The sequence below is a fragment of the Streptomyces sp. NPDC002669 genome, from assembly GCF_042889165.1.
In the GTDB taxonomy this organism is placed as follows: Bacteria; Actinomycetota; Actinomycetes; order Streptomycetales; family Streptomycetaceae; genus Streptomyces.
On the sequence record NZ_JBIAQQ010000014.1, the window covers coordinates 1 to 57,671 of the forward strand.

Annotated in this window: 42 protein-coding genes and 4 pseudogenes; 26 read left to right on the forward strand and 20 right to left on the reverse strand. The window is 73.1% G+C overall.

Annotated features, from left to right (window positions below; all coding sequences use genetic code 11):
- Positions 1 to 167 precede the first annotated feature (167 nt).
- Complete coding sequence (locus tag ACFYW1_RS21180) at positions 168 to 998, reverse strand: hypothetical protein (RefSeq protein WP_388995113.1); 831 nt, start codon at positions 996 to 998, stop codon at positions 168 to 170.
- A 160-nt stretch (positions 999 to 1,158) separates the two neighbouring features.
- Entirely contained in the window at positions 1,159 to 3,738 is a 2,580-nt protein-coding gene (locus tag ACFYW1_RS21185) for an SdrD B-like domain-containing protein (protein ID WP_388995116.1), read from the reverse strand.
- Positions 3,739 to 4,368: 630 nt separating this feature from the next.
- Here ACFYW1_RS21185 and ACFYW1_RS21190 point away from each other — a divergent pair.
- A complete protein-coding gene (locus ACFYW1_RS21190) occupies positions 4,369 to 5,238 on the forward strand; it encodes a hypothetical protein (RefSeq protein WP_388995119.1) in 870 nt (289 codons plus the stop codon).
- A gap of 521 nt (positions 5,239 to 5,759) precedes the next feature.
- On the opposite strand, the gene ACFYW1_RS21195 is transcribed toward ACFYW1_RS21190, so the two are convergent.
- Positions 5,760 to 6,059, reverse strand: a complete 300-nt coding sequence (locus ACFYW1_RS21195; protein ID WP_388995122.1) for a transposase — start codon at positions 6,057 to 6,059, stop codon at positions 5,760 to 5,762.
- A 176-nt stretch (positions 6,060 to 6,235) separates the two neighbouring features.
- Between ACFYW1_RS21195 and ACFYW1_RS21200 the strand changes: the two genes are divergently transcribed.
- Positions 6,236 to 6,652, forward strand: coding sequence for a Tn3 family transposase (locus ACFYW1_RS21200; RefSeq protein ID WP_388995606.1), 417 nt, complete (start codon positions 6,236 to 6,238; stop codon positions 6,650 to 6,652).
- Between the two features lie 124 nt (positions 6,653 to 6,776).
- Here the strand turns inward: ACFYW1_RS21200 and ACFYW1_RS21205 are convergent, their stop codons facing one another.
- Entirely contained in the window at positions 6,777 to 7,442 is a 666-nt protein-coding gene (locus tag ACFYW1_RS21205; protein WP_388995125.1) for a nitroreductase, read from the reverse strand.
- Positions 7,443 to 7,536: 94 nt separating this feature from the next.
- Between ACFYW1_RS21205 and ACFYW1_RS21210 the strand changes: the two genes are divergently transcribed.
- The 5 genes and pseudogenes from ACFYW1_RS21210 to ACFYW1_RS21230 all read left to right on the forward strand — a co-directional run bounded on the left by ACFYW1_RS21210 (position 7,537) and on the right by ACFYW1_RS21230 (position 11,936).
- Positions 7,537 to 8,403, forward strand: a complete 867-nt coding sequence (locus tag ACFYW1_RS21210) for a sigma-70 family RNA polymerase sigma factor (protein ID WP_388995128.1) — start codon at positions 7,537 to 7,539, stop codon at positions 8,401 to 8,403.
- Between the two features lie 177 nt (positions 8,404 to 8,580).
- Positions 8,581 to 8,913 (forward strand): annotated as a pseudogene (locus tag ACFYW1_RS21215) (recombinase family protein); the annotation flags it as partial.
- A gap of 110 nt (positions 8,914 to 9,023) precedes the next feature.
- The gene (locus ACFYW1_RS21220) at positions 9,024 to 9,446 is read left to right on the forward strand and encodes a resolvase (protein ID WP_388995131.1); all 423 of its coding nucleotides are present in this window, start codon (positions 9,024 to 9,026) and stop codon (positions 9,444 to 9,446) included.
- Positions 9,447 to 9,573: 127 nt separating this feature from the next.
- A pseudogene (locus tag ACFYW1_RS21225) lies at positions 9,574 to 10,176 on the forward strand (class I SAM-dependent methyltransferase).
- 1,007 nt (positions 10,177 to 11,183) lie between these two features.
- Positions 11,184 to 11,936, forward strand: coding sequence for an acetylxylan esterase (locus tag ACFYW1_RS21230; protein WP_388995134.1), 753 nt, complete (start codon positions 11,184 to 11,186; stop codon positions 11,934 to 11,936).
- A gap of 118 nt (positions 11,937 to 12,054) precedes the next feature.
- Here the strand turns inward: ACFYW1_RS21230 and ACFYW1_RS21235 are convergent, their stop codons facing one another.
- Positions 12,055 to 13,104 carry an aldo/keto reductase gene (locus ACFYW1_RS21235; RefSeq protein ID WP_388995138.1) on the reverse strand — a complete coding sequence of 350 codons (1,050 nt, stop codon included), beginning with the start codon at positions 13,102 to 13,104 and terminating at the stop codon, positions 12,055 to 12,057.
- Between the two features lie 623 nt (positions 13,105 to 13,727).
- Positions 13,728 to 14,015 carry a hypothetical protein gene (locus ACFYW1_RS21240; protein WP_388995141.1) on the reverse strand — a complete coding sequence of 96 codons (288 nt, stop codon included), beginning with the start codon at positions 14,013 to 14,015 and terminating at the stop codon, positions 13,728 to 13,730.
- Positions 14,016 to 14,222: 207 nt separating this feature from the next.
- Between ACFYW1_RS21240 and ACFYW1_RS21245 the strand changes: the two genes are divergently transcribed.
- On the forward strand, positions 14,223 to 15,065 hold the full coding sequence (locus ACFYW1_RS21245; RefSeq protein ID WP_388995144.1) for a helix-turn-helix domain-containing protein: 843 nt from the start codon (positions 14,223 to 14,225) through the stop codon (positions 15,063 to 15,065).
- On the forward strand, positions 15,062 to 15,865 hold the full coding sequence (locus tag ACFYW1_RS21250; protein WP_388995147.1) for an SAM-dependent methyltransferase: 804 nt from the start codon (positions 15,062 to 15,064) through the stop codon (positions 15,863 to 15,865). The genes ACFYW1_RS21245 and ACFYW1_RS21250 overlap by 4 nt, the downstream gene beginning before the upstream one ends.
- A 225-nt stretch (positions 15,866 to 16,090) precedes the next feature.
- Here ACFYW1_RS21250 and ACFYW1_RS21255 read toward each other — a convergent pair whose 3' ends face one another.
- Positions 16,091 to 16,684, reverse strand: a complete 594-nt coding sequence (locus ACFYW1_RS21255) for a DinB family protein (protein WP_388995150.1) — start codon at positions 16,682 to 16,684, stop codon at positions 16,091 to 16,093.
- Positions 16,685 to 16,866: 182 nt separating this feature from the next.
- Positions 16,867 to 18,171: an MFS transporter gene (locus ACFYW1_RS21260; RefSeq protein WP_388995154.1), complete on the reverse strand. Its 1,305-nt coding sequence runs from the start codon at positions 18,169 to 18,171 to the stop codon at positions 16,867 to 16,869.
- An 89-nt stretch (positions 18,172 to 18,260) separates the two neighbouring features.
- Between ACFYW1_RS21260 and ACFYW1_RS21265 the strand changes: the two genes are divergently transcribed.
- Complete coding sequence (locus ACFYW1_RS21265) at positions 18,261 to 19,238, forward strand: ArsR/SmtB family transcription factor (RefSeq protein ID WP_388995159.1); 978 nt, start codon at positions 18,261 to 18,263, stop codon at positions 19,236 to 19,238.
- A gap of 521 nt (positions 19,239 to 19,759) precedes the next feature.
- On the opposite strand, the gene ACFYW1_RS21270 is transcribed toward ACFYW1_RS21265, so the two are convergent.
- The 7 genes from ACFYW1_RS21270 to ACFYW1_RS21300 form a co-directional block, all read right to left on the reverse strand.
- On the reverse strand, positions 19,760 to 20,308 hold the full coding sequence (locus ACFYW1_RS21270) for a GNAT family N-acetyltransferase (protein WP_388995162.1): 549 nt from the start codon (positions 20,306 to 20,308) through the stop codon (positions 19,760 to 19,762).
- A 73-nt stretch (positions 20,309 to 20,381) separates the two neighbouring features.
- Complete coding sequence (locus ACFYW1_RS21275; protein WP_388995165.1) at positions 20,382 to 20,696, reverse strand: hypothetical protein; 315 nt, start codon at positions 20,694 to 20,696, stop codon at positions 20,382 to 20,384.
- On the reverse strand, positions 20,693 to 21,562 hold the full coding sequence (locus ACFYW1_RS21280; protein WP_388995168.1) for a hypothetical protein: 870 nt from the start codon (positions 21,560 to 21,562) through the stop codon (positions 20,693 to 20,695). The genes ACFYW1_RS21275 and ACFYW1_RS21280 overlap by 4 nt, the downstream gene beginning before the upstream one ends.
- Positions 21,563 to 21,678: 116 nt before the next feature.
- Positions 21,679 to 22,338, reverse strand: a complete 660-nt coding sequence (locus ACFYW1_RS21285; protein WP_388995171.1) for a response regulator — start codon at positions 22,336 to 22,338, stop codon at positions 21,679 to 21,681.
- Positions 22,335 to 23,492 carry a sensor histidine kinase gene (locus tag ACFYW1_RS21290; protein WP_388995174.1) on the reverse strand — a complete coding sequence of 386 codons (1,158 nt, stop codon included), beginning with the start codon at positions 23,490 to 23,492 and terminating at the stop codon, positions 22,335 to 22,337. The genes ACFYW1_RS21285 and ACFYW1_RS21290 overlap by 4 nt, the downstream gene beginning before the upstream one ends.
- Positions 23,489 to 24,328 (reverse strand): CPBP family intramembrane glutamic endopeptidase, encoded by an 840-nt coding sequence (locus tag ACFYW1_RS21295; protein ID WP_388995177.1) that lies wholly within the window; start codon positions 24,326 to 24,328, stop codon positions 23,489 to 23,491. Before ACFYW1_RS21295 ends, ACFYW1_RS21290 begins: the two co-directional genes overlap by 4 nt.
- A 203-nt stretch (positions 24,329 to 24,531) precedes the next feature.
- Complete coding sequence (locus ACFYW1_RS21300) at positions 24,532 to 25,137, reverse strand: restriction endonuclease (RefSeq protein WP_388995180.1); 606 nt, start codon at positions 25,135 to 25,137, stop codon at positions 24,532 to 24,534.
- A 590-nt stretch (positions 25,138 to 25,727) separates the two neighbouring features.
- Here ACFYW1_RS21300 and ACFYW1_RS21305 point away from each other — a divergent pair.
- Positions 25,728 to 27,266, forward strand: a complete 1,539-nt coding sequence (locus tag ACFYW1_RS21305) for an amidohydrolase family protein (protein WP_388995183.1) — start codon at positions 25,728 to 25,730, stop codon at positions 27,264 to 27,266.
- Between the two features lie 71 nt (positions 27,267 to 27,337).
- Here ACFYW1_RS21305 and ACFYW1_RS21310 read toward each other — a convergent pair whose 3' ends face one another.
- Positions 27,338 to 30,730, reverse strand: coding sequence for a S8 family peptidase (locus ACFYW1_RS21310; protein ID WP_388995186.1), 3,393 nt, complete (start codon positions 30,728 to 30,730; stop codon positions 27,338 to 27,340).
- Between the two features lie 132 nt (positions 30,731 to 30,862).
- On the reverse strand, positions 30,863 to 31,897 hold the full coding sequence (locus tag ACFYW1_RS21315; RefSeq protein ID WP_388995189.1) for a helix-turn-helix domain-containing protein: 1,035 nt from the start codon (positions 31,895 to 31,897) through the stop codon (positions 30,863 to 30,865).
- Positions 31,898 to 32,069: 172 nt separating this feature from the next.
- On the opposite strand from ACFYW1_RS21315, the gene ACFYW1_RS21320 reads away from it, so the two are divergent.
- From ACFYW1_RS21320 to ACFYW1_RS21330, 3 genes are all read left to right on the forward strand, one after another.
- Positions 32,070 to 33,191, forward strand: coding sequence for a PP2C family protein-serine/threonine phosphatase (locus ACFYW1_RS21320; protein ID WP_388995192.1), 1,122 nt, complete (start codon positions 32,070 to 32,072; stop codon positions 33,189 to 33,191).
- 196 nt (positions 33,192 to 33,387) lie between these two features.
- A complete protein-coding gene (locus ACFYW1_RS21325; RefSeq protein ID WP_388995196.1) occupies positions 33,388 to 34,764 on the forward strand; it encodes a cryptochrome/photolyase family protein in 1,377 nt (458 codons plus the stop codon).
- Between the two features lie 233 nt (positions 34,765 to 34,997).
- On the forward strand, positions 34,998 to 35,903 hold the full coding sequence (locus ACFYW1_RS21330) for an endonuclease/exonuclease/phosphatase family protein (protein WP_388995609.1): 906 nt from the start codon (positions 34,998 to 35,000) through the stop codon (positions 35,901 to 35,903).
- 178 nt (positions 35,904 to 36,081) lie between these two features.
- On the opposite strand, the gene ACFYW1_RS21335 is transcribed toward ACFYW1_RS21330, so the two are convergent.
- Positions 36,082 to 37,248: a 2,4-dienoyl-CoA reductase gene (locus ACFYW1_RS21335; protein WP_388995199.1), complete on the reverse strand. Its 1,167-nt coding sequence runs from the start codon at positions 37,246 to 37,248 to the stop codon at positions 36,082 to 36,084.
- 97 nt (positions 37,249 to 37,345) lie between these two features.
- On the opposite strand from ACFYW1_RS21335, the gene ACFYW1_RS21340 reads away from it, so the two are divergent.
- Both ACFYW1_RS21340 and ACFYW1_RS21345 read left to right on the forward strand, forming a co-directional pair.
- A complete protein-coding gene (locus ACFYW1_RS21340; protein WP_388995202.1) occupies positions 37,346 to 37,966 on the forward strand; it encodes a TetR/AcrR family transcriptional regulator in 621 nt (206 codons plus the stop codon).
- Between the two features lie 128 nt (positions 37,967 to 38,094).
- Entirely contained in the window at positions 38,095 to 38,655 is a 561-nt protein-coding gene (locus ACFYW1_RS21345) for a cysteine hydrolase family protein (protein ID WP_388995205.1), read from the forward strand.
- A gap of 70 nt (positions 38,656 to 38,725) precedes the next feature.
- Here the strand turns inward: ACFYW1_RS21345 and ACFYW1_RS21350 are convergent, their stop codons facing one another.
- Both ACFYW1_RS21350 and ACFYW1_RS21355 read right to left on the reverse strand, forming a co-directional pair.
- Complete coding sequence (locus ACFYW1_RS21350; RefSeq protein WP_388995208.1) at positions 38,726 to 39,868, reverse strand: glycoside hydrolase family 3 N-terminal domain-containing protein; 1,143 nt, start codon at positions 39,866 to 39,868, stop codon at positions 38,726 to 38,728.
- Positions 39,869 to 40,108: 240 nt separating this feature from the next.
- Positions 40,109 to 40,903: a GH25 family lysozyme gene (locus tag ACFYW1_RS21355; RefSeq protein ID WP_388995612.1), complete on the reverse strand. Its 795-nt coding sequence runs from the start codon at positions 40,901 to 40,903 to the stop codon at positions 40,109 to 40,111.
- A 637-nt stretch (positions 40,904 to 41,540) separates the two neighbouring features.
- On the opposite strand from ACFYW1_RS21355, the gene ACFYW1_RS21360 reads away from it, so the two are divergent.
- The 10 genes and pseudogenes from ACFYW1_RS21360 (at position 41,541) to ACFYW1_RS21405 (ending at position 57,471) form a co-directional block, all read left to right on the forward strand.
- Positions 41,541 to 42,542 (forward strand): GlxA family transcriptional regulator, encoded by a 1,002-nt coding sequence (locus ACFYW1_RS21360; protein WP_388995211.1) that lies wholly within the window; start codon positions 41,541 to 41,543, stop codon positions 42,540 to 42,542.
- Positions 42,543 to 42,648: 106 nt separating this feature from the next.
- Positions 42,649 to 43,647 carry a type I glyceraldehyde-3-phosphate dehydrogenase gene (gene gap, locus ACFYW1_RS21365; RefSeq protein WP_388995214.1) on the forward strand — a complete coding sequence of 333 codons (999 nt, stop codon included), beginning with the start codon at positions 42,649 to 42,651 and terminating at the stop codon, positions 43,645 to 43,647.
- 714 nt (positions 43,648 to 44,361) lie between these two features.
- Positions 44,362 to 44,541, forward strand: a complete 180-nt coding sequence (locus tag ACFYW1_RS21370; protein WP_388995217.1) for a hypothetical protein — start codon at positions 44,362 to 44,364, stop codon at positions 44,539 to 44,541.
- A gap of 206 nt (positions 44,542 to 44,747) precedes the next feature.
- Positions 44,748 to 46,961 carry a PQQ-binding-like beta-propeller repeat protein gene (locus tag ACFYW1_RS21375; RefSeq protein WP_388995220.1) on the forward strand — a complete coding sequence of 738 codons (2,214 nt, stop codon included), beginning with the start codon at positions 44,748 to 44,750 and terminating at the stop codon, positions 46,959 to 46,961.
- A gap of 148 nt (positions 46,962 to 47,109) precedes the next feature.
- Positions 47,110 to 51,506, forward strand: a pseudogene (locus tag ACFYW1_RS21380) (beta-ketoacyl synthase N-terminal-like domain-containing protein); the annotation flags it as partial.
- A gap of 360 nt (positions 51,507 to 51,866) precedes the next feature.
- Positions 51,867 to 52,904 (forward strand): annotated as a pseudogene (locus ACFYW1_RS21385) (polyketide synthase dehydratase domain-containing protein); the annotation flags it as partial.
- Positions 52,789 to 55,053 (forward strand): SDR family NAD(P)-dependent oxidoreductase, encoded by a 2,265-nt coding sequence (locus ACFYW1_RS21390; RefSeq protein WP_388995223.1) that lies wholly within the window; start codon positions 52,789 to 52,791, stop codon positions 55,051 to 55,053. The pseudogene ACFYW1_RS21385 and the gene ACFYW1_RS21390, both read left to right, overlap by 116 nt.
- A complete protein-coding gene (locus tag ACFYW1_RS21395; protein ID WP_388995226.1) occupies positions 54,948 to 55,391 on the forward strand; it encodes a thioesterase domain-containing protein in 444 nt (147 codons plus the stop codon). The genes ACFYW1_RS21390 and ACFYW1_RS21395 overlap by 106 nt, the downstream gene beginning before the upstream one ends.
- Positions 55,392 to 55,451: 60 nt before the next feature.
- The gene (locus tag ACFYW1_RS21400; protein ID WP_388995229.1) at positions 55,452 to 56,825 is read left to right on the forward strand and encodes a diacylglycerol/lipid kinase family protein; all 1,374 of its coding nucleotides are present in this window, start codon (positions 55,452 to 55,454) and stop codon (positions 56,823 to 56,825) included.
- Positions 56,818 to 57,471 (forward strand): phosphatase PAP2 family protein, encoded by a 654-nt coding sequence (locus ACFYW1_RS21405; RefSeq protein WP_388995232.1) that lies wholly within the window; start codon positions 56,818 to 56,820, stop codon positions 57,469 to 57,471. The genes ACFYW1_RS21400 and ACFYW1_RS21405 overlap by 8 nt, the downstream gene beginning before the upstream one ends.
- Positions 57,472 to 57,671 lie beyond the last annotated feature (200 nt).

Consider the following 57,671-nt stretch of genomic DNA (forward strand, 5'->3'; position numbering starts at 1 on the left):
CTCACCCCCTTCATCGAACACCGCGCATCCGCCATCGCCCACGTCCTCCCCCCACCACCCCCCGGCACCCCCCTCGGCAACCAACTCCACTGACCGGGAGCCGAGTTCGCCCTCCTCGGTCGCGGAGCTGCTCCCGGCGGGCCTCGGGGTACGCGGGAGCGGGGGCGTCAACCGGTGCCCCACGGTGCCGTGGGGAGCTTCGCGCCGCTGTCGCGCCCGGAGAACTCCACGGTGGTCGGGGTGCCCAGACCCGGCATCCGCATCGTCACCCGGCGCAGGCCGCCTTCGCCGTCGATCCAGTACGTCAGCGGCGACCGTCCGTTCTCGGGACCCGCGCCGGGCGTGGTGCCCCGGGCGCGTGGCCCGGCGAACCGGTCGTAGCTGCGGCCGTCGATGCGATCGCGCTTCAGCCAGCGGGCCCCCGACTGGGCGAGCAGCAGTGGGTTGTCGGGGCGGTCCGCGCCGAGCCCGATCAGCAGCCGGAGCCCGGCGTCCAGGGGGTCGCTCGTGTAGGAGCGCGCGGACCAGCCCGAGCGTGGGACGTGCTCCGCCTGCTGCCAGGGCGGGCCGCTGCCGCCCTTCGGTACGGGAGCCAGGCCGAGGCCGCCGGCGTCCCAGACGATCAGGCCGTGGTCGAGCCGCCCGGTGGCGGGCCCGGAGGATTCAGGGGATCCGGTGGGGCCGGTGATCCGGTACGTTCCCACGGCCCGGTGGGTCCGGTAGTCCACGACCCCTTTGACCCGCACCACCGTTCCGCCGCCCTCTGCGGCGGTGAGGGTCACCGTCACGGGGCTGGCCTGGTACAGGTTCAGCCGCGACAGCCCCAGCCTGGACGCCTCGTCCATCGTCACCGGCCGCTCGGCGGGACGGTCGTCGAAGAGGGCCCGGTAGGCGGCGAGGCCGCCCGCGGCGATGCCGCACACCGCGATCACGATCACGATTCCGAACCAGAGGGCCCGATGCGGCATACGGCCGTCGGTCTTCCTCTTCCGAGCCATGCAGTCGCCTTCTCTCGTCGGTCGGTCACGCGGGAGGGCGGGTTCGCGAACCTCTGGTCCGCGAACCCGCCCGATCCGGCCCGGAGGGTCCACCGGTACGGGAGGTCCCGCCCAAAGCCTGCCGGGCGGGGCCTCCGGTCGTGCGGCAGGCCCTCGGGGGCTACGGGTGCCGCGCCCTTCGCCTGCGCATCAGCACGACCAGTGCCGCGCCGAGAGCGGTGAGCACCGCGCAACCTGCCAGGGCCGTCAGGACCGCCTGACCCGTTCCGGTGGCCGCCAGGCCCGAGTTGGGCACGTGGCCCGGGTCATTCGGCCCACCCGGCGCATCCGGTGGGTTCGGTGTGTTCGGTGCCGGTGTCGGTGTGGTGGCGGGCAGTCGCCGGTTGACCGCTGTCACCGAGACCCCGGCGTCGAGGTTGTCGGAGGTCAGCACCAGTGGCCCGAACACCGCCACGTCCGGTGCGGCGTACCCTGCGGGCGGGCTGATCTCCTGCCAGTAGTACGTGCCCGGTGTGCCGGTGCCGCGGCAGATGCCGTCGGTCCTGGTCGCGCAGGGCTTGCCGACCCGTGTGTCCGGCTCCGCCCCGGTGGTCTGCAGGTCGTCGGAGCCGTTCGTCTCCTTCCACAGCTGGAATTTCGCGCGGGCCAGCGGTCTGCCGTCCTGGTCGTGTTTGACCAGGCGCAGCACGCCCTCCTGTTGCCGGAAGCCGAAGTCGTAGGTGTGGTCGTTCTCCCCCGGTCCGCCGGTGGTCAGTTCCCGCTGCGGGAACTTCGCGTCGCGCGGGACGAGGCCCTTGGAGTCGACGAAGTGGTTGTCGCCGACGTCCGCTTCCGTGGGCACCCACTGGTGGAGCGGCCCGCCCTCGGCGTAGTCGGCCGGTTCGTCGAGACGGACGGTGTACTCGGTCCTCGGCCGAAGACCGCCGGTGACGTTGGAGTCGTCGAAGTAGTACTCACCTCGCGCCGTCGTCCTGGTCGTTCCCACGACCTTGCCCGACCGGTCGTACAGGTGGACGGTCACGCCCTCGACCGGTTTCTGGCCGGGGTTCTGGATGCCCCTGCGCTCGGGGTCGTACCAGACCCGGTTGCCGATCTGGAGGGGTGCCTGGTCGCAGAGCACCTCCAGATCACCCATCGAGGCGCCCTTGCCGAACGGGGCGACGGTCCCCGGTGGGTTGAGGCGGAGGCCGAACTTCGGGTCCCGCTCGCCGTCGCGCCGGACGAAGGAGGTCCCGTACCCGAAGGCGGTGTCGTTGGGGTCGAAACCGGAGGTCGCGATGGTGTCCTCGACCGCGGAGCGCGCCATGCCCGCGAAGGCCCCGTTGGGGTGGATGCCGCCCATGCGGCTGTTGTCGAAGAAGCGGGTGCCCCTGGGTGAGAGCCCGCAGCCGTTGTTGGTGTCCATCACGTACGTCTCGCCCGCCCGGCACGCCTTGTTCAGGTCACCACCGGCCAGGACCCTGGCGATCGAGCCCGGCGAGGCGGCGGCCGGGGCCCGGTCGGCGAGGCGGTCGCGGAAGGCCAGCAGCATGGAGCCGTCGGTCTCGAAGGCGATCTCACCCAACTCCGGTTCGGGAAGGGCCAGATAGCCCTGGCACTCCTGGCCGTTCCGGGAGGGCGGGAAGGTGTTGGTCCAGGGGAACCAGCCCGCTCCCTCGCACGGGGGCGAACCGCCCGTGGGCCGGCGCGGATAGTCCAGCGGCTGGTCGAGGACGGACTTGCGGAACGACCCGGTGGCGAGGTCGAAGGGCATGACCACCGCGCGCAGGTCCGATGCCTTTCCGGTGGACTCGCCGGAACACACTCCGCCGACGTAGCCGACGCCGTCGTGGAGACCGAGGCCGAACGGCCGCCAGTCCACCGGCGCCGGACAGCCCGGGTCCGGGATCGCCGCGACGGCCTTCGGCTTCGCCGCGGTCGCCGCCGTGGCGTCGTAGCGGTAGAGCTTGCGGTTGTTCAGGTTGACGACGAACAGGTCCCTGCCGTCATCGGTGATCTTGATGCCGCCCAGGCTCTCCTTGCCCGGCACGGCGATGAAGGCGTCGTCGGTTCCCGGCCCGTGCGCCGTCGCCCCCGCGTCCGGGACGACGGTGAACAGGGTGGTCTTCTTCTGTGCGCGGTCGGTCACGTAGATCCCGCCGGCGCCGCCCGGGCCGTATGCCGTGGTGCGCTTGGCCGTCGCGGAGGAGAACACCCGCTTGTCGGCCTTGTTCCACGCGATGCCGAACAGCGTGCCGGTATCGGCGTCGGTGGCGATGTCCGTGACGTCGACGTCGACGCCGTCCTGACCCCGTGCGTCGTACGGGAAGGAGACCAGTGTGCGCTGGGCTCCGCCCTCACCCGAGGCGGACTGACAGGCCGTCACCAGCGGGGCGTTCTTCTGGCAGTAGTCGCCCGGGCTCCACAGCCCGGTGGTGTACGTCACGCTCTTCCCGTCGGAGAGGTCGACGAACTCCTCGTTGCTGCTCATCTCGTTGGGTGCGCCGTCCAGTCCCCGGCGCGAGGCGAAGGCCGGGAACAGCACGTCCGGCTTCGGATTCACCACCTGTACCCGGTACTTGCCGCCGGCGAGCCTGCCCTCCGGCGGGGTCAGTGTCACGGTGCCGTCGGCCGCCGTGACCCCTTCGACGGCCGCCCCGGCGTCGTCGGTGAGGGTCACCCGGACACCGGCCATGCCGGGTTCCAGCGCGGGCGTCCACACTCCGTCGGTGTCCACCGCCCGGACCACCCGGACCGTCACCGATCCGTCCTTCTCCTGCGAGTGCGCCGCGGGCGCCCCGGCCAATGAGCCACTGCCGATTCCCGAAGCGAGCGCGACCAGACAGCCGACGGTGCGGCGGCCGAGTAAACCCGGTCGTCGCCGACGCGGTCGGGGCGCGGCTCCCTTCACTTGTTCATTTGTTGACGTCATCCCCTGCTCTCAGCGTTCGGAAGGGCTCGTGGCCCTGCTCGTGAGGGAGTACATGGAGATACGGAGAACCGCATTGCCGGCGATCCTAAAGGGAGATCGAGCAAGATCGTGACCGAATGGTGAATTTACTCTCGGGCGGCATCGTTTTCAGGAGAATTCCGCGCCGGACCGCCAATGACCGTACAGCGCATATGCCACATGAACCGTCCGGCGAGGAGATTAAATAGGGACAGGTGTTCGGTGGCGGGAAATCGACTTCCGCGTCCACCGCCGATTCCTCTCCGTCGGCTTCCCGGGCCGCCGCCCCGGGAGCCGGACCGCCGTCGCCCCGCGTGGCACCCCGTCGCCGGGTGGGGAAAACCCCCGGCAAAACAGGTGGCGTTCCCCAGGGACCGGGCGGACGGGGTGAGGCAGGGTGGTGGGCCCGGCCACTGCACAGTTCTCCAGGGGGAGTTCTCCATGTCCAGTCCCGCGGCCCCTGTCCGGGCCGGGCGATTCGCAGACGTCCCGGGGCGTGTGTCCGCCCTGCTCGCCGTCCTCGCCGCAGTTCTCGTCCCCGCCGTCTTCGTCGTGCCGCACATGCTGGCGGCGGACGGATCGCAGGACGGTTTCGCGGATCAGCGCAACCTCGTCGACACCGTCGGCGAGGAATTCGTCCGGTACTGGAACTCCGACGACCGGATGTTTTCCCCCGGGATGGAGAGGGTCGTCGATTACTGGTTCCGTTTCCACGTGGCCAAGGCGGCGATCGCCGCGCTCCTGATGGCCGTGCTCGTGGCGCTCGGCCTCCTTCTCCGGAAGTCCTGTCCCCGGGGCGGTGGTGCCGGGCCGGCGAGGAGGGCCGCCGTCGCGACGGGCGGCGTCGTCCTCACTGTGCTCGCCCTGTTGTCGTCGGTGATCATGGTGGTCAACGTCCAGGGTGCGGTGGCGCCGTTCACCTCACTGATGTCGATGCTGCCCGTGGGAACTCACCACGGAAGGCTCGCCGGCACGCTCGACCAGGTCCGGCAGCAACTGGCCGACTCCCCGGGCTCGGGTGTCTCTCCCCCGCCCGCCCTCGCCACGATGATCAGCGACAACTCCCGGTACCACGTGGCGTTGGCGGTGATGGCCGCGATCGTGGCGGTCGCCCTCGTCACCCTGAGCTCGGTGTTGTGGAGGCGGTTCCTGCGAACGGAGCCGTCCGCCGGGCGCATCCGGCGCGCACTGGGGGCATTCGGTCTGTTGACGGCTTCGTTGTCGCTGGTCGTGGCGGTTGTCGCGGTCGCCAACCTGTCCACCGCGTCCGATTCGGCACGAGGGCTGTCGGTCTTCTTCGACGGCGGATGAGGGTGTCCGGCCCTCACGCGAACGGGGCCGGTCCCGTACGGCTGCGCCTTGGTGAACGGGCCCCGGACGTCGCCCGCGCCGCGGTTTCGGACCACGCGCGGTGCGTTCCGGGATCGGCCGCGAGCGGCCGTCGCGACAGCCACTTGCCACCGCCCGCGCGGCGGGAACCCGGCCCCGCACCAGTTCCCGGGCGGTGAGCACGGGGTCGTGCCCGTGTCGGCCCCACAGGGGGCAGGGCGTCGCGCCACAGGTGGCGGGCGGCTCTGTTTCAGGGGCCTGTTCCGTTGGGTGTGCCGACCGGGGCGGGCTCGTCGGCGGGTCACGGGTGGTAACCGGTTTCCTCGCGATGTGCAGCACGGTGATCTCGTGCGCGAGCGCGTCGTCGGCGACCTGCCGGGCATGGCGGGCGGCCTCGCCCTTGCGCCAGGCGCAGTAGGAGGAGCGGGCCACGTGCAGCACTCGGCACAGCAGGACGATCGGGTAGTTCGCCTTCTCCGCATGGATCAACCGGCACAACGCGGTCACCGGTCGCTCTCCTTCACGAAGAAGGCCGTCGCTTTTTTCGGGATCTCGATCGTCTGCTGCTGTTCGCGGTTCTCCCGCCGCAGTCGCTTGAGCTCCTCGCACTCGGCACTGCTCAATTCGCCGAGAGTGCCCTCGCACCGGCCTGCCTTCGCCTTTCGGTAGCAGCCGCGCAGGGACTCGGAGCTGATGCCGAGTTCCCGGGCGACGGCGGTGACCGTCTTGCCCGAGGAGCCGACGAGCGCGATCACGTCCCGCTTGGACTCGTCGGTGTACCGCTTCGTGTACTTGCTTCCCACCTGGCACTACTTCCTCTGGAACCTCAGGTCCCAGTCTCCAGGTATCCACGATCAAGGGGAAGCTTCATGCGCCTGGGCACCGCGGAGGCCGGACAGGTCCTGCGCCGCTTTACCCGCGGCGGCCCCAAACACCCTACCTACGCCGCGCTCGAAGACTCGGCCGCGCAGTACGCACCATCTTCGCGTGCGATTACCTGGCCAGCCCCGACCTGCGCCGGGAGATCCACGGCGGCCTCCAGGTCGTGGAGAACTGGAACAGCGCGAACGCTGTCCTGCACTACGGCAAGGACAGGGCGCTCACCGGTCCAAACAAGCAGCACGCCGAGACCTCGATGCTCGCTCTGCACCTGCTCCAGTCCGCTCTCGTGCACGTCAACACGCTGCTGCTTCAGCAGGTCCTCGCCGAACCGGTGGGCCAAGAAGCTCACCGACGAGGATCGGCGCGGCCTGACCGCGCTGTTCTGTCGAACATCAACCCGTGCGGCACTTTCCGCCTTGACATGGCCAAGCGGATCGACCTGCTGCCAGTCACCATGCCCGGCCCCCGCCGCGCGCCCGACGGCACCGCGGGCACGGCGGGATCAGCATCATGAGCCGCTGGAGTGCGTGACTCTCAGGGACGGGGCTTCAAGCGGGTCGGCCCCAGGCGGCGGACCGGTAGCGGGGCGGGATCGTCGCTCTTCCCGCCCCGCTACCGGAGCTGAGGGCAGGAACGCCCTAGCCGTCGACAAAGGTGACCGTCTCGGCGAGTGGGGCCCGGTTGATGCGGTCGTGACACGCGGCCGGGGCCTCGAACCCGATGGACACGCCGCAGAACAGGATCAGTCCCGGTGGGGGCAATATGGTTTCCGCGACGGTCCGGCAGTACACCGACCACGCCATCTGGGGGCAGCTGTGCAGCCCCTCAGCACGGAGCAACAGCATGACAGTCTGCAGGTACATGCCTAGGTCGGCCCATTGGGCCGGTCCCATGTCCCGGTCGATGTAGCAGAACAAGGCCGCGGGCGCACCGAAGCAGTCCCAGTTCGCGGCAACGGCCGCCTCACGCGACCGCCGGTCCTCGCGTGAGACTCCGAGCGCGGCGTAGCGCTGCTCCGTGGCGGCGGATCGGCGCTCCCGGTACGGAGACTTCAGTTCAAGCGGGTACATCTGGTACTCCCGCTCGTCCCCGGGGTCGCCTGCGGCCACCCGTTCGGCGGTGCGCTTCTTCAGCTCCGCCAGCGGCACGCCAGTCAGCACGTAGACATGCCAGGGCTGGAGGTTCGCCCCGGACGGTGACCGGGCCGCCGCGGACAAGACACGTTCCAGCGTTTTCCGGGGGATCGGCTCCCCGTTGAACCGGCGCACCGCCCGTCGGCTCGCAACTGCTTCGTAGACGTCCAAGGAAAGCTCCCTGCATATCGGCTCCGGCCCCGCCAGCCACCTGATGTCGGGACCCTCTACCGTGGTGACGGTCGGCGACGGGGAGAGGTGACCGGTGAGCGCGCATGACGGCCTCGCAGAGGGCTTCGAGACGCACCGCAGTCGACTGCGCGCGGTCGCCCAGCGCATGCTCGGCTCGCACAGCGAGGCGGAGGATGCCGTCCAGGAAGCCTGGCTGCGGCTGGCCAGGACGGAAGCCGACGCCGTGCACAACCTGGGCGGCTGGCTCACGACGACGGTCTCCCGCATCTGCCTCGACATGCTGCGGGCCCGCGCATCGCGGCGGGAGGACCCGGCAGGCCACCCGGTGCCCGATGAGGACCCGGGTCCCGCTGCGGGTGGCTGCCCGGAACAGGAAGCGGTGCTGGCCGACTCTGTGGGTCGCGCCCTTCTGGTCGTGCTGGACAGGCTGGGCCCCGCCGAGCGTGTCGTGTTCGCGGTGCCGTTCGACGAGATCGCCCCCGTTGTGGACCGCTCCCTCGCCGCTGCGAAGCAACTCGCGAGCCGGGCCCGCCGCAAGGTACGGGGCGCCCCCGCCGTCCCTGGCGCGGAGCTCGCCCGGCAGCGGCTCGTGATCGAGGCGTTCCTCTCGGCGGCGCGAGCGGGCGACATCGACGCGGTCCTCGCGGTGCTGGCACCCGACGTCGTACGGCGTGCGGACCGCGCGGCCCTTCCAGAGGGCAGGCCGGTCGAGGTGCGCGGTGCGCGGGCCGTGGCGAAGGAGATCGTCGTCTTCGGACGCAACGCACACGTTGCGGAAGTAGTACTTATCAACGGTGCCGTGGGGATCGTGGTCGCGCCGCACGGACGACTGCGGCTCGTCCTTACTGTCACGACCGCCCGCCGGAGGATCACCGGGTATGAACTCATCGCCGACCCGAACCGACTTCAGCAGCTTGACCTGGCCGTTCTCGGCGGCTAACCAGCCGCCGAGTGGCATAACAATGAGGTGTCGGCAAACGATCGTTTGACGACAGGAGCCAGGCCCGTCCAATGAACCCGGACTTTTCGGGGCTCCGATCCAATGAGATCCGATGACGGCTGATGACAGGGTTTGCTGACAGCTAAGGCCTGATCCGCCGACAGAAACGGGGGCAGCATGGCCAACCTGGTCTACGAGCGAGGGTCCACCGACCAGCAGTCGACCAACCGTCAGAACCTCGTCCTCGCCGAGGCCGGGATTGAAGACCCGGTCGTCTTCAAGGAGGACCCCGGCACCTCCAGCCGCCTCCACCCGCTGGAGCGCCCGAAGTTCCGCGAACTGCTGGCCTACGCGCGGCCCGGCGACACCGTGCACATCTCCGAGATGTTCCGCCTCGTACGCGGCACCGGCCACATCCTCGACGTGCTCGACATCCTCCACCGCGCCCGCCTCGCGCTGCGCATCCACAACGGCGCGTTATCCGCCATGGGCCTCGCCGCCGGCGAACTCCAACGCGACCTCCAGCGCGAGCTGACATACGATGTACTACGCGCCGCCGAGGCCAAGGGCAGCAAGGGCGGGCGCCGCCCCGCCGTGGCGGACACGAAAACACCGACGATGTGCGCGCCGCGTACCTGGAGGGCCGCTCCATCGCCGCTCTCGCCCGCGACCACGGAGTCAGCCGCGGCGCGATCCGCACGGCCGTCACCGATCTCCTGCCCGACCACACCACCATCGAGGAAAATGCCCCCGCCCCGGAACTGCCGGTCACCCTCGACATGCCGGGCAAGGTCGCCGACTACCTCCGGGCCACCGAACTGGAGCCCGCCGAGCGCGCCGCGCTCGACCACGGCGTCACCGTACGGCGCGGCCAGGGCTGCACCCTGCGCGTCAGCGCCGTCCCCGCCGTGCACCAACAGCTCCTCGCCCGCTGCCAACCGCTCGACGGTGCCCAGGGCATCCCGGTGATACCGGCACAGCGAAAGGCCCACTGTGAGTACGAGAACCGCGTGAACGCGCTCACGGGGTCAGCCGGGCCGTGAAGAACGGCTTGATGTTAACCGCTTCACCAACTCCAAGTCCCCCGTGCGGTCCTATGGTTGGCTGACGCGCGCACACCCTATTGACCGCCCGGTCGATCTCGACGTCGTTCGTGAGTCCTACGACCGGGTGGCCGACAACTATGCCCACATGGTCGTGACGACTGGAGTCGGCGACATCCGCAGGGATCCGTGGCTCAAGGCGTCGACCGATGCCTTCGCTGACACCGTGCGCGGGCTCGGGCCTGTCCTCGATGTCGGCTGCGGGCCCGGAACGGTAACCGCCTACCTCGCCGAACGCGGACTCGACGTGTCCGGGGTGGATCTCTCTCCTCGCATGATCGAGAACGCACGCCGTCTTCATCCGGAGTGCCGCTTCGCTGTCGCTTCCGCCACTGAGCTCGACCTCGATAAAGCGCCCCTGGGTGGCGTGCTCGGGTGGTGGTCGCTGTTCAACCTTCCCCGTGACGTCCTTCCCCAGGTCCTCGCCCTGTTCGCGCGCGTTGAAGCCAGGTGGACACTTCGTCACCGGAACACACGTCGGCGACGAGGACGCGGTACGCACCGAGGCCTACGGAGGCGTACCCGTCCGCTGGACGACCCACAAGTGGCGGCCGGAACAACTCGTCAATCTGATCGAGCAGGCCGGTCTGAACCCGGTTGCCGAATTGCGGCTCCCCCGACGGGATACAGCGGGCCCGGCCTGGTCGTCATGGCCAAACGCCCCGGCTGACGATCAGGCGTCGAAATGGCGCAGGGTCTTCGGCCTGGATCCATGATCTGACGCCTACCGCTATTTTCCGTTCGAATACTCCCCGAGGGCCGCACAGCGCAAGGCCCGCCGCGAGTACGCGAACCGTGTCAACACCCTCGACGGCTCACGGCCTGAGCATCACTCGTAGCTACTTTGCCCCTGGGGACAGAGCTGGGAGTCCGGGGCCAGGTCGGCGCGTTCTGCCTCCACCCACGCGAGGGCCTGGTGCCGGTCGGTGAACCGGCCGGGCACGGCGCGTGGCCGCGGCAGTTGGACGGATCCCGGGCAGCCGAAGGCGGCGTCGGTGGTGGCCGGATGCCAGTCGCACAGCCGTTGCCAGGCCGTCGCCCAGTCCGGGTCGGCCGCCGCGTGCTCGGCGGCGTGCAGCCGCAGCAGGTCGTGGAACCGGAGCCGGCCGGCGGCGGCGAGCCGGTCGAGGAGGCGCTCGGCGGCGACGAGGGGAGTCGGGCAGGGCGGCGGCCGCCTCGGCGGTGAAGTCCGGGCCGGGGTGCAGGCCGAACAGCCGTGCCGTGCCCGGTCGCAGACGTGGTCCCGCCGGGAAGTCCCAGGGTCTTTCGTTCGGGTCGGGCCGGATCGGTGAGCGGGGCACGCGAGCCCGGCACGATCCGAACGGGAGGCCCGGCTCTCCCGCGGGGTCGCCGTATCGCGGCCCGTCCCGGGGCACGTGGAGCGAGGTTGTGCAGACGCCCAGGAATCCGGTGTGACGGCTGGGCACCTGCGGACAGACAGGAGCGGAACGAAATCCCATCATGGCTCTGGTCACGATGCGAGGACGCGCAACGTGCCGTATCCATGGAGGAGTTGCCATGTCGGGCAGAAGAAAGTGGCGTATGGTCGGCGGGCTTCTGGCCGCCGCCGTGTTGATGGTGGGTGCGGCGCCCGGGGTTTCCGCGGGCGCCGTCGGGCCGGATGGCGCGGCCGGGGCGCAGTCGGTGGTTCCGGCAGGCTCGGAAGGCGTTCCGGCCGTGGGCACCGACTGGGGCGCGCCGGGCCCGTACGCCGTGAGCGTGGAAGTCGGTGTCGTGCACACCTTCTACCGGCCGCAGGACCTGGGGCAGTCGGGCAGGCCCTACCCGGTGATCATCTGGGGCAACGGCACGGGCGCGGTGCCCGCGGTGTACAGCTCGCTGCTGCGGCACTGGGCGAGTCACGGCTTCATCGTGGCCGCCGCCAACACACCGACCTCCAACTACGCGATCAGCATGCGCCTGGGCATCGATGTGCTGGAGCGGCGGAACGCGGACAGTTCGAGTCCCTACTACCGCAAGGTGGATCTGGCGCACATCGGATCGGCCGGTCACTCGCAGGGTGGCGCGGCCGCCGTCAACGCGGCGATCGACCCGCGGGTGATCACCGCCGTGCCCATCCAGCCGGGGCCCCTGACCGATCCGGATCTGATGGACGAGCCCGTCTTCTACCTGGCCGGGCAGCAGGACAGGATCGTGTGGCCGGTGCTGGTGAAGTCGATGTACCAGGACTCCGACCACGTCCCCGCCGTCTACGGCGAGGTCCGGGGAGCCGGTCATCTCGACTCGATCGGCGACGGCGGGGACTTCCGCGCCCCGGCCACCGCCTGGTTCCGCTACTGGCTGATGGGCGACGGGGCGGCCGGCCGGATGTTCTTCGGTCCGGACTGCGGCTACTGCACGGCTGCCGCCCCGTGGTCCGGCTGGGAGCGGAACGCCGCCGCGCGGCGGATTCCCGGTCCGGCGGTCTGAGGGCCCGGCCCGGTCCGGCGCCGGGCCGGGCCTCGTCCGAATCGGCCGGACCGACCGGTTCGGGAGGTGGTTCCGTATCCGCTCCGGGGGTCCCCCGCCCCCGGAGCGGATACGGAGCTCAGCTCGCGGAGCGCTCCGCGAGGGGGCGGCGCCGGCGCGACGGGTCGGTCAGGGACGGCGGGGTCCACGCCGCATCCGCGCGGTAGATGTCCGTGCCCGGCGGGACGATCTCGTCGATGCGGTCCAGGGTCGCGTCGTCGAGAGTGAGCTGTGCGCCCTTCAGCAGGCCGTCGAGCTGGTCCATCGTGCGCGGGCCGATGATCACCGAAGTGACGGCGGGGTGCGTCGCGGCGAAGGCGACGGCCAGTTCGGGCAGTGAGCGGCCCAGGTCCGCCGCCAGCTCGGCCAGTTGCTCCACGGCCTCGTACTTGGCGGCGTTCTCCGGGAGTTCGGGGTCGAAGCGGAACGGTTGCAGGGCGGCGCGGCCGGTGGCCATGTCGGCCGTCCGCGCCTTGCGGTACTTGCCCGACAGGAAGCCCGCGGCGAGCGGGCTCCAGGTCAGCACGCCCATGCCGTGGCGTTGGCAGACCGGCAACAGCGACCGTTCGATGCCGCGGGCCAGGATCGAGTACGGCGGCTGTTCGGTGCGCATGCGCAGCAGGCCGCGCTTCTCGGCGACGTGGTGGGCCTCGACCAGGTCCTCGGTGGGAAAGGTCGAGCAGCCGAAGGTGCGGATCTTGCCCTGGTGGACCAGGTCGCTCAGGGCCGACAGCGTCTCCTCGATGTCGGTGTTCTCGTCGGGGCGGTGGATCTGGTAGAGGTCGATCCAGTCGGTCCGCAGCCGTCGCAGGCTGTCCTCCACCGCCCGGATGATCCAGCGCCGGGAGTTGCCGCTGCGGTTGCGTCCCTCCCCCATCGGGAAGTGCACCTTGGTGGCGAGCACGACGTCGTCGCGGCGGCCTTCGAGCGCCTTGCCGACGATCTCCTCGCTCTCCCCCGCGGAGTACATGTCGGCGGTGTCGACGAAGTTGATGCCGGCGTCGAGGGCGGCGTGGATGACCCGGGCGCTGTCGTCGTGGTCGGGATTGCCGATCGCGCCGAACATCATCGTGCCGAGGCAGTGGACACTGACCTCGATGCCGGTTCTGCCGAGCGTGCGGTATCGCAAGAGGACTCCTGGGCCGGTGGTGCGGGCTACGGTGTGCCCGGCGGAGCCTACGAGTTGGAGCGGGCTCGAAGTCAAGGGCCGGATTCGGTGCCGCAGGGTACGTGGTGGCGGGATCGATGCGCCTCCGGCCTTCGTTCAGCGGCCTCGCCGTCCGGTCCGGCCGTCGGCGCGACGCCGCAGCCGTGCCGCCTCCGCGGCCGTCAGGTGCGGGTCCGCCGGTCCGGCCCCGGCCGCTTCCCCGATGCGTCCCGCGGGGTCGGTCCGCCGGCCCTTGCGCACGCCGTGCGCGAACAGGCTCCGGCCCGGGCGGGCGGTCCGGGGACCTCCGCGCCGCCGGCCGTCACGACGGTCATGCCACGTCCGCAGCGGGATCGTCGGCGCCCGCGGTGCGCCGGCCGGTCACCATGGGACCGCTTCGGGTGAGGAGCACGTCGCCCGGACGCAGATCCGAGTGCAGGTCCGGATGCGGCACCCGGTCGTCGTCCGCCGTCGCGAACCGCCGGGACAGCCGCTCCGGGGCCGGCAGCGCGTGCAGCCGGTCGTGGAGGCGGCCCCGCGTCCGGCAGGGGGAGAGCCGACCCTCCGGGGACGCCGGGCCGGCTCGCCCGGCATCGTCGACCCGGTCAGGGTTCCGGGGCGTCGTCGACAGGGGGGCGGGGGCGAGGGATGGGTATCTCGCGCCGCATGTTCGTACCGTCCGCGTCCACGCTCACGAAGACCGTGCCCAGGGTGGTGGACTGCTGGACGGTGAGGCCGTACTGACGGACGTCCGCGGCCCGGCAGAGCGGATCGAGGAGACCGGCGACGACCCGCTGGGCATCGGCTATCTGCTCGGGCGGGCAGTGCCGGAGCCGAAGCTCGGCGGCGACGACGCGCTGGGTGTGACGGATCGAGCCGAGGCCTGCCGGCATACAGACGTACATGAGTACCTCCACTCCTCGGGGGGTGAACCACCGGGAGAAGAATTTTCGGCCAAGTGGCCTAAACCACTATCTAGGGTCGTCCGACACTCTGCAACCCTGCAGAGTGCGGGGCGGCGGTCACTGTTGGATCGTGGAACGCGGACCCGCCGACGAGAAAGGGCTCTGTCTGTGTCACGGCCCCGCTCCGGCCCCACCGTGGCCCTGCGTCTGTTCGCCTCCGAGCTGCGCGCCCGGCGCGAGGCCGCGGGCTTCACCCTGGAGGCCGCCGCCGCGGCCCTCGGCGTGCACGAAATGACGCTCAGCCGTCTGGAGCTCGCCAGGACCGCCCCGCGCCGCGCGACGGTGAGCCACCTGCTGCGCCTGTACGGGACCCCGGACGCCGAGGCGGAGACGGTCCTGGCCTCGCTGGAGGAGGTGCGCCGGCCGGGCTGGTGGCATCCGTACCGCGACATCCTCCCCGACCACCTGGCCGGGGTGATCGACCTGGAATCGGCCGCCAGCCTGATCCGTACCTACGCCCCCGGCGTGGTTCCCGAACTGCTCCAGACCCCCGGCTACGCCCGCGCGCTCCTGGAGCTGCGGCACCCCCGGGCCGGTGCGGAGGAGATCTGCCGGCGGCTGCGGCTCCTGGAGGAGCGCCAGCGGCACACCGTTCACCGCACGGACCGGCCCGTGCGCTTGTGGGCCCTGGTCGAGGACGTTGTACTGGAGCGGGTGATCGGGAGCCGGGAGGTGATGGCCGAGCAGCTCGCCCACCTGGACCGCTTCGCCGTGCACCGGGGAGCGATCACCCTCCAGGTGATCCCCGCGACGGCCGGACAGCACCCGCTGCTGCTGAGCGGACCGGCGGACATCCTGCGCTATCCCCACCGGCAGCTCGCCGACCGGCTGATCGTGCGCGGCCTCCACCCGGAGGCGTCGACGGTCACGGAGGACCAGGGGGCGGTCCTCGCCTACCTCGCCGCGATGGACGCGACCGCGGCCCTCGCCCCGCCCCCGACCACCCTCATCCGGACCGGAAAGGACTCCCCCTCATGACCGACGGCACACAGGACCTGGACCTCCAGCCCGAGAAACCGCACTCCGCGCGGTTCTGGAACTACCTGCTGGGGGGCAAGGACAACTTCGCCGCGGACCGGGAGCTCGGCGAGCAGATCAAGCGCGAGTACCCCGTCATGGTCGACCTGGCCCTCGCCACCCGGGCGTTCCTCGGGCGGACGGTACGGCACCTGGCCGGCGAGCAGGGGTACCGGCAGTTCCTCGACATCGGCACCGGGCTGCCGACCGCCGACAACACCCACGAGGTCGCACAGCGCGTCGCGCCCGACGCCCGGATCGTCTACGTCGACCACGACCCGATCGTCCTCGCGCACGCCCGCGCCCTGCTCACCAGCACGCCCGAGGGCGCCACCGACTACGTGGACGCCGATCTGGCGGACCCGCACACGGTGCTCGCCCACGCCGCGCGGACGCTGGACCTGGACCGGCCGGTCGCACTGATGCTGATGTCCGTCATCGGCCACGTCACCGACCCCGCCGAGGCCGCCGCCCTGGTGCAGGAGTACATGGCCCGTCTCGCGCCGGGCAGCTGCCTGGTGCTGTGCACGACCCTGGCGTCCCCCGAGGCCGACGCCGCGAGCGATTCCTACGGGTCCTCCGGGGCCGTCCCCTACGTGACGAGCTCCGCCGGGGCGATGACGGAGATGGCGAAGGGCCTCACCATTCCTCCGCCCGGCCTCGGGCCGATCAACCGCTGGTTCCCCGACCCCGGCTCCGACCCCGGCCCGGACACCGAGCAGTGGGGGTACGTCGCCTACAAGGCTGCTCGGAACGCCTGACGAAATACCGGCCGGAGCCGGCTCACGACTCGTACAGGGTGCCGGCGGGGCATGGGCGGCCTCGGAATCCGGATCGAGACCGACGGGCGATTCTCGGTGCCCCGCCCCCGTCGGCGCGGTGGACGACAGGGGCGGGTCCGGGGTTTCGGTCCGTGTCGTCCGGGCTGCTCACGCAGCCCGGACCATCGGTTCCGGGGTGATCCGAGCGCCTCGAAGATCGTTTCTTCAGGAGTTCTGTGCCCCGATCGACGCGGCCGACCTGGCGGCCTGCTCGATCTTCGCGCGGTGGGCCGCACGGGCTTCCTCGTCGATCCGCTGCTCGTGCTCGGCGCGCAGCCCGGTGCGGCCGTCGATGCTCTCGCGCAGGATGTCGGCCTGCCCGGTGTGCCGGACGGTCTCGGCGAGGACATGGGTCAGGACGGCGAACAGGTTCGTGTTGGGGCGGGGCTCCGACCACCACGGCACGTGGCCGGGGGCGTCGAGGGAAAGCGCGTCGATCGTCGCGTCCGAGTGTTCCCACGTGCGCCGGTAGAACTCGATGATCTGATCGCGGCTCTCGTCCTCGTTCGCCCACAGATCGCTGCCGTCGGAGTCCTGCCACCGGCACAGCGGTTCCGGGGAGGGCCGGCCGAAGACCTCGCCGAAGTACCTGGCCTCGACGGTGGCCACGTGTTTGACCAGGCCGAGGAGGTTGGTCCCGGTCGCGGTCAACGGCCGGCGGACGTCGTACTCGGACAGGCCGTCGAGTTTCCAGAGCAGCGCCTCGCGGTCCCGCCGCAGTCTCCCGTGCAGGTTGTCCTTCGCGAATTCATCGATCATGTGGCATGAACCTTCCATGGGTTGTTCGTGGTCTCAAGATCCCGCAGGTGGTCCGTGACGACCGGCAGGGCCGGGGCTCGGGACTTCTCGCACGATGAGCCACCGGGAATGGCCGCCCGCCGGGGAGACGTGGGGGCGGGGCAGGGCGGGTGACGGCTCGCGGCCGACCCGGCCCGCGACGGTTACCGCGCAGGAGAACCGCACGCATGCTGTTCGGCGCTGTTCTCCGGTCCCGTCGAGCGGTTCGGGACGGGGGCCGGGGGCGCGGGCGGGTGCCAGGTGAGAATCCAGCCGGCGGCAAGCGCCGCCGCGCCGCCCGCCAGGGCGATCGCGCCGCCTGTTCCGATGCCTGCGGCCACCGGGCCGAAGCAGGCCGGCCCGACGCCCTGAAGCGTCATGCTGCCGGAGCCGAGCAGGCCGAATGCCTGGCCCTGGCCGTCCTGCGGCAGGGCGTCCAGGAACGGTCGTTGCAGGCCGAGACCGTAGGCGAATCCGAAGCCGCAGAGCAGCAGCAGACAGGACGAGACGCCCGCTCCGGGCTCGGCGGCGAAGCCGATCAGCGGCAGTCCCGTCAGCGCGGTCAACGGGACTACCAGCCGCTCCCGGGCGGGCGGCCGCAGCAGTCGCCCCACCAGCAGGTCGCCGACAAGCATGCCGACCGGCAGACAGCCCATCAGCACCGCGTACCGGCCGGGCGCGAAGTGGTGTCCGCCGGCGTAGGCGACGATCAGACCTTCCGCGCCCGCTACGAACGCGGGCGGCAGCCACTGGGCCAGCATCAGCCGTCGCACCGTGCGTGCGCGCAGCAGCAGGCCGGCACCGCGCAGGCTTGCCCGGACGGCCCCGCCCTCGCCCCCGGCGCCGCCGGACCCTCCCGGTTGCAGCCGGGGCAGCCGGATGCGGATGGCGAGCGCGCAGCCGAGGTAGAGGGCTGCGCTCACCGCGAGCGCCCGGTGCGGGCCGAGTACCGCGACGACCGCACCACCCAGCGCCAGGCCGAACAATTGCGCACCGGAGGCGGCGATGTTGTTCAGCGAACGGCCCAGTACATAGGCGTCGCCCTCCAGCCACTGCGCGACCAGTCGGCTCGACGCTCCGCTGAACACCGGTGTGGCGAGGGCGACCAGCGCCACGGCACCGAGGCTCACCGCGATCGGCATCCGCACCAGGGCGAGCAGCAGGGCGGCGGCGCACTCCAAGGCGTAGCCGCCCGCGATGAGCGCGCGGGGCGGCAGTCGGTCGGCCAGGGAGCCCAGCAGCAGCGAGCCGAACAGCTGCGGGAGGAAGCCGATGCCGAAGGCCAGGGCGCTCAACAGCGCGGAGCCGGTGGCCTCGAAGACCAGCACCGAGAACGTGGTGATCCGCAGCGAGTCCGCGGTGATCGCGACGGTGCGGGTCGAGAAGAGCAGCCGGAATCGCGGCTCGGCCAGCACCTCCCGGTAGGTGGCACGGCCCTTGCCCTGCGCGGGTCCGGCGGTTGGGGTCATGACGCGCAGCCTCGCCGGGCGCCCCTGCCACTCACCAATGATTCGTCGCTGGACGAATCGAACCGGGTGTCCAGCGGTAGCATCGCAGGGTGCTCCGCTTCGAAGTCTCCGTCGAGGACCTGCTGCGCAGCCGCTTCGCACTGTCGCCCGCGCTGGACCTCTGCCTGCTGCTGCGCTCGCTCGCCGGCCAGGACCGGCCGCTGCCGCGAGCCTGGGCCGCCCGGCTCCGGCCGGCCTTCGAACGGCTTCGCCGCGAGACCGAACTGGACGCCGCCCTCGCTCTGCAGACCCCGCAAGGCGGACCGAACTTCGTCGCCCCGCCCCCGCGCGGCCTCAACCAGACCTGGGCGGACGACCTGGCTCTGATCCGGGCCACACCGCTGGAAGCGGCGCGCCACGAATTCGCCACCACCGCGACCGGCCCGTCCGCCCGTGATCCCCGGGTACGCGCGGTGCTGGACTCGACGGACGCCGTCTCCAGGATCGCCGAAGCGATGGACCGGGCGTGGCACGAGCTGCTCGCCGGGGACTGGCCGCAACTGCGCGCGATCTGCGAGCGCGATGTCGTGCACCGGGTGGGTGTGATCGGTGAACACGGATGGGCCAGGGCCGTCGAGGGCCTGCACCCGGGCATCGCCTGGCGCACCGGCGGTATCGAGATCGGCTTCTTCCGAGGCGGAACGGTCCGCCTCGCCGGCGACGGGCTGCTGCTAATCCCTTCGGTCTTCGTCGGGCATGTCGCCGCCCACCTGGAAGACCCCTGGCCCAGGACCTTGGTCTACCGTGCCCGCGGCACCGCCGCCCTGTGGGGCGAGCAGGAGACCGCCCCCCGGCCGGACGCGCTGACCGCTCTGGTCGGCCGGGCCCGGGCCCGGCTGCTGTTGGCGCTGGACGCCCCGGCCAGTACCAGCCACCTCGCCCGAAGCCTCGCCATGGCGCCCGGCGCGGTGGGAGACCACCTCGCCATCCTGCGGGGCGCGGGGCTGCTCGCCCGCGCCCGGTCCGGACGGTCGGTCCTCTACCGGCGCACCCCGCTCGGCGAGGCACTGGTCGCCGGTTCGGACTGAGGGGGTCCGGCACGATTTCCGCGCCGTGACCAAGGAGAGTGGCGGTTGAGTGTCCCGGGCGGCTTGCGAAGCAGCCCGGAAACAGGCAGTGGCCAGTACTTCCGGGCGGGCAGTCGGCGCCGTGGAAGAGGCTGCGCTCCAGCGGACCGGGCGACTGCGTCCGGTCCCGGCCGCGGCCCGTGTACGAGCAGCGCGGGCGTACGGCGGGCTTCGCCTCGCCCGGACGGTCTGGCATCCGGGCGGGGATCGGACCATGGGGGCTCGACGATGTGGCACGGGATGAGCGCGGTGGAGATACCGGCGCCGGACCGATTCGACTGGTTCGTGGAGACGATCTCCAGTGCGTTGACGCCGTCGGTGCTCAGTGCGCGGGAGGCGGCCGCGTTTCGCGCGGAGAGCGCCTTCTCGGGGCTCGGCACCGGGCAGTTGTCGAGGTTCTCCCACTCCCCGCCGCACTCACGACGCACCCCCGCCCGTCCCCGGCCGCGCCGGCGCCGTACGGGGTGATGCCGGGCGTCGGCTCAACCGGTCGGCGTGCCCGGGTGCCGTACGCCGAACCACTGCTCGGCGCCCCATTCCTCGAACCGTTCCACCTCGGTGAACCCCAGCTTGGCCGCCAGGCGCATCGCGCGTTCGTTGGCGGTCCGGGTGCTGAGCACCACCGGTTCGCCGGGCAGTGCGGCGGCGAACCAGTCGAGGACCGCCGCGCACGCCTCGAAGGCGTAGCCCTGTCCCCATGTCCGCGGCAGGAACAGGTAGCCGAGCTCGGCCTCCTCGCCCTCCGGGCGGACGTGTCCCCGGCGGTCCGCGCCGCGCCGGTCGAGCGTGATCATGCCGACCATCGCTCCGTCGAGCTCCACGACGAAACAGCCGGGGCGTCGCCCCGCCACTTCGGGCACCGCGCGTTCGAGTTCGTCGCGCGGCCGGGCACCGCCGATGTACGTGCCCACCTCGGGCGAGGCGAACAGTTCGATGAACGCCGCACGGTCCGGGGCCCCGGACTCGCGGAGCACGAGCCGTTCGGTCCGTATCGGGGCGGGGGGCCAGGCGTCGGGTCCGAGTTCGGTCATGGTGGGCAACCTATCGTCCCGGCGGCACCGATCTGCTTTCGCGTACGCCGGTGGCTCGCGTCGCCGGGTGTGCTCAGTCCGCCGTCGGTGTGCGGGCGAGCGCGGCGGCCTCCTCCGGGGCCGGGCCCGCGCCGTGTTCGAAGGCCGCCCGGAACGCCTCCTCGCCCAGGGCGGTGGTCGTCCGGGCGGTGATCCGGTCGACGTCGGCGCGTTCCGCGGCGGGCAGCGGGGCGCCCACGCCGCGCCGGGCGGCGTCGGCCGCGCCGAGCAGCACCGCGGCGCGGGTCGGGCCGTCGGTGCCGGACGCGAGCGACTCGGCCCCGGGCCGGCCCACCACCGAGTGGTGGGCCGGGCCGGCCGATCTCCCGGTGGGGAGGGCGGAGGTCATTCGTCCGCGGCCAGTTCGTCGAGCGGGGGCGTGCCGACATCGGCCGCGGGGCGCGAGAGACACAGTGCGGTGTGGAAGTGGCCCGCCGATTCCCTGCCGTCCGGGTCGTGCCCCTGGGCGATCGCCGCGTCGGTGGCGTACCGCTGCTCGGCGGCGCCGGTGAAGCGGCGCTGGACGAAGGTGCGCCCGGTGTACGTCTCGGTGATCAGGCCGTGACCGGCCAGATGCTCGGCGATGGGAGCGTAGGGGCTGGTGCGCAGGGCGAAGGCCGCGACCCATGGCAGTGGGCGGGCGTTGTCCAGGAGTGGCTGGAACGTGGCCCGGGACAGGAAGCTGGCACCGCCCGTGAGGGTGATGAGCCGGACGCTCCGGACCGCGTCCAGCAGGGCCCGGGTCGGCGGGGCGGTCTCCAGGTTCTCGGTGAACCCGGCGTCGAGCAGTCCGACCGCTCGTGCGTAGGTGATGGCGTTGGACGCGATGTCGAGGCCGATCACCGGGACGGCGTCCCGTCTGCGGCGGGTACGGAAGAAGGCCGTGTCGTACTCGGTCAGTTCCTCGGTGGTCATGGCGGCCACCCGCGGCGACGTGTAGTGGGCGTACAGGTCGTCCAGGGACAACTCGTGGTTGAGCAGTGCCGCGTTGATGCCGTACGAACAGCACAGGTCCAGCACCGCTTCCCCCGGGGCCCGCAGCCGCAGTGCCGCCAGTCGGCGGAAGACGCGCTGGGCGTGATGGGGTGCCCGGTAGCCGAGCGTGCCCAGTTCACGGAAGAAGGCGCGGGGATCGGCCCGGTCGTAGAGGTCGTCGAACGAGGTCATCGTGTGCTGCGCGGGCCGGCCCGCGTCGTCTTCCCGTGCCTCGGCCATCACATGCCCCGTTCTGTCGGTCGGGCCGCCGGTCGTGGTTCGCGCGCCACAGCCTCCCGCACGGGGCGGGCCGGGGAAACAGGGCACCGCCGGATCCGGCCACGCCAGGCGCGGGCTCAGGTCACCAGGCCGCGGCGGTAGGCGAAGACGACCGCCTGGACGCGGTCGCGCAGGCCGAGTTTGGTGAGGATGCGGGACACGAAGGTCTTGACGGTCTCGGGGCTGATCACGAGTGCTGCGGCGATCTCGCTGTTGGAGAGGCCTTCCGCGATGAGCCGGAGGACCTCCATCTCGCGCGGCGTCAGCGCAATGTCCTGGGCGGTGCTTTCGGTGGGCCGGATCCGGGCGGCGTACCGGCCCACGAGCCGGCGCGTCACGTCGGGGTCGAGCAGTGCCGCGCCCGTGGCGACGGTCCGGATGCCGTGCAGCAGCCGGTCCGGCGGCGCGTCCTTGAGCAGGAACCCGCTCGCGCCCGCGCGCAGCGCCTCGTAGACGTACTCGTCGAGGTTGAACGTCGTCACCACGAGCACCTTGACGGGGTGCTCGACGCCGGGGCCGGCCAGTCGGCGGGTGGCCTCGATGCCGTCGAGCACCGGCATGCGCACGTCCATCACCACGATGTCCGGGCGCAGTTCGCCGGCGAGCTCGACCGCGGCCCGCCCGTCCCCGCACTCGGCCGCCACCTCCAGGTCGGGCTGGGCGTCGATGATGGTGGACAGACCGGTGCGGACGAGCACCTGGTCGTCGCAGACGAGGACCCGGATCGGTGCGCTCACGACGGGTTCCTCCCGGGTATCCGGGCCCGGACGACGAAGCCGCCGCCCGGCCGGGGGCCGGAACTGAAGTCGCCGCCCAGGACGTCGACCCGTTCCCGCAGTCCGGCCAGCCCCCGTCCGCCTCCGCCTGGGGACCCGGCCCGCGAACCCGAACCGTCCGTGCCGACTTCCACGGTGATCTCCTTCTCGCAGTGGCGCACCAGGACCGAGGTCCTGCCGCCGTGGTCGTGCTTGAGGGCGTTGGTCAGGGCCTCCTGCACCACGCGGTGGGCCACGAGGTCGGCGCTGCCGGTCGTCGTCGCCGGGGTGCCCTCCTCGGTGAACTCCACCGGCTGCCCCGCCCGGCGGGTCTGCTCGACGAGTGTGAGCAGCCGGCCGCCCGGCGGCGTCCTGGGCTCGGGGCCGTGGTCCGGGTCGAGCAGGTCGAGCAGGTGCCGCAGGTCGGTGATGGCCCGTCGGCCGGTGTCGCTGACGGCGGCCAGGCTCCGGTCGAGGCGTTCGGGCTCGGCGGTCAGATACCGGGCGGCCTCGCTCTGTACCACCATCGCCGTGACGTGGTGGGTGACGACGTCGTGCAACTCGCGGGCGATGCGGGTGCGTTCGGCGTTGCGGGCGTCCTCGGCGCTCCGTCTGCGACGGTCGTCCTCCGCCGCGCGGGCGGAACGCATCCACGCACCGATGCCCCACGCGAGGGCCAGCGCCAGGTAGAACGTCACGAACTCGGCCAGCGGGTCGCGCCCCGGACCGATCCGGTACAGCACGACGGACAGGGCTCCGAACGCCGCGGAGAGGACGGCGGGGACGGCACGCCGGTACCGCTCCAGGCAGGAACCCGCGCTCAGCAGGGCGAGGGGCAGTGCGGAACCGGCGAACAGGTGGTAGCCCCGGAGCTGGTCGAGGACGAAGCCGGCCGCGACCAGGGCGACGCAGACCAGCGGCCACCTGCGGCGCACGGCGAGCGGGAGGCACTGGAGTACGGCCGCGACCCCGGCGAGCGCGTCCGCGGGCCGGGTGGGCAGGCCGCCGACCTCCGTCCCGTTGCCGTGCAGCGACGGCAGCAGGGACGCGACGAGGAGCAGCAGCCCGAGCGGCAGGTCCCGGACCGTGATGTCGAGCCGACGCCACAGCTCCGGGCCCCGTCGGCGAATGATCATCGGGGCAGTGTAACGGTGGAGTCGGCGCGCGCGGCGCGCCGAGCGCCGAACGGGACGATGTTGCCGCGCCGGTGGGCCAGCCACAGGAACACGAGCGTGAGCAGGGCTCCGAAGCCCACCGAGTACACACTGCCCTCCGGTCCGAAGCTGCCGCCGGTGAGCAGTTCGGGACCCGAGACGGTGGCGTCCAGCAGTCCCAGGTTGCTGCCGTTGCCGGAGACCTCGGTACTGAAGACGCCGGCCGCGGCGAAGTTCCAGCCGAAGTGCACGCCGATCGTCAGCCAGAGGCTGCGGGTGGCGGCGTACGCGGCGGCGAGCATGAAGCCGGCCTCGATGGCGATGGCGAGGGAGCCCCACAGCGTGGCGTGCTCGTTGAGCAGGTGCGAGAGCCCGAACACGAGGCCGGTCAGCGCCAGCGCGACGTACGTGCCGATGTGCTCCTCGATGATCCTGAACAGGACGCCTCGGTAGACCACTTCCTCCGTCGCGGCGGCGGCGGCCATGAAGCCGAGCAGCCCCAGCGCGCCCTGCACCGAGCCGAGGCCGTCGACCTCGTAGTGGCCGGAGGAGAAGAGGTTCACGACGACGGCGCCGAACATCCCGGCGCCGATCAGGACGCCCCGGCCGGTCCTGGCCGCGGCGCCCTCGCGGGCCACGTCCGGGGCCTGCCGGTGTTCGGTGCGCCGGACGACCCATGCGTAGCCGAGCACCACCAGCGCGGCCACGACGAGGCCGAGGGCGCACGTGAGCCAGTCGTTCTCCTTCACCGCGGTGACGGTGCCGCCGCCGATGGCGTACATCACCATGACGGCCAGGAACTGCCGGACGAACCTCATCGATACTCCTTCGTCGAACCCGTGGACGGCGTGCCGCGGTCCGCGACGGACGTTACGGATCCGGCGGCCGCGGATCGTCACCTCACGGTGGACATTCGGCTGTGGCTCGCACGGGGGACAAGGGCCGGGGAAAAGGGCCGAAGGACCGGAGCGGCAGGGGGAGTTCGCGAGGCGACGCCCCTGCCGGTGCGGCTCTGCGGTGCTCAGGAGAGCGAGGTCGGTTCGCGGGGTGGCGGGACGGCGCGGAGCAGCTCCCACAACGGGCGGGAGCCGGCCGCCCACGCGCCCAGGGTGTGGCGGTCGACGACGTGGAGGCGCTGCTGCTCGGCGAAGGTCACGGCGGGGGCGGTCACCCGGCCGTTGGTGACGATCACCGCGACATCGGCGCCGTGGACCTGCCGGGCGGTGCCGTTGAGGATCTGGAGGTCCGGCGTGCCCACGGCGGCGCCCGCGAGGCCGTCACGGCGGTGTTTGCACTGGATCACCCATCTGCGTCCGTAGGGGTCGGTGGCTTTCACATCGGCGCCCAGGTCGCCGCTGCCGCCGACCCGGGTCGCGTCCCGGCAGCCGTCACGGCGCATCAGGTCCCGCACCGCGTCCTCGAACCGGGTGTGGTGCAGGGCGTCCAGGTGGGGAAGCGCGTGGCGCAGCCCCCGCGCCCGGACCGCTTCCCACCGTGCCTGCCGCCGCCTCCGGCGGAGCAGGCCGCCGCCGGCCAGTGCCGCGAGGACGCACAGGGCGATCAGGACCCACCAGTGGGCCAGCAGCCAGTTGACGACGGTCACCGTCAGGGCGACGCCCAGGACCACGGCCGCGACGGGTCCGATCAGCCGGTCGTCCGCTCGTCGCCGTCCGCGGGGTCCGCGAGCCCTGTTGGGGCGGCTTGAACTCCTGGCTCTGCCGGGCCTGTTGGGCCTGCTGGTACGCCGCCGGGCCGGCGGGCGCCCGGTCGCCGCGGGCCGACGCCTGCGGGGGCTCACCGGCCGGCCCCCGTGCGCCTGCGCGGCCGCGGGGCGACGGCACCGGCGGGCAGCACCGCCACATCGATGGTCAGCAACCGTCCCGACCTCCCCAACGACCGTCCACCATGCGGGGACGCGGTGTGTCGACTCCGTCCTCCTGTGTAGCCGGGCCCCGGCCGGTCCGTGGGACAGTTGCTGACGAATGGCACGAAGCAATCGCTCCTGGCCGGATATCACGCGACTGCCGACCTCGCACAACGCAGAACCACGCCTTCCCCCGGGGCTGTTCACGCGGTCCGCCGCGCTCGGCGCCCCGTGTCGGCCGACGGCCCGGCGGAGGACTCCGTGGCACCACTCCCCATGGTGTTGCCACCGACACCTCCCGCTCACCGCTTGGAGCCAGTGACCGGTGCCCGGGACGGGACCAGAGTGGTGCCATGCCCACTCGACGCGAAGCCCTCGCCGCCTCCGCCGCCCTCACCGGCGGCGCCCTCCTGTCCGCCGCACCGTCCGCGGCGGCCACTCCCCGCGTGACACCGCAACGCGCGACGTCCGTATCCGTGTCCGACCGGAGTTCCGGTACCACCATCGCCCTCACCCACGCCACCGTCCTCGGTGCGGGCCCCGACCACACCGTCCTCGTGCGCGACGGCCGCATCACCCGTACGGGCCGTTCGGCCGAGGTCCCGGTTCCCCCCGGGGCGACGGTGTACGACCTGACCGGCAAGTACATCGTCCCGGGCGGCCTCGTCGAGTCCCACGTCCACAACGACGGGCCGGAAAACGTGCTGCCGCCCCTCTTCCCGCTCAACGGTGTGACCGCGGTGCGCGAGATGTGGGGCAGGCCGGTCCACCACGAGTGGCGTGACAAGATCCGCGCGGGCGAACTCCTCGGCCCCCGCTGGGTGATCGCCGGTTCGATCATCGACGGGAGCCCCTCGTTGTGGGCCGGCGACCTCGAAGAACGCGTCATCGAGGTCGCCGACGCCCCGTCCGCGCGCCGCGCGGTGCGCGAGACGAGGGCGAGCGGCGCCGACTTCGTCAAGGTGTACTCGCGGCTCACGCCCGAGGCGTACGAGGCGATCGCCGACGAGTCCCGCCGACAGGGCCTGCGTTACGCGGGCCACTGCCCCGACACCCTGCCCATCGCCCGTGCGAGTGACGCCGGGCAGCAGTCCATCGAGCACCTCCACGCCCTCCTCCTCGCCACCTCTGCCCGGGAGTCCGAGGTCCGACGGGCCATGGCCCGGGTCCGCATCGACCCCGCCCTCGGCACCAGCTTCGAGCGCTACGCGAGCTGGTTCCGGCAGGTGCACGCGGTGGAGTGGCGAGCGGTGCAGACGTACGACGTCGGCCGCACCCGGGCCCTGTTCGACCGGCTCGCCGCCAACGGCACCCACGTCGTCCCGACCCTCACCGTCCATCACTCCCTGGAGCGCACCGACCAACTCCCCGAGGATTCACCCGAGTTCGCTTACCTGCCCGGCTGGATGACCGAATACTGGCCCACCATATGGGCCGCCCTGACCGCGGGGCGGACCGCACAGGACACCGCCCGCATCCACCGGATCTACGAACACCGGCTGCGCCTCGTCGCGGAACTCCACCGGGCCGGTGTGCCGTTGCTCGCGGGCACCGACACGGGCACCGGCTACGCGGTCCCCGGTTTCTCCCTCCATCACGAACTGGAGCTGCTCGCCGAGGCCGGACTGCCCGCCCGGGACGTCCTCCACGCCGCGACCACCGCACCCGCCCGGATGCTCGGCCTGCCCGCCGGCCGCGCCGATCTGCTGGTCCTGGACGCGGACCCGCGCACCGACGTCCGTCATACGCGGCGGATCGACTCCGTCCTGGTCGCGGGCCGTTATCTGGACCGTGCGGAGCGCCTGCGTCTGCTGTCCGACGTGGCGCGCGCCGCCGCCGCGAGCGAGCCCCCGGCCACGGGCGCCGCGGCTCCCCACCTCTGCGTCCACTGACCGCACGAACCGGTCGGGGCCGCGCGGCGGACGTACTGCCACGCGGCCCCGGCCGGTTGTCTACCGATTGCTCACCGGACGTCGTAGGCGCGGGTGATGGTCTGGGTGACCGCGTTGCCGTTGGCGTCGGTGAGGGTCGCCTTCAGGGTGACCTGCTTGCCGGAGGCCCCGGTGTGATCGAGGGTGGCCGTCCAGCGGCCGTCCTGTCGCCCGGTCGGCGCCTGGGTCCAGGTGGTTCCGCCGTCGTAGGAGTAGGACAGCGTGGCCGCCGTGATCGCGCCCGGGGTGTATCCGTCATGCCCCTCGACGGACAGGCCGACCTTCAGGTCCTTCTCCGCGGGCAGCGTCTTCATGCCGTCCACCGGGAGGCCGTAGGCCGGGAAGAGCAGCGGCAGACCACGCGAGAAGACGTCCGTCTCCCGGTGCGAGCGGAAGGTCCAGGAGGTGGAGACGGCGGTGGAGCGCAGCCAGTTCCGGTCCGAGGTGTCGATCTTCTGCAGGTTCTGGGTCAGCTCGTAGACGGAGTCCCCGTCCGGCACCTCGAACACGCCGAAGGGGTCGACACGCTTGCCGATCAGCTCGCCGTCGCGCTTCAGCGCCAGGTTGCCGATGTCACCGAAGGACCCGCCAGGGGACCAGTGGTCCCCTGAACCGTCGAGCCAGAACCCGGTCTGGAAGCCCATCAGGTTGCCCTGACGCTCGGCGGCCAGCAGGAGCTTGCCGTCGTTGTCGCGCGACGCGGACGGCCTCAGGAGGTCGCCGTACCACTCCTCGGTGCGTCGTTCGCCGGGCCGGTAGGTGCGCTCCTGGTCGCCCATGAACGCGGCGAACGGGAAGCTGGTCATGGCGCCGTGGTACCAGACGGCGTCCTCGGCGGCCGTGTAGTAGGCGGCGCGGGTGCCGGGCACGTGCACCGAGCCGTACGGGCTCACGGGAACGTACGCGGCGCTGTTCTCGGCGGGGCGCAGGAACAGGGCGTCGAGGTAGTCGGCTTCCTTGCCCATGGCGTTCCAGGTCTCGGTGACCCGCGCCAGCCGGGAGTCCTTGGGCCGGTACGTCCGGTCGGCGCCGAGCGGGCCGTGGGTGGGGAACGTCAGATTGTAGACGTACGACGAGTCGTCCTGGGAGCCGGTGGCACGCCAGGTGGGCCGGAACGTGAAGGTGCCGTCCGTGGCGCGCCCGTCGATGTCCGCGTAGAACTTCTGGACAGCGCCGGTCGTGGTGAGCGAGCCGGAGACCTGCCAGGTGTCGTCCCAGCCACGGGCGTAGCTGAAGGTGGTCGTGTCCACCTTCGCGGGCCGTTCGGTGTCCAGGCTCAGCCGGTGAGCCTTGCGGGCGTCGAGGACGACGGTGGTGTCCCGGGTGATGCGGAGCTGGGGCTGCGCGAGGTAGCTCATCGATTCGGGCGAGTTGTCGGCGCCGTACGTCGTCACGAAGCCGCTGAGGGAGTAGCTGCCCGGACGGACGCGGTAGGTCTGGTCGGGCGCCCCGGCGTTCTTGCGGCGCTCTCCCTCGTCGGTGTCCAGGCTGACGAGGTCCAGGGAGGAGTCGCCGGTCGCGGCGGCACCGTTGCGGTCGAGGGTCTTGACCCGGAGCGTGACCGTCTCCGGCTCGACGTGGAGCGTGACCGGCACGGAGACGTGCACGTCGTTTCCGGTGGCCAGGATCCGGCCGGTGACTGCGCCGTACTGGGAGTCCTGGAGGCGGGCGGTGGGGTCGATCCGCACCGGCAGCTGGACGGTGGCCCCTGCGGGGACCGTCAGCTTGCGCTGCTCCGCCTTGATGATGCCGGAGCGGACCGCGCTGCCGTCGTTGCCGTGCACGTCACTGACCTTCAGTTCCAGGGTGACGTCCTTGGTGCCGGTGTTGGTGAGGGGCACCTGCACGGTGGTGCGGTCGGACGCGTCCTGGGGCCAGTTGTAGCTCCCGGCCTGGACGGAGGGGGCCGCAAGCACCTTCTGGTTCACCGCGGCGAACACGTCGAGGACGCCGCCGCCGGTCTCCTCGGCGCCGGCCACCTTCCCGCCGGTGCGGGCCGAGGAGACGAGTGCGGCCTTGATCTGCTGCGCGGTCCAGTCCGGGTGGGCCTGGCGGAGGATGGCCGCGGCGCCCGCCACGTGCGGGGTCGCCATCGAGGTGCCGGACATCGACCGGTAGGCGTAGACGCCGCGGCCGTCGGCGGAGGCCGCCGAGATGTCGACGCCCGGGGCCGCGATCTCGGGCTTGAGCGTGTGCGTGACGGCCACGGGACCGCGGCTGGAGAACTGGGCGGTGGTGTCGTCCCGGTCCACGGCGCCGACGGTCAGCACGTCGGGCACACACCCGGGCGAGGAGACGGTCTCGGTGCCCGGCCCGGAGTTGCCCGCGGCGACGACGAACAGGGTGTGCTTGCTCTTCGCGAGCTGCTCCGTGGCCTGTGCCACCGGGTCGGTGCAGTCCCTGGCCGACGGGTTGCCCAGGCTCATGGAGACGATGTCGGCCTGCTGGTCGACGGCCCACTGCATCCCTGCGATGACCCAGGAGTCCAGACCGGCCCCGCCGTCGTTGAGGACCTTCCCGATGAGCAGGGAGGTGCCGGGGGCGACGCCCTTCTTCTTGCCGTCGCTCGCGGCGCCGGACCCGCCGACCGTGGAGGCAGTGTGGGTGCCGTGACCCACATAGTCGTCGGAGGTCCTGGAGTCCGTGAAGTTCTTGGTACCGGTGATCCGGTCGGCCAAGTCCGGGTGCCCGGCGTCCGCGCCCGTGTCCAGCACGGCGACCTTGGTGTTCTTGCCGTCGTAGCCGGCCGCCCATGCCTCGGGCGCGTGGACCTGCTTGGTGGACCGGTCCAGAGTGGCCTCGACCTTGCCGTCCAGCCACAGCTTCTTCAGCGCGGAGGCGGAACGCGAGCGGGGATCGGTGACGTCCCGCCAGAACGTGGCGGCGGTGTCCTTGTCCGCCTTGAGCGCCACGCCGCCCACAGCGGGGAGCAGCAGGCTCTGCTCGGAGCCGCGAGGTGCCTCCGGCGCGTTCCTGGCGACGTTCACGCCGTTCCCGTAGGTGGCGATCAGCGGGAGCGCGTCGGTGTGCGCGTCGTCATAGCCCTGGCGGATGAGGCCGGTGACGTTGAACAGCTGGTCGTCGACCACGCCCTCGCTGATGGCCCGGGTGACGCCGTCGGGATAGACGTAGAGTTCCTCGCCCGACTGGTAGGTCCGGAACATCGGCTGCGTGCCGTCCTCGCGGGGCAGCACCGCCGCGGAGCTGCGGCCCGACTTGTCCGTGGTCACAAGGACCTTGTCGCCGGTGACGAGCGTGACCGTCGTCTGCCTGCCGCGGTTCTGCGCGGCCTCGCTGCCGACGATGGGCCTCTTCCCCGAGGCGGCGTCATGGGGCGCGTCCGCCGCCCCGGACGGCGTGACCGCCGTGAAGGCCAGGGTCGCGGCGGACGCCGCACCCATGGCTATACGCGTGATGGGACGCATGAATCTCCCTACTCGGCACAAAGATTTGGTGCGGCTGCAGCCTGGCAGACATGTGCATGGCGCAGGGATGCCTGTGCGTGACGGGTTTCCCGCATGTCGGTTTTCCGTCAGGCGGTCATGCCGGGGTGCTGGTCACAGCCAGCCCGCGCGGGCCGCGTGCCAGCCGAGCTGCAGTCGGGAATCCGCTCCCGCGAGGTCCATCAGGCGGCGCGTCCGCCGCTCCACGGTCCGGATGGAGACGCCGAGCTGCGAAGCCGCACGCCGGTCGGAGACCCCCGCCAACAGCAGGGACAGGACCTCGAGTTCGCCTTCGGTCGGCTGTTTCTCCGCTGCAACCTGCGCCCGTACGCCCGTGGTGGTGGGGTACAGCGGCCGGGCCTGCGCCCACTCCTTCTCGAACAGGTGCACAAGGGCGGTGAGCAGGCCGCTGCGGTGCACGACGATGGCGCTCGGCTCGCCGCAGGAGCCGACGACCTCCAGCGGCACCATGGCGCGCTCCCGGTCCGAGACGACCATCTTCAGCGGCAGGGTCTCGACCAGACGGAGTTCCAGCCCCGCCGTGATGGCCTCCCGCATGTCCGGCGCCACCTCGTGTCCGTCGAGGTAGTCCTTCGTGGCCACGACCCGGAACTCGACCCCGCGGTCCAGTGCGGAGCTCTCCGCCAGGTCGGTGTCCTCGCGCGGCACCGCGATCGGCGCGCCCACGAGAAACACGAGCAGTTCGCGCTGCGCGCCACGCTGCAACTGGTGGAACCGGTGGGCGACCTGCTCCACGCCGACGACCACCTCCACGACGCTGCCCGCGGGGTGCGCGGCGGTGTTCCGGTACTGCTCGGTGAGCACCGAGAACGCGGTCTCGGCCCGTTGCAGCGCGTTGCGCTGCTCGACGAGGAGCGGGGCGAGGGCCACGGACGGCGGGGTGAGCCGGTAGCGGGTGGCGTGACCGTCGTCGGTTTCCCGGCCGGCCGGGGCGAGCGCCCCGCCGCCCGCTTCCTCGGACACCATCGCGACCAGGCCGCGTGCCGCCAGGTCGCGCAGGACGTGGGCGATGCCGGCCCGTTCCATTCCGGTCTGCCGGACGAGGTCCTGGGCGGAGGCCGACGACCGGGGCAGCAGAGCGGTGTAGACGGCCTCCTCGGCCGGTCCCAGCCCCAGCGCCTGCAGCATCCGGTTCCCTCCCCCTTTTCGGACGGCACCCTATCCCTGCCGCCCGGCGCGCCGTGCGCCGACCCGGAATGCCTGCCGCCGGGAGGGGTACGGCCGTCCGGCGAGGCGCGGTCGCCCCCGGCCGGGCGCCGCCTACGGTAAGGAGAAATGCGCCATTCGCCCCGGAGGTCCCGTGCTCCGCACGCATTCGAAGAAGCCGACGCGTCCGGTGGAGGCCATCGAGCCCCCGAGCGGGGCCGAGGTCGTGACCGTCGTCGCCGCGGTGACGCTGCTGGTGACGGTTCTGGGGACCCTGTCGCGGTCCCCGGTGTGGCTTCTCGGGCTCCTCGTGTTCCTTCCGGGCACGGCGTCCGCGCTGTGCACCGTACGCCAGACGAAGTTCGTGGCCACCTGGACCGGGTTCGTCGTCATCGTCGCCATGCTGATCCGGCAGGGGGACGGGTGGCCGTGGCTCGACAGGATCCTCATGATCCTGCTCACCCTCATCCTGGGGGCGGCCTCCGTCTACGCGTGCCACCGCCGCATCAACCGGGAACAGGAGATGGTGCGGCTGCGTTCCACCGCGGCCGCGATGCAGCGTCACATCCTGCGCCCCCTGCCCATGCTCACCGACAACGTCCTGGTGAACGGCGTGTACGAGCCGGTGCAGGAGGACCGTCTGGTCGGCGGGGACATCTACGACGTCGTCGACTCGCCGTGGGGCACCCGGGTGCTGATCGGCGACGTCCAGGGGAAGGGTCTTCCGGCGGTCGGCGCCGCGTTCGCCGTCATCGGCGCCTTCCGCGCGACGGCCCACCGGGAGCCCACTCTGACCGCGCTCGTCGACGCCCTGGACGCCTCCGTCGTACGGCACAACTCCTATGCCGCGCAGACCGGCGACGACGAGCGGTTCGTCACCGCGCTCGTTCTCGGCGTCGACGCGGGCGCACAGGCGCAGGCCATCAACTGCGGTCACATCCTGCCGAAGTTGCTGCAGGACGCCACCGTCACGACGCCGGCCCTCACCTCCGGCGTCCCCCTCGGTCTCGCCGATCTCGCGGACGAACCCGCGACGGTCGACTGGTTCACCTTCCCGCCCGGTGCGACCCTGGTCCTGACCACGGACGGGCTCACCGAGGCCCGCGCCGCGGACGGTTCGTTCTATCCCCTCACCGAGAGCCTCGCCCGGCGGGTGTCGCTCTCCCCCACCGATCTGCCGCGCGCGCTCTGCGACGACGCGCGCGCGTTCGCCGGGGGCGGCGAGCAGCACGACGACGTGGCGGTCCTGACGGTGCGGCGGTCACCGCGCCGCTGACGGGCCGGGCACGGAGCCGGGAACATCCGGTGTTCCGGCGGCCCATCGGGGGCCGGCGCCCCCTTCACCGGTCGCCGCCCGGTGGGAACGTGTCGCGTCGTGCCCGGAAAACACCCGCGGCCCCCGCCACCGTCCGGGGGTCCGCGCGGTTGTCAGGGGGCCGTTCCCTCGACCGGACCCGACCAGGAGTGACGCAATGACCGTCCCGATCGTCCTGTTCACCGCAGATCTGCGGGTGCACGACCACCCGCCGCTGCACGCGGCGCTCGCGGCCCCGGGCGAAGTGGTACCGCTGTTCGTGCGGGATCCCGCCGTCGACGCGGCCGGCTTCGCCCCGCCCAATCGCCGGGCGTTCCTCGCCGACTGCCTGGGCGACCTCGACGCCGCCCTGCGCGGGCGCGGCGGCAGGCTGGTGGTGCGCTCGGGCAGCACGGTGGAGGAGGTGTGCCGGGTCGCCGCGGAGGTGGACGCGGACGAGGTGCACATGTCGGCCGGGGTGAGCCGTTTCGCCCTGGCGCGGGAGGCGCGGCTGCGCGAGGCGCTGGCGTCGGCGGGCCGGCGCCTGCGCGTGCACGACGCGGTGACCACCGTCGTTCCGCCCGGCGCGGTGACACCCGCGGGGTCGGACCACTTCGCGGTCTTCACCCCGTACTTCCGCCGCTGGTCGCAGGTGCTCCCGCGGACCCCGCTGCCCGCCCCGCGGGCGGTGCCCGTGCCCGACGGCGTCGCGTCGGAGGAGCTGCCCTCCCGCGCCTCGGTGGCCGGGGTGTCAAAGGGGCTGGCCGCAGGCGGGGAGAGCGAGGGCCGCAGGCGCGCGACGGCCTGGTGGCGCACCGGTGCGGCGGATTACGCGGACCGCCATGACGACCTGGCCGGCGACGCGACCTCCCGCCTCTCCCCGCACCTGCATTTCGGCACCCTCTCCCCCGCGGAACTCGTCCACCGTGCACGCCTCGTGGGCGGTGCGGGCGCCGAGGCGTTCGTCCGGCAGTTGTGCTGGCGCGACTTCCACCATCAGGTGCTCGCGGCCCGGCCCGCGGCAGCCGTCGCGGACTACCGGACCCGGCACGACCACTGGCGGTCGGGTACGGCGGTGGCGGATGAGATCGCCGCGTGGAAGCGGGGCCGTACCGGATATCCGGTGGTCGACGCGGCGATGCGACAACTCGCCCACGAGGGCTGGATGCACAACCGGGGGCGACTGCTCGCGGCCTGTTTCCTCGTCAAGACGCTGTACGTCGACTGGCGGGTCGGCGCCCGCCACTTCCTGGACCTGCTGGTGGACGGCGATGTGGCCGACAACCAGCTCAACTGGCAGTGGGTGGCCGGCACCGGCACGGACACCCGGCCCAACCGGGTGCTCAACCCCGTGACGCAGGGCAGGCGGTACGACCCCGAGGGGGCGTACGTCCGCCGCTGGGTGCCCGAGCTGGACGGGATCGCGGGGGCCGCGGTGCACGAGCCGTGGAAGCTGCCGGCGCCGGAGCGGGCCCGGTACGGCTACCCCGGCCCCGTCGTCACGCTGTCCGAGGGCAGGGACCGTTTCCGAAGGGCCCGCGGCCTGGCGGACTGACCGCGTCCGGACCCGGTGGAGGCCCGCCCGTACCCTCCTGGGGGCGGGGCCCGGGAACTGTTCCGCCCGTCGCCCCGTCCTGGGCAGCGAGGTCGGGCGGACACGGATGGGGAGCCATGGTGGAGGGAAAGACAGCGGTGGCCCGGTGGATACGACGGCGGTCCGTGCCGTGGGCCGCCGGTGACGGCACGGATCGGGACTCGCCGCACCGGTCGGCCCTGGAGCGGGGACGGGTGCTCGCCGGGTTGGCGGTGCTGACGGCCGGGCTCATGGCCTTCCACCGGGCGGTGCCCAACTCCGTGGGCCGCCTGGGCAGTCTGCTGGAAGTGTTCCTTCCCTGGCTCGGCCCGGTGGTCGTGGTGCTGTTCGTCCTGGCCCTGCTGCGCCGTTCGGTGCTCGCGCTGACGGCGCTGCTGCTGCCGGTGGCGGCCTGGACGTACCTCTTCGGCGGGCTGCTGCTGCCCGGGGCCGGGCCCGGCCCGAACGAACTGGTCGTGGTACAGCACAACGTCAGCGACGAGAACGCCGACCCGGCGGGCACCGCCCGCGCCCTGGCCGACGCCGGGCCCGACCTCATCGCGCTGGAGGAGCTGGTGCCCCCGGCGCTGACGGCGTACGCGCAGACCCTCGCCCCGGACTACCCGTACCACGCCGTCCGGGGCACTGTCGGGCTCTGGTCGAAGCACCCGCTGACCGAGGCCGGGGCGGTGGACATCAGGCCCCGGGGGATCACGGGGGGCTGGAGCCGCGGGCTGCGGGCCGTGGTCCGCACTCCGCACGGTGACATCGCGGCGTACGTCGCGCATCTGCCCTCGATCCGCGTCGGGGCGAGCGGCCTGGCCTCCTCCCGGCGCGACGAGAGCGCCGACCTGCTGGGCCGGGCCATCGCCGCCGAGAGCGTGCGGACGGTCCTCCTGCTCGGCGACCTCAACGGCACCGTCGACGATCGCGGGCTGGCCCCGCTGACCTCCCGGATGAACACGGCGGAGCGGGGTTTCGCCTTCAGTTTCCCCGCCGGGCTCCCCCTGGCCCGCATCGATCAGGTCATGGCCCGCTCGGCGGCCGTCCGTCAGATCCGCACCCTGTCGCCCACCGGAAGTGACCACCTGCCGGTCGCCGCCCGGATCGAACTGGGCTGAGTGACGCGCTCGGCGTCCTTGCGGGGCGACCGCGAAGGGCCCGGAGAGCGGGCCCCGGCCCGCGGCGCCCCGGGCCGTCCGGCTCACCCGGCACGGTCCGCGACCGCGGTGTCCCGCGCCCCGGACAGCCGGGCGCGGTAGCGGCGCAGTGCCCGCCGCTGATGGAGCTGTTCGGTGATCAGGGCGCGCGCCGGGTGGATGCCGGGCGCGGGATCGCTTCCGCGGGCGAGGCGGCGCATCTGGTGGCGGACCTGTGCCATCCCGGCGGCGGAGGCGAGGGTCCTGTCGGACCAGTCGACGGGCCGCAGCTGCCGTTCGGCCTCGCGGCCCTCCCGCCAGCGGGCGGGCAGGTCGGGGTGAGGGCGAGGGCGGTGCCCATCCCGACGAGTGCCACGCCGTCGGCGAGGACCTTCTCCGCGGTCTCGCGTCGCGTGATGCCGCCGGTGAGCATCAACGGCAGCGGACTGGTCCCGACAAGGTCCTTCGCCAGGTCCAGGAAGTATGCCTCCCTGACCCGGGTGCGGGCGTCGGCGGAGCGGCCGGTCATCGCCGGGCTCTCGTAGCTGCCGCCGGACAGTTCCACCAGGTCGACGCCGAGCGGTTCGAGCATCGCGATCACCTCTCGGGCGTCGTCCGCGTCGAATCCGCCGCGCTGGAAGTCGGCGGAGTTGATCTTCACCGCGACCGCGAAGGACGGTGAAACGACGGCGCGGACGGCGCGGACCACGTCCAGCAGCATCCGGGCCCGCCTCTCCAGCGGTCCGCCCCACGCGTCGGTGCGTCGGTTGGACAGCGGGGAGAGGAACTGCGACAGGAGGTAGCCGTGCGCGGCGTGGATCTCCACGCCGTCGAACCCCGCCCGTTCGGCCCGCGCGGCCGTGACCGCGAAGCGGGCCACGGTGGCCTCGGTCTGTTCCGGGGGCATGGCGACGGGCCGGCCGAAACGGCCGCTGTGCCGCCCCAGGTCGACGCCCACCGCGGAAGGCCCCCACACCACTCCCGGCATGTTCGCCCGGATCCGGCGGCCGGGGTGGCTGATCTGCATCCACACGGCCCCGCCGCCGGACTTGGCGGCCGCGGCCCATTCGGTGAACGGCTCCAGCGGCGCGGCGTCGTCGAGCACGATGCCCGCGGGGCCGGTCAGCGCCTCGGCGTGGACCATGACGTTGCCGGTGATCAGCAGTCCGGTGCCGCCCGCGGCCCAGCGCCGGTACAGGGCCGACAGCCGTTGGTCGGGCAGTTGCCCGTCGCCGGCCACGTCCTCCTCCAGGGCCGCCTTCGCGATCCGGTTGCCCAGCGTCGCCCCGGAGCGCAAGGGCAGCGGTGAGAACAGCGCGTCGGTCATCCGCGTTCCCTCTTCTTTCGTCTCGGCCGATCACAATGTATACATCGCTCACATCAGGGGGCAATGTAAACGCTGTAAACATGAGAGGGTGCGGACCATGCCGCAAGCAAGTGCGTACCACCACGGTGATCTGCGCGCCGCCTGCCTGCGCGCGACGCGGGAACTCCTGGAGGAGGACGGCGGTGCCGGGCTGTCCCTGCGGGCGGTGGCGCGGCGGGCCGGGGTGTCGGCGGCGGCTCCGTACCGTCACTACGCGGACCGCGAGGCGCTCGTCTCCGCGGTGGCGGCGGAGGGCTACCGCGAGCTCGCCGGTTGCCCGGCCGCAGCCCACCCCTCCCCCGGGTCGGCCGAAGATCTCGCGGCGGTCGCCGTCGCCTACGTCCGTTTCGCACTCGACCACCCGGCGCTGTTCCGGGTGATGTTCGCGCAACCGTGCGACCCGGACGACGCGGAGCGGGTCGCCGCGACCGCCGCCATCCGGGAGTACGTCCACACCATCACCCACGACACGTTCCCGGGCACCGACCCGGCCGCCCTGTCGACCACGGTGTGGGCCCTCGTCCACGGACTGGCGTTCCTGCACCTCGACGGCAAACTCGACGCCTCGACCCCGGAGGTGGTCGCCGAGCAGGTCCGCAGCGCCGTACAGGCGTTGTTCGACGCCTCGTCGGCATGGCACGGGCGGCGGACCACGGGGGCTCCCCCGCCTCCCGGCTGATCCCGCGCCCCTCGCGGCCCCGGCCGCCGTGCCCGTACACCGAAACGGGCCGGGCCCGTTTCGGCGCCCGCCTCCCGGCCCCTATCCTTTGGCCCCGGCCCCGAACCGACACCGTTCCTGGAGACCGTATGAGCAGCGCCCTTCTCGTGATGGACGTCCAGCGCGCCGTCGTGGACCTGGCCGACGACGGTTCCGGCTACCTGCCGCGCCTGCGCAGGGCGATCGACGGAGCCCGGGCGGCGGACATCCCCGTCGTCTACGTGGTCATCGCGCTGCGTCCGGGCTTCCCGGAAGTCGGCCCGCGCAACAGGGCGCTCACCGCCATCGCGAAGGCCGGGCTCCATGTCGAGGGCGATCCCGGCACCGAGATCCACCCCGACATCGCGCCCCGACCGGGCGAGGTGGTCGTCACCAAGCGGCGGGCGAGCGCGTTCTCCGGCAGCGACCTCGACGTGGTGCTCAGGGCACGCGGCATCGACAGCCTCGTCCTCACCGGTATCGCCACCAGCGCCGTGGTGCTGCACACCCTGTGCCAGGCCAACGACCTGGACTTCGGCCTCACCGTCCTCGGCGACGCCTGCCTGGACATCGACGCCGAGGTGCACCGGTTCCTCACCGAGAAGCTGTTCCCGCAGTGGGCGGACGTCGTCGCCGTCGACGACTGGCTCGGCACCATCGCGCCCCGTTAGACCGGCCGGTGCGCGGCCGGGCCGTCGCCGGCCGGGCCGGGCACCGGTGTGCGGAGGGCCGCAGGCACGGTCAGGACAGGCTGCCGCGGAGGGAGTTGACGCGCCCGGCGGCCGCGTCGAAGGCGGCCCCGTCGAGGGTTCCGTCCGCCAGGGCCCCGCTCAGCGCGGTCACGGCCTCGTCCCCCTGGTCGACGTCGCGGGCCGAGCACAGGATCAGGTCCATGCCGGCCGCGGCGGCCAGTACGGCGCGCCGGGCCGCGCCGCCGTACGCCTGGAGGGCGCCGGCCTCCAGAGCGTCGGTGACCGTCACGCCCCGGAAGCCGAGCCGGTTCCGCAGCTCGCCCACCACGGCCGGGGACAGACCGGCGGGCCGCTCGGCGTCCAGGGCCGGGTAGACGGCCCAGGAGAGCATGACCAGCTTCGTCCCGGCGGAGATCGCCGCCCGGTACGGCACCTCGTCGACGCCGCGCAGGGTGGCCGCGGACGTGGTGAGGGTGACGGGCCCCAGGTCGGTGTTCTGGTTCGCGGCGGCGGGGCCGAGCCCCGGGAAGTGCTTGGCGGTGGCCGCCACCCCGAGGTTCTGCTGCGCGGTGATGAAGGCCGAGCCGCAGACGCCGACCGCGTCCGGGCGCTTGCCGTACGACCGCTCGTACTGGTCGGTGAAGTCACCGGTCCTGCGGTACACGTCGAGCACCGGCGCCAGGTTGACGTTCATGCCGACGCCCGCGAGGTTCAGGCCCGCGCCGTTGCCGGTGTACTCCGCCCGTCCCTCCGGGTCCGCGGAGGCTCCGACGTCCTTCGCGGACAGCAGCGGCTCGCCCGGCAGGCGGCGCACCATGCCGCCCTCCTGGTCGGTCATCAGGAGCAGCGGGGCCTTGACGGGGGCGGAGGCGTTCGCCTCGTTCATCTCCCGGATGACGCCTGCGATCTGGCTCGGGCTCCCGATGTTCTCCTTGAAGAAGATCACCCCGGCGGTACGGCCCTGGCCGATCGCCTCCATCAGCGGAGCCGGAGGGGTGAGCCCCGCATAGGAGTGGATGACGCACTGCCCGGCGCGCTGAGCCGGGGTCAGGGCGGGCAGCGGGGAACGTGTCCTGTCGGGGACGCGCACGTCCGCGTCCGTACGGCCCGCCGGCCCCAGTCCGGCGACCAGGGCCGCCGTTCCGGCGAGCAGGGCGCCGCGCCTGCTGAGGAACTCCGGTGTCGAACTCATGGCTTTCTCCTTCACGAACTGCTGTTGTGCCCGGCCCGAGCGGGGACGACCGCGCCGAACGCCCCGGGCCGGGACGGTGCCGTCCCCCGGAACGAAGCACACACCTCCTCGCCGCACCGGACCGGGCCGCCGGTCACGGCCTCGGGGCGGGACGGGCCCGCCGACCCGTCCCGCCCCGAGGAGCCGATCGCACCGGGGTCACAGACCCCGGAGCGGGTCACCGTGTGCCCGGGCCCGCGGTCACGGGGTGTTGTTGGCCAGGGCCAGCAGACGGGAGCGGTCGCCGCCGAAGCGGTCGCGGTCGACGTTCCCGGAGATGCCGCTCACCGAACCGGTGGAGGTGTACTGCCAGACGGTCCAGTACGGGAAGCCCTTCGGGATGGTCGGGCTGCCCGCGGTGGTCCAGTGGGCCACCCACAGCGGGCTCCGGGCGGACATGCCGGTCCAGCCGCCGGTGCAGGAGTTCCACCAGCTCGCACTGGTGTAGATCACGACGTCGCGGCCGGTACGGGCCTTGTACCTGTTGTAGAAGTCGAGGATCCACGACTGCATCGCCGCGGCCGACTTGCCGTAGCAGCTGCCCTCGATGTCCAGCACGCCCGGGAGCGTCAGGTTGTCGCGGGACCAGGCGCCACCGTTGCTGGCGAAGAAGTCCGCCTGGGCCGCGCCGCCGGACACGTCGGGCCGCGCGAAGTGGTAGGCGCCCCGGATCACGCGGGCGTTGTAGGCGCCCAGGTAGTTGGCGCTGAACCTGGGGTCCTTGTACGTGGTGCCCTCGGTCGCCTTCATCCAGGCGAACTCGATGCCCGCGGCGCGCACCGATGCCCAGTTGATGGCGCCCTGCCAGCTGGAGACGTCCACGCCCACGGGGTTCGCCAGGAGGTCCGCGCCCGGCACCTTCTTCCCGAGGTGCAGCTGCCGGGTGTCCGGCTTGAAATCCTTGCTGTCCTGGACGTAGCCCACGCCCATGTAGCCCTTGCCCTGCGGCACGGCACTGTCGGAGGGCAGCGGCGCCGAGGAGGCGGTGCCCGACATCAGGCCGAAGGTCAGTGCGAGGCTCGCGCCGACGGCACCGGCCACAGCGAATCTTCCCTGCGCGGACTTCGCGGAACGGATCCGGGAGAACAAGGTTTCCTCCTGCTTGGTCGAGGGACGGGATGTGGTGGTGCGGGTCGGTGCTCCGGTGCGGTGGGTCTCGGCGCGCCCGGGGCGGGGCGGCGCGACGAACGGAAGGGCGGGCGTGCTGCGGGGTCGGCCGCCGGGAGCGGCCGGTCCTCGCCGCGCCGCGGGAACGCGTGCGTCGTGGCGCGGGCCCCGGGGCGGGGTCGTGCCCGGACGGCACCGGTCGCGTCCGGTCGAAAGGCTCGGCCGCGCGCTTCCCGCAGAGCGGTCTACGCGCGTCTACTTGATGCGGACACGTCATAGTGAGCCACAGGAACACGCGTGGGGTAAACGGTTTTCCGTTTCGTTAGTGGTCTAGACCGATCTGCGCTGCGGTGAGCTGCGGAAACGCCTCGACACCGACAGAACTTTTACAAGTGGCGGGGCCGGACGGACCGACAGGACGACACGTGGGGCGTACGGGATGACGTCGAGCACGGCACGGCGGGCGGCTGCCTCCCGGGGCGGGACGGCCGGCGGACCTCCGGTGAAGGGGCCGTCCGCCCGGTCCATGCGGGAGCGCTTCGGGGGCGCACCCCCACGTAACCTCTTTCCCGTGCCAGCCTCCCGTCTGTACCGCGTCGCCGTCCTCGTGCTCGAAGGGGCGAAACCGCTCGATGTCGGCATCCCCGCGCAGGTTTTCTCGACCCGCGCGAGCATGCCGTACGAGGTGCGGGTGTGCGGGGCGGCACCCGGTCTCGTGACCGGTGGCGACGGCCTCTCGTACGACGTCGCCCATGGCCTCGACGCACTCGCGTGGGCCGACATCGTCTTCGTCCCCGGCTACCGTTTCCCGGACCGCGACGATCCCCCGCGGGCCGTGCTCGACGCGCTGATCGCGGCCCATGCCCGGGGGGCGCGGCTCGCCGCCATCTCGACGGGCGCCTTCGCGCTCGCCGCCACGGGCCTGCTCGACGGCAAGCGCGCCACGACGCACTGGCACTACACGCGGGCGCTGGTGACGCGGCATCCGCTCGTCCGGGTCGACGAGAACGTCCTGTTCGTCGACGAGGGCAGCGTACTGACGTCGGCCGGCGCCGCCTCGGGCATCGACCTGTGTCTGCACATCCTGCGCGGCGACCTCGGGGTGGCCGCGTCGAACCACGCGGCCCGGCGTCTCGTCGCGGCCCCCTACCGCAGCGGCGGCCAGGCGCAGTACGTGCCGCGCAGCGTGCCCGAGCCGCTCGGGGAGCGGTTCGCGGCCACCCGCGAGTGGGCGCTCCACCGGCTCGGCGAGCCCCTCACCCTCGACGCCCTCGCCCGGCACGCGGCGGTGTCGCCGCGCACGTTCTCGCGCCGCTTCGTCGAGGACACGGGGTACACACCGATGCAGTGGATCATGCGTGCCCGCCTCGACCTGGCCCGCGAGCTGCTCGAACGCTCGGAGCGGAGCGTCGAGCAGATCGCCATCGACGTCGGCCTCGGCACCGGGGCCAATCTGCGGCTGCACTTTCAGCGGATCCTCGGCACGACGCCCAGCGAGTACCGGCGCACCTTCACCCAGGGCGAGTAGCCCGCCGCCACCGCGTGGCGAGATCCTTTTGAACCGTGGCGATCATGCCGCTGTCGCGGGCGCGCGCCGCGCGCGACATTGGTGGCGAACCGAAGGGACACCATTCATGACTCGCATCGCCATCAACGGATTCGGCCGCATCGGACGCAACGTGCTGCGCGCACTGCTGGAGCGCGACAGCGACTTCGAGGTCGTCGCCGTCAACGACCTCACGGAGCCCACCGCGCTCGCCCGGCTGCTGGCCTACGACTCGACGTCCGGCCGCCTCGGCCGCCCGGTGAGCGTCGACGGGGACGTCCTCGTGGTGGACGGTCGCCGCATCAAGGTGCTGGCCGAGCGCGAGCCGGCGCAGCTGCCGTGGGCGGAGCTCGGCGTGGAGATCGTCCTGGAGGCCACCGGCCGCTTCACCTCGGCCAAGGCCGCCCGCGGCCACCTCGACGCGGGTGCGAAGAAGGTCCTGGTCAGTGCCCCGTCTGACGGTGCGGACGTGACGCTCGCGTACGGCGTCAACACCGACGCGTACGACCCTGACGTGCACACCATCGTCTCGAACGCCTCCTGCACCACCAACGCGCTCGCGCCGCTGGCCGCGGTGCTCGACGAGCTCGCCGGCATCGAGCACGGCTTCATGACGACGGTGCACGCCTACACGCAGGAGCAGAACCTGCAGGACGGCCCGCACCGCGACCCCCGCCGCGCCCGCGCCGCCGGGGTCAACATCGTGCCGACCACCACGGGCGCCGCCAAGGCGATCGGTCTCGTGCTGCCGAACCTCGACGGCAAGCTGTCGGGCGACTCCATCCGCGTCCCGATCCCGGTGGGCTCGATCGTCGAACTCAACACGACCGTCGCCCGCGACGTGACGCGCGACGAGGTGCTGGCCGCGTACCGCACCGCCGCCGAGGGTCCGCTCGCCGGTGTGCTCGAGTACTCGGAGGACCCGCTCGTGTCGTCCGACATCACGGGCAACCCGGCTTCGTCGATCTTCGACTCGGCCCTCACCCGCGTCGACGGACGCCACATCAAGGTGGTCGCCTGGTACGACAACGAGTGGGGCTTCTCGAACCGCGTGATCGACACGCTCGGTCTCCTCGCCGGCCACTGAGGCGACGTCCTCCTCCACCGGCCACGGCCGGTGGAGGAGGACACGGTGCGCAGTTCCGGGACGGGCCGGACGGCCGTACGGCGCGACGTGCACCGCTCCGGCCGGGTGCGGGGCGAGCGGGCGATGCGGGTCGTCGGCGACACCGACGAGGCGCTGGTGAGCGCCTGCGCGCCCGGAGCGGAGCCCTGGTGGCCCGCCCTGTACGCGAAGGCCCGCGCGGACGGGGGCCGTTCGCCGCACACCGAGGCGTTCGACGCGATGGCGGGGCCGGCGGGAGTTCGGGACCGCGACGTGGCAGGAGACCGACCTGCTGTCGTGGAAGCCCCCGGCGACCCGGAGGCGGGAGCCGACCTGCCCGACGCCGCGCCTGCCTCGGCCGGAGGCACGGTCCGGGGCCGGGGCCCGTCACCGCCCATCGGCGAGAACCGGCCAAAATTGAATTCTCCCCTGTTTACTGGAGACTTGCTTCCCGCGATCGGTCTTCGAGAACCGGTGGACCGCCCTGACCTGCGACTTTTTCTTCCAGTGATCCACGCGGATCGTTCGCGGACCAGTGGAGGAATATCGTCTTGGCCGACGCCTGCCCATGGTCACGTCAAGGCCCTTGCCCGCCGCATACCGTCATCGGCAACGCAGACAGGGACCGCCCCCTGGCCGGGGCGGTCCCTGCGGTGTCCGCGTGCACGAGACGAACCGCGAGCAAGGGACGAATCCATGCAACCACAGAAGTGGAAGACCGTCGGCCTCCAGTACCGCCGCCCCGAATGGCAGGACGCCTTCAACACGGCCATCGCCGGTGCCGTGTTCCTCCTGCTCCCGCAGGCCCCGCACGAACTCATCGGCCTGGCCGCCGTCCCGCTGCTCAGGTGCGTGCGGATCCGCCGGGCCGTCTGAATCGGCACCTCGGCGAAAACCCCGGTCGCGCCCGGCAGCCGGGGTTTTCGTCGTCTCCGGCACGAGGTCGCCCAACATCTCGGGTTCGAGTCGATTCCGACCCACCGCCGGTGCGCCGGTGACGGACATGGGATCTTCGGAACGGCCCCGCGCGGGCGGGGCCGACGTGACGTGTACGGCGTGACGGTCGTCCGAACGGGGGTTGGGTGGCGTTGAGGGTCCTGGGTGGCCGCTACGAGCTGGTCGCATTCATCGGCCGGGGCGGCATGGGAGAGGTCTGGGAGGGCCACGACCGGGTGATCGAGCGGCGCGTCGCGGTCAAGCTGCTGCCGCACAACCGGCGGGACACCTTCGGGGCGGAGCTGTTCTTCCGCGAGGCCCGGACGGCCGGCAGTCTGAGCCATCCGGGCGTGGTGACGATCTTCGACCTGGGGCAGGACGACGACGGCACCCTCTATCTGGTGATGGAGTTCCTCACCGGGCGGGACCTGGACACCGTGCTCCGCGAGGACGGCGTACCGGACGTGCCGACCGCGGTGGACTGGGTGACGCAGACCGCCGCGGCACTTCAGGCGGCTCATGTCGCCGGAGTGGTGCACCGGGACCTGAAACCGGCGAACCTCATGCTCACCCTTGCCGGGCAGGTCAAGGTCCTCGACTTCGGCATCGCCCGGTACATCGCCTCCACGCACAAGTCGAGCAAGGTCATCGGCACGCTCGCCTACATGCCTCCCGAGCGTTTCGCCGAGCGCCCCGCGGACGCCCGCTCGGACCTGTACTCCCTGGGCTGTCTGTTCCACGAACTCCTCACCGGCAGCGCCCCCTTCGACGCCACCGACCCGGTCTCGATGATGGCCGCGCACCTGAACACCGTCCCGGAGCCACCGGGCCGGACCCGGGCCGATGTCCCCGCCGCTCTGGACGATCTCGTCACGGCCCTGCTGGCCAAGGACCCCGACGACCGTCCCCCGACAGCGGCCGAGGTACAACGGCGTCTCGCCGAATGCCTCACCCCTGTCCCGGCTCCGGTCCCGGTCCCTGTACCGACTCCGGACCCGGCTCCGGTCCCGCAGGTCGTGGCCGCGCCCGGCCTTCCCGACACGGACTCGAAACCCACCGTCACGGCCCCGGTCACCGGCACCGGCCCCGGGGCGTCCCGGTCACCGGCGCCCGTGGTGGAACCGACCACCGTGACGGAACCGGCCGCGGACCCGCCGAAGTCGCCACGGCCGACGAAGCAGGCGAAGGCAACGAGGGCGCCGAGGACGATCAGCCGTCGTGCGGCGCTGCGACTCGGTGTCGGAGCCGCCGTCGGCACCGCCGTCGGGGCCACCGCCATCGCGCTGTTCGACGGCGAGTCCCCGGACGGCACGCCCGACGAGACGCCCGACGACACGCCCGTGGGCGACCCCGCGCTCCGGTGGCGCCACCGCACCGGCGGGGCGGTCGCGTCGTCCCCGACGGTGGTCGACGGGACCGTGTACGTGGGCAGCGACGACAAGAACGTGTACGCCCTGGACGCGGCCACCGGGAAGAAGAAGTGGGCCTGTGCCACCGGCCGCAAGGTGGAGGCGGCACCGACGGTGGCCGACGGGGTCGTGTACGCGGGCAGCCTCGACAACAAGGTGTACGCCCTGGACGCGGCCACCGGCAGGAAGAAGTGGGTCCATACGACCGGCCACCCGATCCGCTCGGCACCCGCAGTGGCCCGCGGGATCGTGTACGTCGGTGGCGACAGCGGTGTGGTCGCCCTGAACTCGGCCACCGGGAAACGGAAATGGGGCTTCGACACCATCAGCGGCGGCGCCTTCTCGTCGCCCTCGGTCGTCGGCGGAGCCGTGTACGTCGGCAGTGCCCATGCCGTGTACGCCCTGGACGCCGCGACCGGGGACCGGAAGTGGGTCTCCGGCGCCGGGACCGCGGGCTCCTTCTCCTCGCCGACCGTGGCCGGCGGGGTCGTGTACATCAGCAGCGTCCACACCGTGTACGCCCTGGACGCCACGACCGGTGAGGAGAAGTGGGCCCACACCATCGAGTCCAATCTCTACGGCGGTTGCTCGACCCCGGCCGTCGTGGACGGGGTCGTGTACGTCGGCAGTTACGAGGGCACGGGCGACGACTGGGAGGGCGGGGTGCTGGCCCTGGACGCGGCCACCGGCGGGAAGAAATGGGAGTTCGGTGTCGACGCCCCGATCGACTCGGCGCCGACGGTGGCCGACGGGACCGTGTACGCGGGGAGCAGCAACAGGAACGTCTACGCCCTGGACGCGGCCACCGGGAAGAAGAAGTGGTCCTACGCCACCGGTGGTGTCGTCACCTCGTCCCCGGCCGTGGCCGGCCGGCTCGTGTACGTGGGCAGCGACGACAGGAGCGTCTACGCCTTGAACAGCGCCGTCATCGAGGCCGCCGCCCGGACGTAGGGCCCGGGTGCCCGCGCCAGGCGGGGCGGGGCTCCCCGTGGACGGTCGGCGTGCGCCGTACCCCGTTGGGGGCGTCCCGTCCTCGGGAGGCAACCCGGTCCACCGCGTCCCCGTCCTCGACGGCGGGTCGTCCCAAGGAGGTCATTCGGTGCTCAGCCACGCCGACGTCGTCAAGCCGCTTCCGGAACTGCTCGGGCGGCACGCCCGTCGGTTCGGGGACAAGGCCTGTTTCGAGGACCGGCTCCGCCGTGTGACCTACCGGGAGCTGGAGCGGAGGACCGCGCGGCTGGCCGGGCACCTGGCCGGGCTCGGTCTGGCGCGCGGCGACCGGGTGGCCGTACTGCTCGGCAACCGCGTCGAGGCGGTCGAGAGCCTGCTCGCCGTCACCCGGGCGAGCGGTGTGGGCGTGCCCCTGGACCCGGGGTGCCCGGAGGAGGAGCTGGCCCGCCTGCTGGACGACAGCGGCGCGCGGGTGCTCATCACCGATGCCGCCTGCACGGCGCGGCGGCGAACGCTGTTGTCGCGCCCCGGACTTGCCGTGGTGATGGCCGAGGGCGGCGCCGAGGACGGGGCCGGGCACCGGCCTCCCGCCAAACGCGCGGACGGCGTCACGGGCGGGGGCGCAAACGGCGCCCTGCGGTACGAGGAGTTGGCGGGTACGGAGCCGCGGACGCCGGCCCGGGACGATCTCGCGCTGGACGAGGTGGCCTGGCTGCTCTACACCTCGGGCTCCTCCGGTGTGCCCAAGGGAGTCCTGTCCACCCAGCGCAACCGGCTCTCGCCGGTCGCGGCGGGCCTGGTCGGGGTGCTGGGCCTGTCCGAACGGGACCGGGTGCTGTGGCCGTTGCCGCTCCATCACGCGATGAGCCAGGTCGTGGGTTTCCTCGGAGTGGTCGCGGTGGGGGCGGGTGCGGTGCTGCTGCCCCGGTTCTCGGTGGCGGGGGTGCTGGGCGAACTGCGGCGCGCGAATGCCTCGTTCACTCTGCTCGGCGGGGTTCCGACCACGTACTCGGCGCTGCTCGACGCGGTCCGGGGCGAGGAGAGCGGAGCGGACGGCGGCGGTCTCGGCGCCCCCGCGCTGCGGGGTTGCGTCAGCGGTGGCGCCGCGGCGGGGCCCGGGTTCCGCGAATCCTTCGAGGCGGTCTGCGGGGTGCCCTATCTGGAGCACTACGGCAGCACCGAGGCGGGCCCGGTCACCATGTCGGCGCCGGGCGGGGCGGCGGGGGCCGGGGCGTGCGGCCGGGTGCTGCCCGGCACCCGGGTCCGGGTCGGCGGGGGTCCCGACGGCCGGGACACGGGCGAGGGCGAGCTGTGGGTCGGCGGGCCCGGTGTGATGGCCGGTTACCACGGCAGGCCGGAGGCCACCGCGGAGGTGCTGCGCGAGGGCTGGTTCCGCACCGGCGACCTGGCCCGGATCGACGCCTCCGGCGGGCTGACGATCACCGGCCGGGCGAGCGATCTGATCGTCCGGGGCGGGGTGAACGTGCATCCCACGGAGGTGGAGGCGGTGTTGCGGCGACTGCCGGGGGTGGCGGACGCGGCCGTGGCCGGACGCCCGCACCCCGTCTTCGGCGAGGTGCCGGTCGGCTATCTGGTCGCCGGGTCCGGCGACGTGCTGGACAGGGGGCGTGTCCTCGCCGCCTGCCGTGCGGAGCTGTCCGGTTCCAAGGTGCCCGTCGAGCTGTTCGAGGTGGCGGGCATTCCCCGTACCGCCTCCGGGAAGATCCTGCGGCGGGACCTGGCCGGCCTGCCGGCGCGGGCGTTGGGCGCGGAGGGTGCCGGGGGGCCGTCGCAGGACCTGCTGGCCCTGGTGCGGGGCGAGGTGGCGGCCGTGCTCGGCTGTACGGCCGAGGCGGTGGAGCCGAACACCGCGCTGCGGGACCTGGGCATGGACTCCCTGACGGCGACGGTGCTGCGGGAGCGGCTGTCGGCGGCGACCGGGCTGCCGCTCTCCGAGGCCGTCGCCTTCGACTTCCCCACGGCCGCCGCGCTCGCCGCCCACCTCGGGGAACGGGACGCCGCCGGCCCGTCCGGGGCCGGCCTTGTGAACCGGGGCGCGGCCCGGCCGGACGACGACCCCGTGGTGATCGTGGGCATGGCGTGCCGTTATCCCGGTGACGTGGCCTCTCCCGAGGAGCTGTGGCGGCTGGTGGCCGACGGGCGGGACGCCATCGGCCCCTTCCCCGCCGACCGGGGCTGGGACGTCGACGCGCTGTACGACCCCGACCCCGGGCGGCCCGGACGGACATATGTGCGCGAGGGCGGTTTCCTCTCCGGTGCGGACCGCTTCGACCCCGGGTTCTTCGGCATCTCGCCCCGCGAGGCGCTGGCCATGGATCCGCAGCACCGGCTGCTGCTCGAAGTGGCGTGGGAGTCCTTCGAGCACGCCGGTCTCGTCCCCGACACCCTGCGCGGCTCGGCGACCGGGGTGTACGTCGGGCTGATGTACAGCGACTACGCGCGCGGCCTGACCAGGACGCCCGAGCAGGTCGAGGGGTACCTCGGTCTCGGCAACGCCGGAAGCGTCGCCTCGGGCCGCATCGCGTACGCCTTCGGTCTCGAGGGTCCGGCCCTCACCGTGGACACGGCGTGTTCCTCGTCCCTGGTGGCCCTGCACCTGGCGGCCCAGGCGCTGCGCCGGGGCGAGTGCGCCTTCGCGCTGGCCGGTGGTGCCACGGTGATGTCGGGGCCCTCCTCGTTCGTGGAGTTCAGCTGTCAGCGGGCGCTGTCCCCGGACGGCCGCTGCAAGGCGTTCGGCGCGTCCGCCGATGGCACGGGGTGGGCCGAGGGCGCCGGGATGCTGCTGCTGAGCCGGTTGTCCGAGGCGCGCCGCGCCGGACTTCCGGTGCTGGCCGTGGTGCGCGGCTCGGCGGTGAACCAGGACGGGGCGAGCAACGGGCTGACCGCACCGCACGGTCCGGCGCAGCAGCGGGTGATCCGGCAGGCGCTCGCGGACGCGGGACTGGGCACCGGGGACATCGACGCGGTGGAGGCGCACGGCACCGGCACCCGGCTGGGCGACGTCATCGAGGCGGAGGCGTTCTTCGCGACGTACGGGCGCCACGCGCGGCGGCGTCCGCTCCGGCTGGGCTCGGTGAAGTCGAACATCGGCCACGCCCGGGCCGCCGCCGGAGTGGCCGGTGTGATCAAGATGGTGCAGGCGATGCGGCACGGTGTGCTGCCGCGCACGCTGCACGCCGACGAGCCGACGCCCCGGGTCGACTGGTCGTCGGGGCGGCTCGCGCTGCTGACCCGGGCGCTGGAGTGGCCCGCGACGGACCGTCCGCGCCGGGCGGGGGTGTCGTCGTTCGGGATCAGCGGCACCAACGCCCATGTGGTCCTCGAAGAAGCCCCGGGGGCGGGGCGGACGTGCCGCCCGACGCCGCGGGCGGGGCGGTTCCGGAGCGTTCGGCGCCTCCCGGGCGGGCCGCGGTGGTCCTTCCGGTGTCGGCGAGGAGCGCGCCGGGGCTGCGGGCCCAGGCGCGGCGGCTGCACGACCACGTGGCCGCCGCTGCCGACGTGTCCTTGGTGGACCTCGGGCACTCGCTCGCCACCACGCGTGCGGCCCTGGAGCACCGGGCCGTGGTGGTGGCCCGGGACCGCGCCGAACTGCTCGGTTCGCTGCGGGCCCTCGCGGAGGGCGACGGCCGGGCCGGGGTGCACACGGGCGTGTCCCGCCGGCACGCCTCGCCGGCCTTCCTGTTCACCGGCCAGGGCAGTCAACGCATCGGCATGGGACGTGAGTTGTACGAGTCGCGGGACCTGCATCCGGCCTTCGCCGACGCGTTGGACGAGTGCTGCGCCCTGTTCGACCCGCTGCTGCCGGTGCCGTTGCTGGACGTCATGTTCGCCGGGCCGGGTACGGAGGCGGGGGCGGGCGCGCTGCTGGACACGACCCGGTTCGCGCAGCCGGCGCTCTTCGCCCTGGGGACGGCGCTGTTCCGGCAGTTCGAGGCGTGGGGGGTGCGTCCCGGCCAGGTGGCCGGGCACTCGGTCGGCGAGGTGACGGCGGCGCATGTCGCCGGGGTGCTGTCCCTCGCGGACGCGTGCGTGCTGGTGGCGGCCCGGGGCCGGCTGATGGACGCGCTGCCGCCGGGCGGCGCGATGGCCGCGGTGGCCGCCGGTGCGGAGGAAGTGGCCGCCCGCCTCGCCGGGACCGGGGGCGCGGTGGAGATCGCCGCGGTCAACGGGCCCGCGTCGGTGGTCGTCTCGGGCGACGGGCCGGCGGTGCGGGAGGTGGCCGCGCACTTCCGGGAACGGGGCCGTTCGGTGACGCCGCTGCGGGTCGGTCATGCCTTCCACTCCGCCCGGATGGAGCCCGTGCTGGCCGAATTCGTCGACGTGGTGCGGAAGTTGTCCTTCACCGCGCCGCGGCTGCCCCTGGTCACCGCCGTGGCGGGCCGGGCGGCCACCGCCGACGAGGTGCGCACGCCCGAATTCTGGGTCGGCCACGTCCGCCGTCCGGTCCGCTTCGCCGATTCGGTGGCGCACCTGGGTGAGCGGGGCGCGGCGCACTACGTCGAGCTGGGGCCGGACGGGGTGCTCACCGGTCTGGTACGGGGCTGTCTCGCCCCGTCCGCTCCGGCGACGGAGGGGACGGGCGGCGGGCGGGGCCCGGCACCGCTGGTCCTGCCGACGCTGCGCGGGAAGCGGCCGGAGGCGGACGCCCTGCTCGACACGCTGGCCGCGCTGCACTCCCGCGGTGTGCCCGTCGACTGGCCGGCCTTCTTCGCCGGACGCGGCGGGCGGCGCGTCGCGCTGCCCATGTACGCCTTCCAGCGCCGCCGGTACTGGCTGGAGACCGTCCCGGAGCATCCGCCCGTGTCCCCGGCCGCCGGGCCCGCCCATCCGTTCCTGCGGTCGGGCACCCGCACCGCCGACGACGACGGGGTGCTGCTGGACGGGGTGCTGTCGGTGCGCGAACAGCCGTGGCTCGCCGACCATGTGGTGGCCGGGCAGGTCCTGCTGCCGGCGACCGCCTTCGTCGACATGGCCCTCCACGCCGGTGGGTCGGTGGGCGCGTCCGTCCTGGACGAGCTCGTTCTGACCGCGCCGCTGGTGCTGCCCCCGGACGGTGCCGTCGCCCTGCAGGTGAGGGTGGCCGGAGCGGACGACGCGGGGCGGCGGGCGGTGCTGTTCCACTCCCGGCCGTACGCTCCGGCGGGTGACGGGCCCTGGCTCCGCAACGCCGTCGGCACCCTCTCCCCGGCGCTTCCGTCCACGGACGGAAGCGGTGGCACGTCGCTGCCGGACGCGCCCTGGCCGCCGAAGGACGCCCGGGCCCTGCGCTCCGACGGTCCGGACGCCGGGCCGTACGAGCGGCTGGCCGTCGGCGGGCTGCGTTACGGCCCCGCCTTCCGGGGCATGCGCGCCGCCTGGCGGCACGGGGAGGAGTTGTACGCGGACGTCGTGCTGCCCGAAGCGGTCCGGACACCGGAGGCGGGTGGTGCGGGATTCGTCCTGCATCCCGCGCTGCTCGACGCGGCGCTGCACGCCCTGGCCCTGGACGGCCTCGTCGCGAACGGTTCCGGGGCGGCCGGCGGAGTGTCCCTGCCGTTCTCCTTCAGCGGGGTGCGGGTGCGCGCCGCCGGTGTGCGGCGCCTGCGGGTACGGGTGGCTCCCGGTCCCGACGGGCGGGTCGGGGTGGAACTGGCCGACGGGTCGGGCGCGCCGGTGGCGACGGTCCGTTCGCTGGCGCTGCGGCCCCTTCCGCGCACCGGACCGGCGGCCGAGGCGGGCGCCGGGGCTCTTCACCGGACGGACTGGGTGCCGTCGGCCGGGTCGCCCGCGCCGCTGGGGGGTTCTGGGCGCGGCGGGCTCGCGGCTGGTGGCGGCTCTCGCGCCGCCGGGCTCCGGCATCCCGGTGTACTCCGGTCCGGCGGCGTGCGACGCGTCGGCGGCCGTCGTCGTGGCCCCGTGCCCGCCGCCGGTGGCGGCCGGTGACGGGCAGGACCCGGCCGCCGGGCTGCTGCGGGCGGCGGACCGGGCGCTGGGGCTCGTACGGGAGTCGCTGGCCGAGCCGCGGCTGTCCGGCTCCCGTCTCGTCCTCGTGACGTCCGGCGCCGTCGCGCTGCCCGACGATCCGCTCCCCGCGGACGGTGCCGCCGGTCCCGGGGCGGCGTCCGTGCCGTCGCACGCCCCGGTGTGGGGGCTGGTCCGCTCGGCCCTGCGGGAGAACCCCGGCCGCTTCGCCCTGGTCGACGTGGACGGGCACCCCGATTCCTGGAGTGCGCTGCCCGCCCTGCTGGCCACCCCGGTGCCGGAGGCGGCCGTGCGCCGGGGAACGGTGTACGTGCCGAGGCTGGTGCCCCTGGCCGCGCCGGGGCCGGGAAAGGGGCGGGCGCTCGACCCGGAGGGCACCGTTCTGGTCACCGGCGGCACCGGTTCCCTGGGCGTGCTGGTGGCGCGGCATCTGGTCGCCGCGCACGGGGTCCGGCATCTGCTGCTGGCCGGCCGACGCGGGCCGGACGCCCCGGGGGCGCGGGAGCTGGTCGCCGAGCTGCGCGGGGCGGGTGCCCGGGTCGGCGTCCACGCCTGTGACGTCGCGGACCGGACCGCGCTCGCAGCCCTGCTCGACACGGTGCCGGCGGCCCATCCGCTGACCGGTGTCGTGCACACCGCGGGGGTGCTGGACGACGGTGTCGTCGAGGCGCTCACCACCGACCGGCTGAGGCGGGTGATGCGTCCCAAGGCGGATGCCGCCCTCGCCCTGCACGAGCTGACCCGGGGGCACGACCTGGCCGTGTTCGCCCTGTTCTCCTCGGTGGCGGGGGTATTCGGCTCCGCGGGCCAGGCCAACTACGCCGCGGCCAACTGTGTGCTGGACGCCCTGGCGCGGCACCGCGGGCGGCTCGGGCTGCCCGGTACGTCGATCGCCTGGGGCCCCTGGCAGCAGGACGACGGCATGATGGCGCACCTCGGCGACGCGGATCTGCGGCGGATGGCCCGCGCCGGGTTCGGCCCGCTCGGGCCGGAGGAGGGCCTGGCGCTCTTCGACGCCGCCGTGGCCGGTGACGAACCCGTGGTGGTGGCGGCCCGCCTCGCCCCGGCCGCGCTCGGCGACGGGGGCGGGACGGCGGGCCGGCCGCGGCCCCCGGCCGTCGGCGCGGGCGACGGGGAGCGGCTCGGCCGGGGGCCGGCAGCCGTTTCCCCCGACGAGGTGGGCGGGGTGCTGCTCGCCGGGGTCCGGACCCTGGCGGCCCGCGTCCTGGGCCACCGGGAGGAGGCGGCCGAGATCGACGAGGACGCCCTGCTGGCGGATCTGGGACTGGACTCCCTGGCCGCGGTCGAGCTGCGCAACGAGCTCGCGACGTGGACGGGGCTGGCGCTGCCGTCCACGCTGCTGTTCGACTTCCCGACGCCGCGTGCGCTCGCCGCCGAGCTGACGCGACGGCATGCCGCCGAGGCCCCTTCCTCGGGCCTCGCGATCCGACGGCCGGACGACGGTGCGGGCCACGGCGGTACGGGAGAGGGCCGGGGCGTCGGCGACACGGGCAGCGGTCCGGGGGCGGGTGCCGCTCCGGGTGTCCCGGCCTCTGGGCGGATCGCCGGGGCTCCGCGGGCCGAGGAGTCCTCCGACTCCCTGGGCGCCCTCTTCCGCGCCGCGTGCGCCGGGGGACGGAGCTGGGACGGCATGGCGCTCCTCACCATGGCCGCGCGCCTGCGCCCTGCCTTCGACAGGGACCGGGCTCCGGGCGCGGCGCACGAACCCGCCGTGCTCGCGGCGGGCGGCACGGGGCCCCGCCTGGTCTGCTTCCCCGCGCTCAGCGCGCTGTCCGGGCCGCAGGAGTACGCGCGCCTCGCCGCCGGGCTGCGAGGTCTGCGGCCGGTTTCGGCGGTGCGGCACCCGGGGTTCGAGCCCCGGGAGGCGCTGCCCGCCGCGCTGGACGCGCTGGTCACCGCCCAGGCCGCCGCCGTCCGCGCGGTCGCGGCCGAGGGCCCCCGGTGTTGCTGGGGCGGTCGGCCGGTGGCTGGGTGGCCCACGCCGTGGCCGAGCGGCTGGAGTCCGAGGGCGCCGCCCCGGTGGCCGTCGTGCTGGTGGACACCCATCCCCCCGTGCACGGCGACCAGGACCGCGGGCTCACCGCGATGACGTCGGACATGCTGCGCCGGGCGGCGGAGTTCGCCTCCGCCAGTCCCGACCGGCTCACCGCCATGGCCGGGTACTTCGAGCTGTTCCGCGACTGGGAACCCGCACCGCTCACCTGCCCCACCCTGTACGTACGCGCCCGGGATCCGCTGCCCGGTGCCGGCCCCGCCCCGGGCTGGAGCCTGCCGCACGCCGAAGTCACCGTTCCCGGGGACCACTTCACCATGCTGGAGGAGCACGCCCGTACGACCGCGCTCGCCGTCCATCGGTGGCTCGGCGACCCGGGCCGAGGACGCCCCGGGCGGGGTACGGTACTCACCCGCCCGGAGCGGTCGGGATGATCCGCGGGGCGGGAGCGCGCAGGCTGGGGTGACGGGCGAGGCCGGGAGGCGGAACACGGCATGGGGCAAGAAGACGCGGGTGGGACGCGGGGGACGGATCCCGGCGGGGGCACGGCCGCCCGGGTGCTGGCGCGGCTGGCGGTACTGGCGGCGATCGGGGCCGTGATCGTGCTGGTGTTCCCGCTCGGTCAGGGCGGGCTGCTGGTCATCGGGGCCGGGCTGCTCGGGCTGGCCATGTGTGCCGTCGGCGTGTGGTGGTTCCTCGCGTACCGCGGTGCGGTGCGGCTGTGCGGTGCTCTCGTCGCGGTCGCCGCGCCGGTCGGCGTCGTGCTGCTCTTCGCCCGGGACGGGCTGTGGCTGACGGCGGCGGCCGGGTTCCTGTGCTGGACCATGACCCTGGTCTGCGCCCGGGCGGCGTTGCGGAGGTCGCGTCCGCGGCGGCCGAAGCGGGCGGTGGCCGCGCCCCGGCCGAGACGCCCGGCACTGATCATGAACCCGAAGTCCGGGGGCGGGAAGGTGGAGCGCTTCGGCCTGGTCGAGCGGGCGGAGGCTCTGGGGGCCCGGGTGATCCTGCTCGACCCGTCCGCTCCCGCCGACGTGGCCGCGCTGGCCCGCGACGCGGTGGCCGACGGCGCGGACCTGCTCGGGGTGGCGGGCGGCGACGGCACCCAGGCGCTGGTCGCGGCGGTCGCCGCCGAGCACGACCTGCCGTTCCTCGTGATCTCCGCCGGTACCCGCAACCACTTCGCGATGGACCTCGGTCTCGACCGTGCCGACCCGGTCCGCTGCCTCGACGCGCTGACCGACGGCGAGGAATTGCGGGTCGACCTCGGTGACGTCGCGGGCCGGAGTTTCGTCAACACCGTGTCCTTCGGCGTGTACGCGGATGTCGTGCACCACCCCGAGTACCGGGACGACAAGGCGGGCACGGCGCTGAGCCTGATGCCGGACCTGCTCGTCGGCGAGGGGGTGCGGCGGCTCGACGCCCGGGTCGACGACGTCGAGCTCTCGTCCCAGCAGGCGCTGCTGATCAGCAACAACCCGTACGTCTCCCCCGACGACATCGCCGCCGACGGCCGACGGCCCCGGCTCGACGACGGTGTGCTGGGGGTGCTGGGCATCCGGGTGGAGAGTGCCGTGCAGGCGGCGGACCTGGCCGTGCGGGGCGCCCAGTCCACAGGGCTGACCGCCATGTCCGCACACCGGGTCGAGGTGACCTCCGACACGGACGAGATCCCCGTGGCGGTGGACGGCGAGGCGCTGCGCATGTCCACGCCGGTCGTGTGCACGTCGCGGCCGGGCGCGCTGCGGGTCCTGGTGCCGCGCGACCGGCCGGGCGTGGCCCCGCCCGCTCCTCCCGTGGACTGGCACCGGCTCCTCGACCTCGCGTTCGGCCGGGCCACCGGAACTCCCGAAGGGCGGCACCATGTCTGAGTACCACTTCCCCGCGTCCGCCGCGTCGGTCCGCCGTGCCTCGGCGGCCGTGCTGGGCGATCTGCAGGCGGTCGACGGGGCGCTGTACGCGGCCGTGGCCGCCACCCCCACGCCCATGTTGGACCGTGCGCTGCGGCGGCTGTCGCACACGGCCGACCATTCGAAGATCTCGCTGGCCGTCGCGGCCGGTCTCGCGCTGAGGCCCGGTCGTTCCCGCAGGGCGGCGGTGGCCGGGGTCGGCGCGGTCGCGCTGGCGTCGGCGACGGCGAACCTGTTCGGCAAGCGGATGGTCCGCCGGCGCCGACCCGACCGGGAGCAGGCCCGGGTGATCGTGGCCCGGCAGGTGCCCATGCCGGAGTCGGCCTCCTTCCCGTCCGGTCACACGGCGTCGGCGACCGCGTTCGCCACGGCGGTGGGTGTCGTGCTGCCCCCGGCGGCGGTGCCGCTCGGGGCGCTGGCCGTCGCCGTCGGCTACTCCCGCGTCCACACGGGCGTCCACTATCCCGGCGATGTCGCGGCCGGCGCGGTGCTCGGCTTCGCCTCCGCCGCCGTGTCCCTGGCCGTCGGGCGCGCCTGGCAGGCCGGCCGCGTGGTCCGACCGGCCGCACGAGGAGCGGCGAGCCTGTTGCGGAGGCCGTCCGGGTGACCGCCGGGCGCGGCCTTTCCGTGCGCCGGGGCGGGCGGAGAACCGCGGCGAACGCCCGGCCGGCCCCCTCGGCCTGGAGGCGCACGCCTTTCAGCAGGGTGTCGATCCGGTACTCGCCGTCCTCCTGTTCACGGACGCCACGGAGGCCCGGAACCACGAGCGTCTCGGGAGCTCAGTAGGGGAAAGCCGACTGCTGTATC

What these genes read in the sequence shown, in the direction of transcription:
- ACFYW1_RS21180 (WP_388995113.1), bottom strand. Translation starts at nt 998, where the DNA reads ATGGCTCGGAAGAGGAAGACCGACGGCCGTATGCCGCATCGGGCCCTC.
- ACFYW1_RS21190 (WP_388995119.1), top strand. Translation starts at nt 4,369, where the DNA reads ATGTCCAGTCCCGCGGCCCCTGTCCGGGCCGGGCGATTCGCAGACGTC.
- ACFYW1_RS21240 (WP_388995141.1), bottom strand. Translation starts at nt 14,015, where the DNA reads ATGCCGGCAGGCCTCGGCTCGATCCGTCACACCCAGCGCGTCGTCGCC.
- ACFYW1_RS21250 (WP_388995147.1), top strand. Translation starts at nt 15,062, where the DNA reads ATGACCGACGGCACACAGGACCTGGACCTCCAGCCCGAGAAACCGCAC.
- ACFYW1_RS21255 (WP_388995150.1), bottom strand. Translation starts at nt 16,684, where the DNA reads ATGATCGATGAATTCGCGAAGGACAACCTGCACGGGAGACTGCGGCGG.
- ACFYW1_RS21260 (WP_388995154.1), bottom strand. Translation starts at nt 18,171, where the DNA reads ATGACCCCAACCGCCGGACCCGCGCAGGGCAAGGGCCGTGCCACCTAC.
- ACFYW1_RS21270 (WP_388995162.1), bottom strand. Translation starts at nt 20,308, where the DNA reads ATGACCGAACTCGGACCCGACGCCTGGCCCCCCGCCCCGATACGGACC.
- ACFYW1_RS21275 (WP_388995165.1), bottom strand. Translation starts at nt 20,696, where the DNA reads ATGACCTCCGCCCTCCCCACCGGGAGATCGGCCGGCCCGGCCCACCAC.
- ACFYW1_RS21280 (WP_388995168.1), bottom strand. Translation starts at nt 21,562, where the DNA reads ATGGCCGAGGCACGGGAAGACGACGCGGGCCGGCCCGCGCAGCACACG.
- ACFYW1_RS21290 (WP_388995174.1), bottom strand. Translation starts at nt 23,492, where the DNA reads ATGATCATTCGCCGACGGGGCCCGGAGCTGTGGCGTCGGCTCGACATC.
- ACFYW1_RS21295 (WP_388995177.1), bottom strand. Translation starts at nt 24,328, where the DNA reads ATGAGGTTCGTCCGGCAGTTCCTGGCCGTCATGGTGATGTACGCCATC.
- ACFYW1_RS21305 (WP_388995183.1), top strand. Translation starts at nt 25,728, where the DNA reads ATGCCCACTCGACGCGAAGCCCTCGCCGCCTCCGCCGCCCTCACCGGC.
- ACFYW1_RS21310 (WP_388995186.1), bottom strand. Translation starts at nt 30,730, where the DNA reads ATGCGTCCCATCACGCGTATAGCCATGGGTGCGGCGTCCGCCGCGACC.
- ACFYW1_RS21315 (WP_388995189.1), bottom strand. Translation starts at nt 31,897, where the DNA reads ATGCTGCAGGCGCTGGGGCTGGGACCGGCCGAGGAGGCCGTCTACACC.
- ACFYW1_RS21325 (WP_388995196.1), top strand. Translation starts at nt 33,388, where the DNA reads ATGACCGTCCCGATCGTCCTGTTCACCGCAGATCTGCGGGTGCACGAC.
- ACFYW1_RS21335 (WP_388995199.1), bottom strand. Translation starts at nt 37,248, where the DNA reads ATGACCGACGCGCTGTTCTCACCGCTGCCCTTGCGCTCCGGGGCGACG.
- ACFYW1_RS21340 (WP_388995202.1), top strand. Translation starts at nt 37,346, where the DNA reads ATGCCGCAAGCAAGTGCGTACCACCACGGTGATCTGCGCGCCGCCTGC.
- ACFYW1_RS21345 (WP_388995205.1), top strand. Translation starts at nt 38,095, where the DNA reads ATGAGCAGCGCCCTTCTCGTGATGGACGTCCAGCGCGCCGTCGTGGAC.
- ACFYW1_RS21350 (WP_388995208.1), bottom strand. Translation starts at nt 39,868, where the DNA reads ATGAGTTCGACACCGGAGTTCCTCAGCAGGCGCGGCGCCCTGCTCGCC.
- ACFYW1_RS21355 (WP_388995612.1), bottom strand. Translation starts at nt 40,903, where the DNA reads ATGTCGGGCACCGCCTCCTCGGCGCCGCTGCCCTCCGACAGTGCCGTG.
- ACFYW1_RS21360 (WP_388995211.1), top strand. Translation starts at nt 41,541, where the DNA reads ATGCGGGAGCGCTTCGGGGGCGCACCCCCACGTAACCTCTTTCCCGTG.
- gap (WP_388995214.1), top strand. Translation starts at nt 42,649, where the DNA reads ATGACTCGCATCGCCATCAACGGATTCGGCCGCATCGGACGCAACGTG.
- ACFYW1_RS21370 (WP_388995217.1), top strand. Translation starts at nt 44,362, where the DNA reads ATGCAACCACAGAAGTGGAAGACCGTCGGCCTCCAGTACCGCCGCCCC.
- ACFYW1_RS21400 (WP_388995229.1), top strand. Translation starts at nt 55,452, where the DNA reads ATGGGGCAAGAAGACGCGGGTGGGACGCGGGGGACGGATCCCGGCGGG.
- ACFYW1_RS21405 (WP_388995232.1), top strand. Translation starts at nt 56,818, where the DNA reads ATGTCTGAGTACCACTTCCCCGCGTCCGCCGCGTCGGTCCGCCGTGCC.